This window comes from Echinicola strongylocentroti (assembly GCF_003260975.1).
GTDB lineage: Bacteria > Bacteroidota > Bacteroidia > Cytophagales > Cyclobacteriaceae > Echinicola > Echinicola strongylocentroti.
Window position 1 is genome coordinate 3,575,143 of record NZ_CP030041.1, and the last position, 57,671, is coordinate 3,632,813.

The following is a 57,671-nucleotide window of genomic DNA, read 5'->3' on the forward strand; positions in this document are numbered from 1 at the left end:
GGGTGCTGGACTGGCAGCCAGTCTCGGTTGAGGTCAAACCAGTAGTGATTGGTACGCCCACGAGGCCACGCTTCATTGAGTTCCCGGTTGTTGGGGTCGCCGTTCATATGGATGCTACGGTTACTGTTTACCCAGCTGGCAAAACGGTTGATGCCGTCAGGATTGATACCGGGCTCCATGATGATGACGATGTTTTTGAGGTCTTCATCTATTTCATTGGCGGCAGCAAAATGATAGGCAGCCAAGAGTGACGCATTTACACCACTGGCTTCGTTGCCATGGACTGAGTATCCCATGTACACCACAGCGGGCATTTCTTCAATATCCAAGTTCCGGGATTCGCTAGGATCGCGAAGTTGGGCCCGTTGAAACTTGATGGCATTCAGCCTGCCAAGGTTATCAGGATGGCTAAAGGTGAGCATCATTAGGGGCCTTTGCTCATATGTGCGGCCAATGACCTCAAACTTTACCCGGTCAGAGGCATCGGCCAAGGCTTTCATGTACATGTGTACTTGGTCATAGCTTACATGCCATTCACCGATATTAAAGCCGAGCACTGACTCTGGGGTAGGGATATCCTGGTTATAAGTGTACCCTGGTTTCATGTAATAGTCTAAAGAGACTTTTTCCTGAGCAAAGCCCTGAAAAGCCACTAAAAAGAGAAAAAGGGGTAATAATCTTTTCAACATCTTTTTTTTATTAGAAGGTTTGATTTTATGATTGTTCAAAGCTGCACAATAATTATTGAAAAAATTAAGTAAATTAATTCTGAAGGTAAAATAAACTGATCGAATAGTGTTTTTTATCTTTCGATATAAAACAAGGAATATGGGAAAGTTAGGCATCATAGGGACAATTATTTATATACTTACCATCGTAGATGTGGTAAGAAGCAAATTTCACACCGATACGGATAAGGTTATTTGGGTGCTGATCGTGGTGTTACTTCCTTTGGTGGGGTCTATTTTGTGGTTTTTGATAGGAAGGGGCAAGGCCATATTGTGAGCAAAGGTAGCAATTGCTTTAATGCCCATTTTCTGCTTTGGAAATCAGTGTGACTCAGCCTAGCGCACGGGCGTGGAGGAAAATGGGAAGATGGCTACTTTTTGAAAAGCTCTTGCAGTGCATGGTCCAAGGTCGCATACCGGAACCTAAAGCCACCACTGATGATTTTGTCACAAGAGATTTTATTGCCTCCCAAGATCATTCCTGCCATTTCACCCAAGACCATTTTGAGCAAAAAACCGGGCACAGGTAAGTTGATAAATGGTTTGCCTTTAGCGGCGGCGGCCTTTTTGGTGAGAACACGGTTGGTGACAGGTTGTGGAGCGACCGCATTATAGCTTCCAGTAATGTTGGTGGCCTCCAGGGCATACATGTACATTTGGACCAGGTCTTGGAGGTGAATCCAGCTCATGTACTGGTTCCCACTTCCTAGAGGTGCTGCTACAGGAGGTTGTAGCATTTGGGGTAGTGCTCCCCCATTTCGGTCCAGTACTACCCCTGTGCGCAAGGCGACCGTACGGATACCTAAGCTTCCGAGTTGGAAGATGGATTTTTCCCATTTGTCCACCACCATGGCCAAATAATCATTGCCAAGTGGGCTTTGTTCATTGAGCCATTCGTCGCCATTGTCCAGCCCGTAATAGTTGGCCCCACTAGCAGAAATGATGACTTCTGGTCTTTTTTCAGATATTCGGAGTTGGCTGAATAAAAGCTCTGCTGATTGCGTACGACTTTCCAGAATCAGCCTTTTTCGAGCAGGGCTCCATCGTTTTTCCGCTACCCCGGCGCCAGCGAGATGAATGATGGCATCTGCCCAATAGAGGGCCTCATCATCGATGTATGCTTTTTTAATGTCCCAGCCAAAACTCTTTTGAGGCTGCTTGTCGGGTGACCTGCTTAGCCAGGCAACACGGTAGCCGTTACCTTCCAAGGCGTTGGTCAAGGGTTTTCCCACCAATCCGGATCCTCCAGTGATCAATATGTTTTTCATCATGGCTTTTAATACAATAACTGTATCTTTCGGGATAAGTTAAGAAAAAGTATATATTTGTCCTAGGTGATGGGGTACCACCTTTAACCGCCCTGATTTTTTCAGTGCTGATGACTCCTGCTTCAACTTGTATATAAATTTCCTTTAAACTGCAATGTCTATGTTGGAGAGGGCGCGTGATTTGATTCATTTTAAGAGGTTTGTAACCTCCGAATTTGTTCCCAGCTTGTTGTACACCTTTAAATGGCTCGTGTTGGCTATTTTTATAGGGCTTTTGGTGGGGACTGCTTCCGCATTCTTTTTATTTGGTCTCGAATGGGCTACCCATTTCAGGGAAGCTCACATGTATATGATAGCCTTACTTCCAGTGGGAGGTTTTATGATCGGTTGGGTGTATTATACCTATGGAGAATCCGTCGTAAAAGGCAATAACCAGCTTTTGGAGGAGTTTTATAACCCGTTGACCCCCATACCGTTGCGGATGGCTCCTTTGGTGGTTTTCGGAACGATCGCTACACACCTTTTTGGCGGTTCGGCAGGGCGAGAGGGTACAGCGGTACAGATGGGAGGAGCCATTGCTGATCGGTTTACCAAGTGGTTTAAGCTCGGTGCATTGGACAGAAAGGCCGTCATTACCCTTGGGGTAGCGGCAGGCTTTGCCTCGGTATTTGGGACGCCGCTGGCAGGAGCGGTTTTTGCGCTGGAATGGTTGATCGTCGGAAGGGTTCGCTATGAAGCCATCCTGCCTGCATTCTTAGGCGCGTATGTGGCTGATTATGCTTGTGCAGATTATTGGCATGCCCATCATACGCCTTATGATATTCCCTTTATTCCTGACCTGACCTTGGTAAATGTATTATGGATCATTCCTGCAGGAATATGTTTTGGCTTGGCGGCGCGGTTGTTTTCGAAGGCGACCCAGTTTTTTGGTGAGGCTTTTAGAAGTACGGTAAAATATCCGCCACTCAGGCCGGTGATCGGCGGGGCAATGGTAGCGGCGGTTGTTTTTTTGATCGGAACGACGAAGTACATTGGTTTGGGGGTGCCGACAATTGTGGAGGCCTTTGAGACCCCGTTGCCATGGTATGATTTTTTGGCCAAAACAGGATTTACCTCATTGACACTGGGAGCCGGATTTAAAGGTGGTGAGGTGACTCCGCTCTTTTATATCGGCGCCACTTTGGGCAATATGCTCTCAGGAGCCATTCCGCTGCCCATGGCGCTTTTGGCTGGGATGGGGTTTGTGGCCGTTTTTTCTGGTGCTACCAATACTCCGCTGTCATGTACACTGATGGGCATAGAGCTTTTTGGTGCTGAATCAGGAGTGTACGTGGGGCTTGCCTGCGTTGTGGCGTACCTGTTCAGTGGACATTCGGGTATCTACGGTTCCCAAGTAATTGGCTCTCCCAAACACGTATCACTAGACCGTAACAAAGGGAAGAGGCTAGGTAAATTGTAACCAATGTGAAGTATAGTTCCGTAAGAAGGACAGATATAAATGCTCACTGACAACGGGATTTTTTGCTGTTCGGGATATGTTATCCCGAACCGGAATGATGGGGATTTCAAATCCCCCTCTGCCCTGCTTTAATTGCTTAACGCACAATACCTACAAGGCGGATCCACTTAATAACCTCAGTTCGACTATAAAACCGTTTCCGTACAGTGGTCGGAACATGCACTGCGAGGCTTAGTGGGAGATTTGAGGGATGGAAGCCGTGGCAGTCTTAGTATTTGGGGGTTGCCACACCCTTTTCCAGCCCACATCCTCCTGAAAAGGGTTCGCAATGACGGTTTTAATACTTAAAACAAGTCTAACTCAGGTTAATAAGGCTACTTTATTCACCATGCAATTTACGATCACTGGTTACTAACTACTCCCTACAGCGATCCCCTGTCAATAAAACTAAAGATATTGGGCACCACTTCCTGCTTGTGTTTTTTGATCATATAAGCAGCAGACTCGCCCATCAGCTCAAAATCCGTTGAGATGACCGTAATATCAAAGAGTTCTTTCAATGGTGTATCATTATAAGAAACCACGCCAATGTCTTTACCAATCTGATACTGCATGTCCCGTGTTTGCTTCACTAGGCTTACCAAGTCATTTTCATCGATGACAATATAGGCATCCTTTTTCTGCAGCTCCATATCGGGATAGATTTTATCCAGCACCTCTGCATCAAAATGGTGCGTGTTACAAAAGTTCAAAAAACCCTGTTTGATTTCCTTGGGATAAGGGTAGATAGGGTTGTTTGGAAAGGCCAGGATGAGTTTGTCATACTTTTTTAGTTGGTCCTTGGCTTCTTCCAGTGCCCTATAGATGTCCATTTTGAAATCCTGGTAGATGCAGGCAATATTATCCCCCATCTCTGGTAGATAATTGTCCATGATCACTAGCCTGCCCTTAGGGATTTTCCTCATGCAGGAGATGACCTCTTTATCATAATTGGTGTGGGTGGCTTTTTGGTCCTTAAAATGGGGCATGATGACGAAGTTGTCATAAGCACCCATGTTTTCTTCCAAAATATTGATCAACAACTGCGGGTCACAATGGTATACCCTGAGATCAACTTGGTTGTCGGAGCCCATGCTGTTTACGAAGGTGTTGTAAATCTCCAGCTTATAGTTGCTCAGCTTATTGAGGATAAAAAGTATTCTGCTGTTGGAGCTATTTACTGCTTTGTTTACGTAGAAGCCCTTGGAAACCACCGAGGTGATGATTTTCTTTTCCCTTAAGAGATTGTAGGCCCTTACGACCGTGTCCCTGCTGAGGTAATATTCTTCCGAAATATCATTGATGGAAGGTAGTTTCTCTCCTACTTTGAGATAGCCATTTTCAATGTTCTTGATGATGGAATCTACGATTTGTTGGTATTTGGGGATTCTGGACTTGCTGTCGATCTGTAAAAGAAGTCCTTCTGCTACTAATGTCATAACGCTATCGAGTTGGTTAATACTAAGGGTTTAATTGTTGTAAACAATTGGCCATTTTTGGAGTGAAGGCCAAGAGTACAAACGGGCAATTAATTTACGCTTAGGGTTAACAACTCTTTTCGCGATACAATCGGAAAAGCTGACTAGCTAGCCAATCAGTAGAAGTGAATGAGGTGAAGTGCAACCTCACAAAACTTCACATGCAATATAACTATTGCTGACTAAAGTGCCCAATATTTATAATTTTTTTTATGGAAAAAATAGGCGGTTATTTTTATAAAAACTACTTGTAGGCAAAAATAGGGTAGGTGAACCCCTAGGTATTGGTGCTCGTTATAGAGCAGGTTACGTTGCTTCTGATGGCCATTCGGCCAGTCAGGTCCTCATTGCTATGTATTTTAGTAAAACTCAGGTTATGGCTGTTGATCAGTAGGACTGATCGTTACTCTTTTTCTTGGAACAGGTCACTGATCCACCGATCGCTGAGTTCCAGCCATGTGGCGGCATTGCCGTGCTGCTCGAAATTACCGCTGCCGTATCCATGGCCACCTTTTTGGAAGAGATGGAGTTCTACTGGAGTGTCAAATTGATGGAGTGCTTTTGCGTATCGGATCGAGTTTTCTGCAGGAACAGCGCCATCGTCCCATGAGTGCACCAAGAAAGCAGGTGGTGTCTCCGTATTGACCTGTGTTTCGTTTGAAAAATATGTTTCCCATTCGGTTTCCAGTTTTTCGCCCAGAAGGTTACGTCTTGACCCTTGATGTGTGATGGCGGTGTCCATGCTGATGACAGGATAGACCAATACGCTGAAATTAGGTTTGGAGCTAGGGGTTTTTCCTTCAGCAGGATGATTATGGACGGAGACAGATGATGCTAAATGACCGCCGGCAGAAAAGCCCAATACGCCGATTTTATCCTCTCCATAGCCCCATTTGGAGGCATTTTTTCTTAAAAAACGCATGCCCTCCTCTGCATCCATCAGTGGTACTTCCCATGAAGCGTTTAGCAATTCCTCTTCTGGTAACCTGTATTTTAATACGGCTGCGGTATATCCGCGCTCACTGTACCAGCGTGCTATTTGGTGGCCTTCATGCTGGATGGCAATGATCTTATATCCACCACCAGGGCAGATGAGTATGGCTTTGCCATTGCTTTCGTTTTTCTGTGGACGATAGACGGTTAATTGAGGGATGGCTACTTCTGTGATCCTTCCTCCGTTTCCGATACCATCTTTGGCTACGAGCTTTTTGGTATTCGGAGCTTCTTTTGGATAGAGTGGGTAAGTTTTTTGTTGGGCAAAAGCCAAAACAGGCGCCGCCAATAGAACTAAGGCGATGAACACCTTTTTGCTGAAAAACATCATAATGGGCTTTATTGGTAATTATAGATTTACGCAAATCTATAAAAAAAAGAGGCCTATGACGAGGCCTCTTCAGATTTTTTGTTCATCCACATGGGAGCAGTGATAAACCAAAGTACCGTACCAATAAACATCAGGGTTTTACATTGGTCAGGGGAAATAATCCCTTGAAATACCAAAAAGGCAGGGATAAGGTTTAAGGCCAATGCGATAAATGATATAAGTTTGATAATAGCTTTCATGGTTGATTTGGGTTAGGATACGGGCACTTCTCGTTTGGAAGAAGTGTTTTTAATGTCAGGTAATGGGGTGTTTTTTTGGATGATTTTACTGCTTGCGATGTAGATGATTACAGCTACAAACCAGCCAGGTAGTCCCAAGAAAAAGATCTCGACTCCTACAAATAGGTTGAGGCCCAGACAGAAAACCAAAGTAATCAGCCAAGTGATCCCTACAGCAGGGTTGAAATTACGATTGGTCAGCTCTGCGAAGTTGGATCTCATGCCCATCTTGGGCAAAAGGAAGATATCAATAAATATGACAGCCCCTACTGGCATCAGCACCAAGCCATACAGTGCCACGAAGTCCAGCAACTGCATCATTAACGCAGGGAAACATGCTGCAATTGTGGTGATCAATCCCACAAATAGCGTGACTTTCCAGGTTTTCCAGTTGGGATTAATGGATTGGATGGCGAGACCTGCACGGTAGAGCGTAGGATTGGCGGTAGTCCATCCGGCGATGATCACACAGATCGCTCCTGCGATACCGACTGCCTCGTAGGCAATAGGTCCCGGGGCAAATACCAGACTGCCGTCTGATTCCAGTAGGAAAAGTGAATACAAGATGCCTGAAGCAAGCCAAGCCACATAGTGCCCCAAGAAGACGCCAGTGGAAGTTGCAAAGCCTGCTGTCCACTTTTTGGCATATCTCAGGATGGACATGTCTGCCATTCCGATGTGCATGGCCATATTACAAAACCAAGCGAAGAACATGATGTGCCAGAAGGTAAACTTGGTTTTGCCTTCCAAAGGTACGCCAGACCAGATGGTTTCTTGCGCCACTGGCCAGAAATCACTGATGGAGTTGATCCCTAATCGCGGCAGTACTGCTACGGCAGCTGCGACGAAGATCATGATCATCCATGGCGCAGCGATGTTGGCAAACTTCACCACTTGGTTAAAGCCAAACATGGCAATAACTGTCGTAATGGCTCCGACCACAAATACCGTAAGGACAAATCCAAGGCTGGTAGGCAGGGTGTCGTCCAGTGCCGGCATGGCCAAGTCAAAGGGGATCCCGACAGCCGTGGCAGCTACAGTGATCATGGCACCTGCCAAAAAACAGAAAGCAACGGCATTGACCAAATTATAGATCATGGTGAAGCGGCTTCCTGCTATTTTCTCCAATTGGAAGTACAAGGTGTGACGGGTTTTGGTAGCGGCTTTGCCTGTGAAATAAGCCCAACTGAGCACCGCAAGGATATTTCCTATCAGCAATCCACTTACCAAGTCGATCGCACTGGCACCATGGGCGACAAATAGCGGCCCAAGGACAAATTCCGTCCCCGCGGTATGCTCACCGGCATAGGTGCCTACAAAGGATTTCCAGCTTTTAAGCTTACTCTTAGGGATCGCCTCCCTTTCATATTCGTTGACAGATTCTAGTTTCTGTACAAGGTTCTTTTTATCGGACATGTTATTAAACCGTATTTTGGGTAGGTGTGAAATTAAAAAAATACAGGATAAAAGCTATCCTGTACTGTTATGAAGGAGTGGTGTGCAGTAGTTTAGATAGAGCCTCTATCGATAAAGTTAAAGACATTCTTCACCACCTCTTTTTTGCGTTTCTTGATCATATAAGCAGCTGTTTCACCCATTACCTTAAAGTCCGTGGACATGACCGTGATGCCCAAGAGCTCCTTTAGAGGCGTGTCATTATAGGAGATGACCCCTACGTCTTCGCCAAGTAAGTATTCTTCATCCCTGATCTGCCTCATGAGATTGACCAAGTCGTTTTCCTCAATGAGGATATAGGCATCATTGGGGCTAAGTTCCATTTCGGGATAGATGGTGTTGATGATTTCAAATTCCAGTCCGAATTCCACACAAAACTTCTTGAATCCCTGCTTGATTTCTTTAGGATAGGGGTAGATGACATTGTCAGGATAGACCAAAATCAAGGTGTCGTACTTTTGAAGCCGGGCTTGCCCTTCTTTAAGTGCTTTGTAAATGTCCATTTTAAAATCCTGATAAATGGACGCCACTTCATCTCCGAGGTCGGGCATGTAGTTGTCCATGATGATCAGCTTATCAGAAGAGATTTTGCGAAGGGCATCGATTACATCTTGGTTGTAGTTATTATGGTGTAAATCGTCGTCCTTGAAATGGGGCATCACTACATAGTAATCATAGGCTCCCGTATTTTCATTAAGTAGGTTCAGTAGGTTTTTTGGATCGCAATGGTAGATGTGGAGATCTACTTGCGCGTCAGCACCTAGGCTGTTGACAAATGAATTGTAAATGCGAAGTTTGTAATTGGACAGTTTGTTCAGCAAGAAAAGCACCTTTACCTGGGATTGGGATACATTTCTGGCGACATAATACCCCTTGCCTTTTACAGAAACGATGATCTTCTTTTTCTTAAGAAGGTTATAGGCTTTTTCTACGGTATCCCTCGACAGGTAGTACTCTTCACTGATTTCATTGATGGAGGGGATTTTTTCACCCACAGATAGGCTGCCTTTTTCAATGTCCTCAATGATGGAATTGACGATTTGCTGGTATTTCGGAATCCTGGACTCCGAATCAATACGGATGGATGTTGGAGCTTCGATCATTTTGGGGGTTAGGTCGTTGTGCAATCGATTGTAATATAAATAGAACTTGCTATATCAAGCAAGTGTCGGTAGATATTTTATGTGGGCGGTAGTCGGTTGTTGTAGGTGTTTAAGCGTTTGATGAGGTGGAATGTTATCTTTTAGTTGCTTAAACGCTTTTTTCAGAGAAATATAATTTGGTTATCCAATTAAAGAAATGTAATGAATTTATTAGAAAGAAGAAAGAAAACTGTTCTTTTCGAAATCGTTTGCTGTAAATGTAAGCAATTGATTTTGGGGTGTACAATGCTGTTTGGTACAATCGATTGCACATTTTTAATAGGAATGTTATTACTGGGGGGATTTTAGAAATAAAAGTGGTTCTATATGATTTACTGTGGGCAACTTTTATTTCGTTTGCCAAATTATAGCGTGGCTCCCAGCTTGTTACCTTGTTACTTTTTTGCTTCAGGTCAAAAAAGTAACCAAAAAACCCCGCTGCGGTGAGCTATTTGACTAAAATCAAAGCCAGCACTCGCGCAGGCAAACTCCTCCATTTGAGCAGCAAACCAACTTTTTGTGCTGATTCACGTCAGACAAGCCTGCGCCTTTTCCAGCCCACTTCTTTGATTTCTTAACGTCAAATACCTCAAGGCAGAACAGAAAATTCCTCATTGGAAAAGAGTATGAATCAACGGTGAAATAACCGGCATTTTATCTTCACCCACTATAATCCATAGAGAGCGAAGTTTAATTGTTTTCATATTAAAAAGTTGTATTAAATCTGGTAAAACTTACCTAAAAGATCATTCCCAAACAGCTATGTCTAGGAATGATCTCAAAGAAGTGTCAATTAATTTATGCACTTTAATTGCTGTCAAAACACCTCCAGCTCCACTGGCCCTTCCAGTCCGGAAGGCATTACATCCCATGTGGAGGCGTCAAATGGCTTGTAGTTGATGTTGACAAAATTGATTTCGTGGTAATTTCTCCACTCTAGGCCTTGCTGGTCCATGTAGCGGATCCGGTTGGCCATAAGGTTGGCCACTTGGATCTTGATTTCATTTTTGCCGTCTTTCAGGTGTTTCCCTATTGGAAGTTGGTATGGGATACTCCAGGCGTAGCCAGCTTCTTGGCCATTGACCCAGATTTTGGCACTTTCATGAACCTTTCCGAGTTTCAGCAAGTAGTGTTTGCCATCTGATTTTTGGAGGTCAAATGTGGTGCTGTAAGTCGCCTGTCCCGAAAACTCAGCGGCTTTTTTGTCGCCATTGGCCGTCCAAGGTTGGATGGTTTCGAAGGTCTGGTCTTGGGGAAGACCCGGTCCTCCACCGTCAAAATGAAGCTTCCAAGGTCCTTTCACAGGGACGGTTTGAGCAGCTTCTGCCCGGTATGCCCAGTGATCTGCCGAAGTGGTCTCCGCTGCCGAAGCTTGCAGCAAAAGGCTTTCACCGGATTCCAAACGTACTTTGACGACGGTTTTACCTTCTTGGCCATGGCTCTTTGCCAAGCCGCTTTCTCCTGTGAGTGGATTCATCAGAAATACTGAAGAAGCCGCGACATTTAGTGAGATTTCTTCATCGATGGTATTGGCAGTATGGTTGACCAAGAAATAATATTTGTCATCCCCAACTGCCCGACGGATAAATTGCAGCCCGCTGTCCGTGAGGGATTCCCTGTCGATCGCTTCATTTTTCAGGGCTTGCCTGGCGTTTGCATTAAGGATGATCTTGCCTTTTCCAGTGGTGGCTTCTCCTTGATCATTAAATTGGAGCTGATTCCAGGTTTCTGCCAGCTGCTTTTCTCTTTTCTCCACTTCAAAATGTCCCGGTACATGCTCAGGAACCGCCTCAAAGATCACCGTAGCACCTTCTTTGGCCAGCTGGATGGCACCTTCCAAGGTTTGGACAGGGAAGTATTCCATTTTGGGGACCAGTAGTGCTTTGGCCGGTGAGGCCTCCCCATGGGTAAGGATTTTTCCATCCTTTACGCTAGCTTCACGGATCAGTTTATCCGATGCAAAATCAAGTGAATAGCCCTGCTCCATCAGCTCGGTAGTCTGCGCATAGAAGGCAGTAGGGTGCAGCCAGTCATCGATATGGTGGACAGAAATCATCTTGAACATATTGCCCTCTTCAGCCCACACGTCATAGACTGGCCAGTACACGATCAGCTCATTGTCAGGCTTGCCGGCCTGCAGTACAGATTGGCACCTGGCGATATACTCATTGAAGCTCTTGAAGTGCGGCCAGAGGCTGTTTTGCTGGGTGAGGTTAAGTGATGCATAAAACAACCAGCCTGGAAAATCAATGTCTTTGGGAGAGTAGGTGACACCATGGTAGAATATATGGTTGATGCCGGCAAGGAATGCTTGATCCACCTCAGGTTTCATCTGGGAGAATGAAGACTTAAAGTGTTCGCCCAGCCACGTGAAGGTCTCACAGGAAATCAACGGCTTTCCGGCCAAGTGACCTGCCGAGGATGCAAATTTCAGCATGATCGGGTCAGGGTCCACGTTTCGGATATCCGCACTGTCCCTTCTGAGTCCCGGTATCGGGAAGTAGCTGGAGCCAAACGTTTCACATTCAGGGATATCCACCGTGGCATACAGGTCTATCAGGTTGCCGGGAGAGCCGTGCGCTTGGTTTTTGGTTTTCTTGCCCTTGCTGTGTGCCCATGCTGTCCAGTTTTCGGTAAAGTGCTCCAAGAGCAGCTCGTGGAGCGTCTGGCGATAATCCGACTTGATGCGGGCGACTTCTTCATTATTTTCCTTGCCAAGGAGCTGCGGTAAGTAGGCTTTTAAATCATAGCCTCTTCGCTGCTGAAATTCGTCAAGAAAGTTCTTGGTAAAATTGGCACCATATACTTCAAAGCTGTCATTGTAAAAGGCCCTTATTCCGGGCGTGTCCTCCCCAAAAGCTTTTGCGAAAACATCCAAGTAGCTGTTAACGGCTGCCGTCGAAAAATGATCCAAGGTATAGCCTTTTCCTCCCGGTGCAGCTCTCTTTACCTGTTGGCCTGTTTTGCCATTGTAGATGGCCATGATTTTCCAGTTTCCCTCGGCTTCCCAGCTCAGTTGTCCTTGTGTGGTGACTTGGTCGGTGATTTCTTCTACTTGTCCATTGTTTCCATAAGCCATGACGGCGATAAGCTCGGGGCTGAGTTCAGGTCGCTTTTCGTCTTCCCAAGTCAGGTCTTGTGAGAAAACCGCTTGTCCACTATAGTCAAACTCCTTTGTGACCAATTTGGATGCAGCATGGTCGGGATTGACAAACGGCCCACCAAAAGGCCAGCCCGTTCCTTGGGTCAGGTCCACTTGCATGTCCAGGCTGTCGGCCACATCGATGGTGTACCTGAGCATGTCCAGCCATTCGTCAGACAAAAATTCCAGGTAGCGGTCTTCATGGCCTTTTGCTCCGTAAATGGGGGCGATCTCTACTCCGCCCAGTCCAGCGTCCGCATATTCGTGCATTAGGTAGCTGAGGTTTTCCTTGTCCACGGCGTTGCCCATCCACCACCATCGTGTCCAGGGTTTGGATTGGTTGGTGATTGCGGGCCAGGGGTTCGGGGTTATAGTTGGTTTGTCGGCCGCTTCCTCAGAAGGAGCCTGACATGAAAAGGCCATCAAACAAATAGCTGGCAGGAGATATGTTAAGGTAAGTTTCATTGGTTTTAATTGCTAATTGAAATAGTAGACTTCCGTTTTCCTTTTTGAATGGGAGAAGGCTTACAAGGTAAAAACCTCTTTTAGCGGGAGGCTTATGGGCGATTGGTCGGGATTGGTTTCCATGATATCGGCCATGTATGCCCACCATTTTTGTACGATTTCCGTATTGCCCAGATCTTGGGAGGAGCTGTCTCCGGCTACGGTTTGTACCGCAAATAGGGTGGAGGTTTCGTGATCCAGGTAGATACTATAATCCTGCACACCACTGTCCTTAAGCAAGGTCACTAGTTCAGGCCATATTTCACGATGCCGTTTTTCGTATTCTGCCTCATGTCCAGGCAGTAGTTTCATCTTGAAGGCAATTTGTTTTGTCATTTTTTAAGCGGAATTATTGTCCTAGCTCCTAAGAAACATAATAATGCTCAAACAACTGTTATGATCTGACGGGTATGGGTTGTGAAGGACAGTGTAAGTAGTCGGGCTAAGGATTAGATTTTTCTCCGATATGGCTGGTGTAGTTGGAGCAGAAGCGGTTTTTATTCCTGTAAAGGAGGGGTGGTCAAAAAAGAATTCAAACGTCTGAAAAGCGGTGCTTACGGGATACTACAGTACAAAGGTCAAAAACTTTCCCTCTACATTAGGGCAAGTGGTTCAAGTTATTAGGTGCGACTGGAGATGAATTCGTTGTTTCATTTTTGGCAGTTCACCTGATTACTTGGAGGTATTAAGGTGGCTTTTGTTCACGAAAGCTTTATGGAAAAAAGTACGTCGGGCTCCTTCGGTGAGACCGGTAAGACAAACCCTAAAAAAATAACCAATGAAAAGACAATTAACCCTCAAGAATCCATGGCAAAAGCGAGCGCTTTTGTTCATGTCCATGGCCTATGGTGCCGTGGCAAATGCGGAGGAAATCCCCTTTCCTTCAGGTCATTTGGTCAATAATGACGTAGCAATCACGATGAATAACTTGGAAAAGCAGGTCTCAGGTACTGTGATCTCCAGCGAAGACAATCTACCGCTTCCTGGTGTAAGTATTCTCCTAAAAGGTACTGGGCGGGGAACTGTTACAGATATAGACGGTAAGTTTACCTTGGAGGTACCTGATGATGGAGCTGTGCTGACGTTTAGCTCTATTGGGTTCGAAACGCAGGAAATAGCTGTCGGTAGCCAGACTACCTTGAATGTAACCCTTCAGGTGGACATGCAGCAGTTGGGAGAAGTGGTCGTGGTAGGTTATGGTACCCAGAAAAAAGCAAATATCACTGGAGCCATTGCTCAGATGGAGCCAGAGAACCTAACCGAACGCCCCATTCAGCGGGTGGATCAAGCCTTGGTCGGTCAAATGGCCGGCGTAAGGGTGAAGCAGACTACTGGAGTGCCAGGTCGGGGATTTGATATCCAGATCCGGGGTGTGGGCTCCATTACGGCGAATAGTCAGCCCCTTTATGTGATCGATGGCTTTCCCTTGGAGGCTTCTGGTGGCAATCCCATGGACAATATCAGCCCCAATGATATCGAATCCATTCAAGTGCTGAAAGATGCCGCAGCTGCTGCCATCTACGGATCCCGTGCCGCCAACGGCGTGGTCATGATCAATACCAAGAGCGGTAAATCCGGCAAGGCGCAGATCAGTCTGAACTCCTATGTTGGGTTTAACGAGACGGTTAAGAAGCTGGACGTGTTGAGCCCCACTGAGTGGATCGACCGGGCCACTGAGATGATCAATACCCAGTGGGAACAGTCAGGTGAAGGCCGCAGCGCATCACAAAGCCTAGCAGAAAGGGAGGCCATCTTAGGAGGCTTTGACCGAAACTATATGTATGACGAGCGGTGGACGATGGAAGGTTATCCGGGATTGATGTTGGTAGATTGGCAGGATCACCTATTCCGTAAAGGACTGGTACAGAATTACCAGCTCAATGCATCCGGCGGTAACGAGAGCGTGAAATACTTCATCTCTGGTGATTACCTCGATCAGGAGGGGATTGCCGTTGGCTTGGACTATAAACGCTACTCTGCCCGTGCCAATGTAGAGGTACAGGCGAGTAATAAACTGAAGTTTGGCTTGAACCTAAACCCTTCCTATTCCACCTTAAATGATCCGGGTGTGGAAGGAAAGGACGCCATTACGCATACCACAGTGGGCATGGCACCAGTGGTGGAGGCAGATGCAGGATTGAATACCGGTGTAGGAGATATTCCCCTTTATACTTGGGCGAGTTCGCGGCAAAGTCCCATTGCCTATGCCAAGTCAAGGCTAAATGAAACGACGATTTTCAGGAATTTGGCCACCGCCTACGGACAGTATGATTTTATCGAAGGACTGGCTTTCAAGACCACGCTAAATGTGGACAACGTAGACCAACAGAATAAAAACTACACGCCAGCACCGGTGACCCGTAACAAGCAGACCACAGGCGGTTTTAATGGTTACAGGAAGTTGACTTTTGTCAATGAGAACACCTTGACCTTTGACAGGTCTTTTGACGAAGCCCATAACCTGAATGCGGTGATCGGTATGTCGTACAATTTCAATAAGCGAAACACGTATACCATGGGTGGTAATTTTGATGTGGAAGGCATCACTACCCTCAATGCAGCAGTGATCAATGCGGGCAGTACCAATACCACAGAAACACAGAGTACTTTGCTGTCTTATTTTGGTCGTGTGCAGTACGACTATAAAGGTAAATACCTGGTGTCGGCATCTGCGAGAAGGGACGGTTCTTCCCGTTTTGGTGATGAGACCAAATGGGGCTTTTTTCCTTCTGTGTCCTTGGGATGGAGACTTTCTGATGAGGAGTTTATGAAAGATGTGCCCTTGATCAGCGATCTGAAACTAAGGGGCAGTTGGGGACTTTCCGGTAACAACGGTATCGGAGATTATTCCCATATCGCCACCTTGGATTTTGCGAATTATTCCTATGGTGGTGCCTTGAACAACGGCTTGATCCCCGGGAACTTTCCCAATCCTCAACTCGGCTGGGAAGAGTCCGAGATGATAAACGTGGGCTTGGATTTGGGTGTGCTCCAAAACAGGATTTACGCTTCCTTTGATTACTATACAAGGAAGAATACCAACCTGCTGCTGAACATCCCTGTGCCCTCTGCTACTGGATTCACTACGGCACTGACCAATATCGGTGAAGTGATGAACAAAGGTTGGGAGCTGGAGCTGACTTCCCGAAATATCACGGGGCAATTCGAATGGACGACCAATGTCAACCTCAGCCATAATAACAACGAAGTAAGGCAGTTAGGGCCAAACAACACACCGATTTTGGGCGGTAGCTTTGATATCAACCACCGCATTACCATGGTGGGGCAGCCGATGAATACGTTGTTTTTGGTGCAGAATATCGGCATCCTGACCCAGGAAGAAATCGATAATGGAGCAGCTCTTTATGGCAACCAGGAAGAAGGTGACCCACAGTATTTGGATGCCAACAACGATGGGGTGATTGACCCTGATGACAGGATTTTGTCCGGCAATCCTAATCCGGATTATATCTGGGGCATTACCAATAACTTCAGGTACAAGGGCTTTGACCTCAACATCCTTGTCCAAGGACAATGGGGTGGCTTGATCTATTCCACCTTTGGCCGTGCGATGGACCGTCCGGGAATGGGCTATGTGGAAAACACCCTTGGAAGGCACCGCAACAGGTGGAGATCTCCAGAGAACCCAGGTGATGGTGAGACAGGAAAAGCCGTATCCAGCTTTGGCCGAATCAAAAACACCGACTGGCTGTATTCTTCCGATTATTGGAGAATCCGAAACATTACACTGGGCTATGACTTGGGCAGGATCATTGCCAACGAAAAGCTGCTTTCTGCAGCGAGGGTTTATGTGACTGCTGAGAACTTCTTTGGTGGGGATAAGTACACGGGTGGATTTAACCCCGAGGCGGTAAATAGCGATGGGGATGATTATGGTGCATTCCCGCTGTCCAAATCAATTGTATTTGGTGTCAACCTGAAGTTTTAACCCAAAATAACAAGAACAATGAAAAAGTTGAATAAACTATATATCACGCTGATTGGTCTGGCTACAGGAGCAATGGTTTCCTGCGAAAGTAAACTGGATCAGTCGCCCATTTCTTCTATTGGCTCCAACGCCTTTTATCAGAATGAAGCAGATTTTCTGAAAGGACTTACTGGAGCTTATAATGGGCTCAACTCCTATGCAATTAATCATTTCGAATTGAGTGAAGTGCGCTCGGACAATATCTATTCTCCAGGAACCGCCGGCGTCAGGGATTATAACCTGATCAATAATTTTAATTCGAATTTGGCGACAGCGGGGATCATGAATTCCACTTGGAATGGCCTGTACAATAATATCATGCGCGCCAATACCATTTTGGATAACCTGAGCGCAGATGTCCTTCCAGATGAAGCAATAAGGACAAGGATCGAAGGAGAAGCGAAATTTTTAAGAGCACTCTATTACTTTGATCTCGTGAGGTTTTATGGCAGGGTGCCGCTTTTTGATCGGCCAGTGACACCATTGGAGGCATTGGAAATTCCCCGAAGTCCTGTCGCGGATGTTTATGGGCTGATTATCTCAGATTTGGAAACTGCTATCAGCAATTTGCCTGATGAATTTACCAGTGCAGGCGATTTGGGACGTGCCACTTCACATGCTGCCAGAGGCTTGTTGGCACGGGTGTATATGACCCGTTCAGGTACGCAGCTGCATCCTGATGGCCCAGTACTCGGCACCAATGAATGGAGTCAAGCATTGACCCTGCTCAACGAGATTATCGATAGCGGGCAGTTTGATTTAGTGGATAGCTATGCCGATATATTTGCTTACGATAACGAAAACAATGAGGAGATCATTTTTGATGTTCAGTTTTTGAGCGGTGGACTTGGCGTAGGTGGAGAGTATGTGCAGTACCACTATCCCGAAGCCTTTGCCCGCTCCAATGGGATTCCATTCGCAGGCGGTACCTTCCCGGATGCGCCCAAAACCGTTTCCGCTGACTTGATGGCATCCTATGAGACGGATGATGTGAGAGATGACTTCTCGGTTTGGGTAAATTATACGGATGCCAATGGCAATACCGTTCAGGATAGGTTTATCAAAAAATACCTTGATTTGGACAATTTGGGGGTAGACCGCTTTGACTTTGAGCTGAATTACCCCGTGATCCGCTATGCTGATGTGCTGTTGATGAAAGCGGAAGCCCTGAGCAAAAGCGGTGGTTCCCAAGCCGAAATCGACGAGATTGTCAACGACATCCGGGAGCGCGCAGGTGTCAGCACTCCGCTATCGAATGTCACCTATGACCAAATCATGGAGGAACGCAGGAGGGAGTTTGTCGGTGAAGGCCTGAGATGGCATGACCTGGTGCGCTCAGGAATGGCCATCGATGTGATGCTGGATTGGATTGCTACAGATGACTCGGGCAACAAGATTTCTACCGACATCACCTCAGACGACCTGATCTACGCCGTGCCGATCAACCAATTGGATGTGAAGGAAGGGCTGTATGAGCAGAATCCGGGCTATTAGAAGTACGAAGTATTAGGTACGAGGTACGAGGACAGTATTAAGATAGATAAAAGAGTCAAGAAGAAAGATAAAAGACAAATGAAGCCATCCGCTAACGACGGGTGGCTTTTTGATGAAAAAGGTTAAACCCGGATTATGCGTTAGGAATCGTAGTGAGAGCTGAAATTGCAAGAAAATCAGTTAGTTTGGAGGCATTAGCGTAGCACCGCTACGGTTATGCTGAAAACTAAAGTGAAACGGCTGATTTTGAAGCAGTTTCAGGTCGCAACACCTGTGCGCCGTGGCGTAGATAGGCTAATGCATATTCCGGGTTAAAATAACTCATTTTATGAAACGAAGGAATTTTCTGGGGTATACAGCCATGATGCCGGTGATGGGGCTTTTTCCGTCATCGTTGGAGCCATTGCTCCATAAGGATCCGGAATCTGCATTTGCCAGCCGGCTGGAGCCACTGCATCGTTTACTGGAGACAGAAGGGTATTATGTATGGGGGACTAGTCCCATCTATGATGCGGCGGGTAAAGTCCACGTGTTCTATTCACGCTGGAAGGCGGAGTACGGCATGGGTGGATGGATCCATCAGTCGGAAATCGCCCACGCAGTGGCCGATCAGCCGGAAGGACCGTATACCTTTCAGGGGGTGGTATTCTCTCCAAGAGGAGGTAAGCACTGGGACGCCACGACCTGCCATAATCCACATATCAAGGAGGTGAATGGGAAGTATTATCTCTTTTATATGGGCAATCACAATAAGCGCACAAATACCAAGCGGATAGGGTTGGCTACGGCAGATGCCCTGGATGGTCCTTGGCAACGGCCGGATGAGCCGCTTTTGGAAGCTGGAGAAGAGGGGAGCTGGGATGATCATTGTACCACCAATCCTTCCTTTGTGCAGCATCCTGATGGGCGGTGTTTTCTTTATTACAAATCTTGGAACACTTACGAATACGAGCATTATACTGATCCCAAAATCCGGGGCAATAGAAAATATGGACTGGCCATAGCCGATCAGCCCGAAGGGCCGTACCGTAAATACGAAGGAAACCCGATCATCAATTACGCCGATAAAGGTGACAATATCCAGGCAGAAGACGGATTTGTATGGTACGAAGAGGGCAAATTCAGGATGCTGATGCGGGACATGGGCATATATAACCACCAGTATGGATTATACCTAACGTCCGAAGACGGGATTCATTTCAGTGACCCGCCTGAGATCGCCTATTACGAGACCGATCATTATTTCAGCCAACCGCCTAAGCTTGGCCATTTGTCAAAATATGGAAGGTTTGAACGTCCACAGATTCTCTTTAAGGATGATAAGCCGGACTACCTCTTTTTGGCCAGTCAGGGCGGTGAGTTCATGACATCAAGTACCTATCTCTTCAAAATAAAAAACTAAACCATCATGCATCAGTTAAAGGCTGACAAAGCATTATTTACATTACTACTCATTTGCCTTTTTATTGGCAGTTTCCATCAGGTGATCGGGCAGGAGTATTGGCACGATATCCCCAGAAAGCTACGTTACTCGCCGAGTGGACAGGATTTTGTGATCGACAATGGCGAGCGCAGGTTTAACCGTGCCCTGTATGGCTATCATTCCGACTTTCGCACAGAAGCGGGCGATCAGCCACTATTTTCCTTTTATTTGCCTGGCATGGGAGGGCATTTTAGATTCGGTGTCCAAGTGGGAGACCAATCCAAATGGCTGCATGAGGCAGCAGATGTAACGGCCAGTTACCGTGCAGGCATGATGGTGTATTCCATTACCGATCCGCTATTGGGAAAAGGTGAGATCAGCATCAGTGTAATGCCCTTGCGGGAGCAAGAAGGGGCGATTTTTAACGTTGAATCAGAAGGGCTGCCAGCAGCGGCCGAGCTGATATGGGTGTATGGTGGCGTCACTGGCAAGCGGTTTCGTAGGATGGGAGACCTTGGTGCCGATCCGCCATCTGTATTTGACCTGACGGTAGAAAAGTGCCAAGGCAATGAAATTAGGTTGAATGGCCAGAATGAGTTGGAGCTAATGTATGGGGAAGCTAAAGATGGTGCTCCACGGCCAAAGATGCTGGGGACTTTTCCATTGAATGCCGAAATCCGGTCCGCTGCGCCCCAGATGATGGACAGCCCCGCTGCGCTTTGGGAATCAACGGTGGAGGATGCGCCTGTTTTGGTGGGCAAGGTGCCTGCGGGGAATGCTCCCCATTACTTTGCGATCTACAGGCCCGGATTTCAGGATTTACCTTATCAAGGACTTGCAGAAGCCTATTCACAAGCAGATGAGGCAAGAAAGCAGCTGGCCAATCGCATCCAAGTAAAAACTCCCGATCCCTATATCAATACCGTAGGAGGGGCATTGGGGATAGCGGCAGATGCGATTTATGACGCACCGGCTTATGTGCACGGTGCCGTGGCGTGGCGGATGCCTTTGCCGGGATGGAGAGGTGCTTACGTGGCCGACTGGATGGGCTGGCATGACCGTGCCAAAACCCACTTTGATGGCTACCTGGCATCCCAATATTTGGAACCCGGAGGAAGTAGAAATGATCCGGATACTGCGAAGCATCTGGCGCGACAAATGGAGAAAACAGGCAAATCTATCTTTAACAGAGGCTATATCAGCCGCCGTCCCGGAGAGCCCTCTTCTCCGCATCACTATGATATGAACCAAGTGTTTTTTGACCAGTTGATCCGTCATTTTGATTGGACAGGAGATGTGGACTACCTGAAGGAGGTTTGGCCCTCTATTGAGCGGCATTTGGCTTGGGAGAAAAGGAATTTTGACCCGGACGGTGATGGGCTTTATAATGCCTACGCAAGTATCTGGGCCAGTGATGCGCTTCAATACAATAGTGGAGGCGTGGCCCATGCATCGGCCTATAATTATTTTGCCAATAAGAAAGCGGCTGAGCTGGCATCGTTCATTGGCGAAGATGGAGAAAAGTATGAGACCGAGGCAGACCGCATCCTTCAGGCAATGAACGGGATACTTTGGCTACCTGATGGCTGGTATGCAGAATACAAGGATTTTTTGGGGCCAGAGAATGTACACCCTCAAGCAGGGGTGTGGTCCATTTATCATACCATTGACAGTGAAGTGCCGGATCCTTTTCAGGCCTGGCAGATGACGCGATACGTGGATACGCAAATTCCTCATATTCCTTTGACAGCAGATGGCTTGGAAGAAGGGAAATACCACACCCTTTCGACTACCATCTGGATGCCTTACACCTGGTCGGTGAATAACGTGGCTTTGGCAGAAGTGTTGCACACGAGTTTGGCCTATTGGCAAGCAGGAAATTCCGATGAAGCATTCAGGTTGTGGAAAAGTGCCCTGCTGGAAAGTATGTACCTGGGCGGCAGTCCCGGCAATTTTCAGCAGCTGTCCTTTTTGGATGCCATGAGAAGTGAGCTATACCGTGATTTTGCGGATGCAGTGGGCATGGGAGCCAGGTCGCTGATTGAAGGGCTCTTTGGGGTAAAACCCGACTTGATGAACGATCGATTGGAGATCGTGCCAGGCTTTCCAGCCGAATGGGAATATGCTTCCCTTAGTACGCCGGATGTGACAATTGACTTCAAGCAAAAAGACGAGGTGGATCACTATGAGATCACCAATCGATTTGGGAAGGAGCTTGAAGTGGAATTGGTCGTAAGGGCAAGGTCAACGGGTATAAAAGCGGTAAAGGTCAATGGCAAACCGGTGGCTTGGAGCCTGTTGGAAAATCAGGTGGGCAAACCAGCCGTGTTGATCAAAGCACCTTTGGGAGAAAAGCACCATATTTCGATAGCATGGAAAGGAGCAGCATTGGAGGATTGGCGATTTCCCAAGGAGGTCACCGTTGGTGAAAGCTTGGTACTGGATAGGGCTGAGGCTGAAGTGCTGAAATTGCAGGATCCGGAGCAAGTGTTGGCGGCTAAGGAAATAGCAGATGGTGGATTTCAGGTTAAGGTTGCCAGCCAAATGGGGAACAAAACCTTCTTCGCTAAACTGAAGCAAGGGGAAATGACCTGGTGGGAGCCAATTGCCGTTAAGGTACTGCCAAGGCTGGAAATTACGCCGGTCGATAAGCAATCCCCTTCAGCATTGGCCTTTTCGGTCACGAATCATCAAAAGGAAGCTATGCCCGTTTCCATTTTGGTGAACGGAAAGCCTTGGAAAGCGAAAGTTAGCCTGATTTCAAATAAGGCGCATGAATTTACCATCCAAGCACTTCCCCTGCTCCAAACAGGTACTAATTTGGTAGAAGTGTATCACGGTGATGAGCTGGTGGCCCAGCAGGAGGTGATCAATTGGGAATTGGACGCTTCATCAAAAAGCCTTGAAACGGTGGATATTTCTTCGGCGATGAATGATAAGGTGACGGCCATTTTCAGGAACGAATACCTAAGTCCACGATCGCCATATCCTACCCTGCAAATTCCCGTTCAGGGGATGGGCGACTGGGCATCGCATGGAGCCTATATGGATATCAATGATGAGGGGCTGCGGAAGTTGGCCGGTGAGCGTGATCAGTTTGTTTTGCCGCAGGGCATTCCTTTCAGCACTCCAGGAGATGCAGCCAAGAACAATATCCTGTTTGCTTCTTATTGGGATAATTACCCCGAAGAGGTAAAAGTCCCATTGTCAGGGAAGGCGAATCATGCTTACTTGCTAATGGCTGGATCCACTAACCACATGCAGAGCAGGATGGAAAATGGCCAAGTAGTGGTGCACTATAAAGATGGCAGCGAAGACATCTTGTCCCTGCGCAACCCTGAAAGCTGGTGGCCGATCGAGCAGGATTATTATATCGATGGATATGCGTTTGATATTGGCGTACCCAGGCCTGTCCGGGTGCACCTGAAAACGGGCAAAATCAGCCGAGAGGCCCATGACCAGTATGAAGCCATTGATCACTTCACCGAACATGCGATAGACGGCGGAGCGGCTACAGTGCTGGATTTGCCCTTAGATCCTGAAAAAGAACTGGATTATCTCGAAGTAAAAGCGACGACCATCGAAGTAGTGATCGGGTTGATGGCGGTTACCTTGGAAAGGGAGTGAAACAGGAGATATGAGACATGAGATGTGAGTCGTGAGTAGTGAGACATGAGAATCCTCCCCGCCACGGCGGGGAGGTTAGGTGGGGTTATTTTGGAGCAAAGAGAAACACAATAGGATTTTAGTAAATGACTAGTGATTACAATAATTGATAATGAAAACTAATATTAACCTAGCTGTTCGAGATTTGTAATCTCGAACCGAGATAATGGGGATTTGAAATCCCCCTAGGCCATTTGTGAATAATACAGACACCAATAAAGGATATAGCCTTTCAACAACTTACATTCATTAGCCTGACGGCTATGGGAGGATAGGCAGATCCGCTCGGCCTGACCTCACTTAATTTCTTAACTTAAGAGCTTTGCGGGGGCTAGGGGGCTGTTTCCTAGCTTGGGCTTGGATCCTGCCCCAGTACAGTCAAGTTCGGAGTAGGCGTGGGTGGCCTTCGGCTACGCTCAGGCACCCATCTCGGTAGGGATGAAAAAGGGAAAATGCCGACCAGATTCAGGGCCTGACATCCAACCTTGAATCCTTTAAAACCTTCCAACTTTCAACCCTCTAAAACCTTCCAACCTAATAATTTACCAACTGATGCTGCAATAGCAATCCCAGCTTGGTGAGGGCATTGGCGGTTTGCTCGTTCCAGTCCAGGCCGAAGCTCAGACGGAGGCAGTTTGTGTATTGGTCGCGTAGGGTAAACATCCGCCCCGGTGCGTATTTGATGCCCAGGCTTAGTGCAGGTTCATAGAGCTGCGAGGTGTCTATCCGCGGATCCAGCTCGACCCAAAGTAAAAATCCACCATTGGGAAAAGTGGTTTTGGTGTTTTCGGGAAAATACTCCTGGATGATCTGTAGGTATCTGAGCAGGTTATGGTGGAGGCTTACCCTTAGCTGCCGAAGGTGATTGTCATAGCGGCCCTTGTCCATAAATCGGGCCACTACTTCATGCGTGAGAGATGGACTTGCTACCTGGTGATAAAGCTTGGTCTTTAGGACCTCGTCCATGTATTTTCCAGCAGCGATCCATCCCACGCGATAGCCAGGAGCTAGGGTCTTGGATACGGAGCTGCACCACAGGACGATTCCTGCTTTGTCAAAGCTTTTGCAGGGAACGGGTCTTTCTGGGCCAAAAAACACATCTCCGTACAGGTCTTCTTCGATAAGAGGCACTTGATGGTTTGTGCAGATTTTTACCAAGGTTCTTTTGCTTTGTGCAGACATGCTATAGCCCAGCGGATTGCTAAAATTGCTGACCACGACGACTGCGGCGATGTCAATTTTTTTTAGTGTCTTTTTGACCTCTTCCATGTCCAGTCCATATTCGCTATGCGTAGCCATTTCCACTACTTCCAATCCTAGACTTTTGGCCAGCTGTAGGGTGCCAAAGTAAACGGGACTTTCGGTGATGATGCGGTCGCCTTTCTTGGTGATGGTCATCAGTGCCAATGCCAAGGCATTCATGCAGCCATTGGTAGTGATCAAGTCGTCAGGAGAAAGGCCGTTTTCCCAGAGGGAAGTACGCTGGGCCACTTGGCGGCGAAGGTAGGGATTGCCCATGATGGGTTCATAGTGGACGCAGGCGTCCGTCAGATCCAGCATCGTTTGGCGAACGATTTTCTTTAGCCGGGCGATGGGGAGCATCGTTGAGGAAGGTACACCGATTGAAAAATTGGTAACGGAATCATGGGGTTCATTTTTGCCATAGACCTGTTGGATGGTATCATCGATACTTCCACGTCCTTCCTTTGTGGTTGGTCGGTAGACGACTGGCGTTTGGACGTTTTGGTTGGGCGAGAAGGAGACAAAGTACCCCCGCTTGGGACGTGCTTCCACCAGCCCCTTGGCCTCCAATAGGTACATGGTTTGGAGCACAGTGCTGATGCTCATGCTGGTCTCGCGGTGCAGCTGCCGCACGGAAGGAAGGCGTTCGCCAAATTGATATGCTCCGTTTTTGATTTGCTTTTCTAGCTCCTTGGCGAGTTTTTCATATAGGTTCATGGAAATAGATCGTAGACGTGAGATGATGGTAGTGAGTCTTGAGTAATGTCCTCGATAGCGGTGGAGTCATCTGTATTCTTGTTTAATGTCTTCTAATTTCGCGCTTCTCTCTATCTGTTATGGTAAAAATTACAAAAACTGTAACTGTAATGGTTGGTTTATGTTCTTTAATTTTGAGAAAAATCAATATAATAACCTGAAATAAAGCGGGTATGGAAATTAAAAAACAGTTAACATCTCAACGTTCCATCGAACAGTTTAATTTTGACCAATTTCAGTTTGGTGTGGAAGCCACCGACCACATGCTGGTCGCCAAGTACAGTGAAGGTGAGTGGCATTCGGCGGCTATTCAGCCCTATGAAAAACTGACCTTGTCTCCATTGGCGATGTGCCTACACTATGGCCAGACAGTTTTTGAGGGACTCAAAGCATACCGGCAAGTGGATGATGGTGTCAGTATATTTCGGCTGGACCGCCATCACGAGCGGATCAATCAGTCCTTGCGTAGGATGGCCATGCCAGAAGTGCCCAAGGAGCTTTTTGAGAATGGAATCAAGGAATTGGTGGAGGTGGAGCAAGACTGGATCAAGGAAGGAGAGGGAAATTCCCTTTATATCCGGCCTTTTGTCATTGCTACAGAAGAGCGATTGGGTGTAAGCATTTCCACAGATTATTTATTTGTGGTGGTGTGTACCCCGATGGCAGCGTATTATGCAAGGCCGCTAAAGGTCAAAGTGGAAAGGCACTATACCCGTGCCACCTCAGGAGGTGTAGGAGCAGCCAAAAATGGCGGGAATTATGGCGCAGCCTATTACCCGGCAAAGCTGGCCCAGCAAGAGGGATTTGATCAGGTGATCTGGACGGACAGTCGTGACCATGAATATGTGGAAGAATCAGGGACGATGAATTTGATGTTCATCATCGATGGTGTGCTGCTGACTCCACCAGCTGGAGAAACGATTTTGGCAGGTGTGACGAGGGATTCCTTATTGCATATCGCGAGGGATTTGGGCTGGCAAGTAGAAGAAAGACCGATCAGCTTGTTGGAGCTGCAAGAAGCTTTTGAAGCAGGGAAGAAAGTGGAGGCCTTTGGTGGAGGCACGGCAGCCGTGGTGGCGCCTCTGGAACTGATCCATTTGGAAGGAAAAGATTACAGGCCTTATGTGGCAGATGATGCTCAGATGTTCCAGTTGAAGCAGAAGCTGACCGCTATCCGCTCAGGGAAAGAAAAAGATCCGTATGCGTGGAACTTAGTGTTGGAAAAAGCCTTGACGAGGTAATCGATAAAAGGGTATAGACTTTTGGGAGTATGGGTCTAAGTCAGCAGGCTTAGACCCTTTTATTTTTATAAATCTACAAAAATAAAATTCGCCTGCTTAGGTGATATTTGGTTAGATTGTGACACATGATAGTGTACACCATGGCAATTGATTATGAAGAAGTTATTGAAAACCCGCAAAGGCAGGGAGGAGTTTTTCCTGAAGATGTATTATGAGTCATTTCCAGCCGTCTCCCGTTACGTGAGCAAGAGAGGAGGTTCGGTGGAGGATGCAAAGGATGTCTTTCAGGACAGTCTGATGATCTATTACGAACAGTTGGTGGCAGGAAAAGAGGTACATGAGAAGCGCGGTTATCTCTTTGGCGTAGCCAGGCATCTTTGGTACAGCCGTTTTCGTGAAGCCTCGACTTTGGCACTTGGACAAGACCAAACGGTGCTGTCACAGGTAGCGGACAGTGGTCAAGTCAACACAGACGAACCTTTGCCCCTATTGGGCTTTCTCCAATCGGCTGGAGAAAAATGCATGGAGATGTTAAAGTCATTCTACTACGATCGGCTGTCGATGGATGAACTTGCCCAGCGATATGGATATCGAACCACACGGTCTGCCACGGTGCAGAAATACAAATGCCTGGAAAAAGTAAGAGATCAAGTAAAAGAAAAATCACTGACCTATGAGGACTTCACTGCGTGAAATAAGGACGCTTGAACAATATATTTTGGGTGTTTCTTCTGTCGATGAACAACTGCTAATGGAAGCCAAGATGCAATTGGATCCTTCCCTTACCCATAAAATTCATTGCCAAAAGTCGGCTTATCAGTTGGTGCATGATTATGGAAGGGGAAAGTTGAGAGAGGAGATTAGAAAAGTAGAGTTTGAGCTTTTCGAAACACCCCAGCACAAAGGTTTTAGGAACCGGATATTGAACTTCTTTAAACGATAAATGATGATTTCAGCCAATACATCCCAGGTCGTCCCCATGGTGATCGACCAGAACGATTATAGTGGAAGAGCCTATGATATTTACAGCCTATTGCTCAAGGAGCGGATTATTTTTCTGGGCAGTGCCATCAATGACCAAGTGGCCAATTTGGTGGTGGCCCAGCTATTATTTCTGAATAGTCAGGATCAAAAGCGGCCAATTAGCCTATATGTTCAAAGTCCCGGAGGAAGTGTCTATGCGGGGTTGGCGATTTATGACACGATGCAGATGATTTCGGCACCGGTGATCACCTTGGCCGTGGGATTTACGGGAAGTATGGCGACGGCTTTGCTTACGAGTGGGGCGAAGGGCAAACGCCAAGCGCTTTCCCATGCGACCATCCACATGCACCCCACCAGTGGAGGGGCCAAAGGATATACGGAAGATGTCAGGATAGCGACTAAAGAACAAGAGCGGCTACAGGTCCAGCTTTTTCATATCATTGGCAATAATACTGGCCACAGCTGGCGGGAAATTGAGGAGCTTTTTCTTCGTGACCGTTATATGACTGCACCAGAAGCCAAAGATTATGGCTTGGTGGATGAGGTGCTTGGTACCACCGCGGATATTGTCCAACTAAAAGATATGCCTTTTGGCGTGGGGTTTTACGAGGACGCTTCGTGAATGAGTAGATCCTTGAATATGGAAAATAAAAAAGCCGAAGATTAGTTTCTTCGGCTTTAAAATCTTCCAATATTTCAATTTTCTAACCCGGTTTATGCATTAGGAATCGTAGTGAGGACTGAAAGTGCAAGAAAATCAGTTAGTTTGGAGGTGTGAACGTAGCACCGCTACAGTTATATCGAAAACTAAAGCAAAGCGGCTGATTTTGAAGCAATTTCAGGTCGGAATAAATAGGCTCATGCATATTCCGCGTTTAAGTTTCACTCCTATAATTTTTTAGTGAATTTGATTACGTGCGATAATGAAGATACACAATTTAAAAGTTGATCTTTTTCTGGAGATAATGTCCTTTAAAGCTTATGTAGGGGGATCTTTTTTGAGTTCTAAGCATTAAATATTGCATTAGTTTTTAGATACTCATATTGGGTTATAGTGCTTTTTTTAGTGTTCTTTTTACTTGCTTGATTGCAAAATAATTTCAATATTGTTTTTATTAATTTTGAATTTTATCCTTTACATAGCCAGATAAACAGAATAAAATAAAACTAGAAAAGGTGTTGGATAATCTCAATTCATTTGAGAAAAATCCATTTTTGAAAATTATTGACAATCTTATTGCAGAAAATCCTTCACATGTTAAGAAAATAGAAAAAATCCTTTCTGATAACAGAAACGACCTTAAGAGTGCTGATAATACTAATATTGTTGAGGTGTTTTCTCTGTTGGAGGATGAATTTATGGGGTTTGTGAAATCTGAATTTATTAATACAAGTTCCCAATTAGATATTTTAATAGATATTATATCTAGGGAGGGAAATGCTATTATAAAACAAGACTGGTTTTCGAGGCTATATGAGAAGGAGGTTTCCAATATAAGAGGAAAGGTCAAAAGATTTAAAAAAGATTTGGACGATGATAAGTCCGATATATCCTATTCTAGGAAAAGGGACTATATGATATATTTAGCCTGTTTACATACTAGTTACCATAATGATGAACAAAACAATTTGGAGAAAAAAATAACTACTGATGAACAGTCTATCCTCCTTACTTTATCAAATAAACTCGGACTCTCACAAGAAGAAGTCAAGTTGATTAACTATCTAATATTACCAATTCAAAATATAGAGATTGAAGCTGTTATAAATGATTTGAAATCAATTGGTGTTGTTTTTTATTCCAAAAAGACTAATACTATTTATGTTGCAGACGAAGTAGTAAGAATCCTTAGAAAGATCAGGGGTAAAGAGGTCTCTGCAAAATTCTATAGGAGGGTGTTGCTTTCACTTAGAGAACCACTTATAAACCTTATATGTAGAAATCACGGAATTGATTGGAAGATGTCGGTTGAAGAGAAAATAAAAAGCATTATCAGCGAAGGGATATCTTTTAAGGGTATTTTATCTGATGATATTTATAAAGGGGGAACAACTTTGACAGAAAAAAAGAAATTTTTGAATGAATTGGTCGAGAAAAAGCTTAAGATAGGTTCTCCTATCAGGGGATCAGTTTTGGAAGATAAAATCCAGAATATAATACGTTATTTTGAGGAAGTGGAGAAAGATGAAAAGGTAGGGATTTCTATAGATGGGTATAATAAATTGGTGTCTGATTTGTCTAAAGTCTTGCCTCAATTTAATAAGCTAATAGCTCATGAATATCAATTTCAAGATGGAACAGTGATCTCTAGTGAATTCTTGCTTGATTTTAATATTAAGCCACGAGATATTTTAGAAGTTCTTAATCAAGAGGACTTAATTGATTTTTGTAATAAAAATGAAATAAGAACAAGGGGTGATTTTATTTTGAACATTTTAGATGCATATAAGGACTCTGATAATTTATACTTAGAAAATTATGAGAATATAGGTTTGAGAAATCTAAACATATTAAAGGAAAATGGAATTGTCATTAAAGAGGCCGAAGTTGGATTGAAATTTGAAGAATTGACAAAAGTTATTTTCACAAAGTTGAGCTTTAATGTCAATGAGGAGCTTAGGAAGAACCTAAACACCAGTAAAGATAAAGCTGATATTATTCTCGATATGGGTAAAAATGAAATTATCATTGTTGAGTGTAAATCAGTAAAGGAGAGCGGGTATAACAAATTTAGCTCGGTTTCAAGACAATTGAAATCTTATGCTAAGCAGGCCGAATTAAATGGTTATAAGGTGATAAAATCATTATTGATAGGGCCAGATTTTTCTGATGAATTTATCAAAGAATGTGGATTGGAGTATGAATTGAATCTTTCATTGATAAAGGCATCATCTTTAGTTAAAATATTGGAAGGGTTTAAAGGTTCAAAACATAAAAAGTTTCCACATAATTTATTAATGAGGGATGTTTTAATTCAGGAAGAAAGAGTGCTTAGGGCGATCGGAAAATAAAAAAGCCGAAGATTAGTTTCTTCGGCTTTAAAATCTTCCAATATTTCAATTTTCCAATTTTTTAATCTTCCAATAAATACCCCTTCAAATCACAATTTTCCAGTCCTTGGATGCCCTTCACTACAGCTTTTGCATTGTATTTGGCACCTTCAAGAATGGTGTGGGTGTGGTCGGTGTCGTTGAAGAAATGGGCCTTGACATGGTCTTCGCCCAGTGCGTCATAGCCATCTGCAATTATATTGTTCAGGTCGATAAAATAAGTTTCTCTGGTTTCTGCTGCCTGTTTTGCCCATAGGCCATAACTGTCATTGGCACGGTTTACCTTGCCTTCTTTCCAGTTGTTTCTTGGAATCAGCGAACAGACGATTGGCGTGGCTCCAGCGGCTTTGGTGGCAGTGATCATTTGTTTGAGGTACTGGCCATAGCTGTACACGGTTTCATATTGCTCGGTGATGGGGTTATAGATTTCTTCTGCTTCGGTACCGGCACTTCGTATGGTGCCCCTGGCGCGATGGCTGTCGTCCAGTGGGCTGCTGTCGTTGTGGCCAAACTGCATGATCACATAATCGCCAGGCTCCAATTGCTTCCGGACATTTTCCCAAAGGCCATAGGTTTGGTAGGTCCGGCTGCTGGTACCTCCGAGGGCATGGTTTTGGACCTTGATCTTGTCGAGGTCGAAAAAAGGAGCCATATAATCACCCCAGCCCCAAAGTCCTCCGGCACCATCGCCTTGGCCGTTTTTGACAGTAGAGTCACCGATGAGGTAGAGTGTGGGCTTGTCTTTGGAGAGATAGGCTTTTAGTTTGCAATCTTCCAGTGATTTGATGCCCTGTACGGCTGACCAAGCATTGATTCGTGCCCCGGCTTCATTGGTATGGGTGTGGTCTTTTTCAAAAAGCGATGGCACGACATTGGCACCCCACTCGTCGTACTGGTCAGCGACGATGCTGTTGAGGTCCACGAAATAGGCTCCTGTTTTACGGGCGATTTCTTTTGCCCACTTACCATAATCTTGGTTGGCACGCTCCACTTCGCCGTCTTGGAATTTATTTCTGGGGATCATCGAACAGATGATCGGAGTGGCTCCTTTTTTCTTGGCTTCGGTGACAAATTTTTTCAGGTACCAGCCATAGGTATGGACCGTTTCTTCGGTACCGTCAGGCCACGTCAGTTCGACGGTTTCATCACCAGTGCCACGAAGTACTCCCCTGTAGCCAGCCCTTGTCGTATCGGGTTTGCTGCCTTCATTATGGCCAAATTGCATCATGACAAAATCACCGGGCTTCAGGTCATCCAGTACCCGCTGCCATCTGCCTTCCTTGACAAAGGTCCGCGTGCTTCTGCCGGCCATGGCCTGGTTGCTTACTTCCAGTTTGGTGCTGTCAAAGAAGTCATCGATAAACGTTCCCCAGCCCCATTGGCCCGGTCCACCATCGCCACGGCTATTGCGAACAGTGCTGTCTCCGATGATGTATAGGGTGTGCTTTTCCTCTTTGGGGGTAAAGGCCAGCAGCAAGGTCATCAATAACATGACTGCTGTTAACCCATATTTTACATTTTTCATGGTTGAAATATCCTTTGATTTGGGTTTGTAATAGTGGTTGGCTGATGTAGCCAAAAGATAAATCTATATTATTGACTTCATATTTCTGTGCTGTAGTATGCGGTAGGTGGTTGTTGGTGACGGGATAGCTAAGGTGCTGGTAGATTTTTCCAAATTTTAGAATTTTGGTTAAACCCGGATTATGCGTTAGGAATCGTAGTGAGAGCTGAAATTGCAAGAAAATCAGTTAGTTTGGAGGTATTAGCGTAGCACCGCTACGGTTATGCCGAAAACTAAAGTGAAACGGCTGATTTTGAAGCAGTTTCAGGTCGCAACAGATAGGCTAATGCATATTCCGGGTTAAAATCAGGCTTAGTGACTGCGCTGGGGCTCTCTAAAGGTTTTCCATAAAAAAAGCCATGTCTGATTGAAGACATGGCTCTATTCGTGTGTGTATATAATTAAGTTGGATTAATTCTTCACTAGTTGTATACTGGCCAAAATCCTGATAGGATCACCTACCATCACATTTCCTGCTTCTGTCACGGCATCCCATGTCAGGCCAAATTCCTTTCTGCTGATCTTGCCTTCCAGGTCGAAGCCCGCCTTGGTATTGCCGTAAGGATCCTCAGCCACACCGCCAAAGTCCACATCCAATTCGATCGACTTGGTGATATCCTTGATGGTCAAGTCTCCTTTTAGCGTATAGTTACCTCCCTCATTAGATAAAACTCCATTGGAGAAAGAAAGTTTCGGGAATTTTTCTGCGTCGAAAAAATCCTCCGATTTTAGGTGGGCATCGCGGTCACTTTGGTTGGTGTCGATGCTGTCGGTATTGGCAGAAAACGCTATTTTTGACCCGCTAAAGTCATCCGCAGGTACTTCTGCCGCTCCTTCAAATTCCTTGAATTTCCCGGTCACTGTAGAGATCACTAGGTGCTTTACCTTAAAGTTGATTTCTGAGTGTGTAGGGTCGATAGTCCATTTTACAGTACTCATAATATAGTGATTTTTATAGTTTTAAGATATTAGTTTTAACATTTAATGTCTATACACATATATAACGAAATTTTTTACCCTCTTAGTTTATCCAATAGTGAATTTAATAGGGTAACCTCTTCATCATCAAGCCCAATTACCTCATGGTTGAATTTTTGGATATCTTCATCTAGCTGGTCCAGTAGCTGTTTGCCTTTGGGAGTAATGGTAATGTCCACTTGTCTCCTGTCTGAGGGGCATTCTTTTCTTTCTGCTAGGCCCTTTTGTTTGAGCTTTTCTACTAATCTTGAGGCATTGGACATTTTATTGAGCATTCTATCCTGAATCGAAGACACAGTGATAGGTTCTGGATGATGACCTCGCAAAATACGCAACACATTATACTGTTCGGGTGAAAGACCATGAGGCTTAAAGAGTTTCCCTTGACGTGTTACTAAATAACTTTGTGTATAGAGAATATTGACTACTGCTTTATTGTATTCACTTTTAAAATGTTTTTGTTTGATCTCCTCCTCCAGTCTCATGTTGTTGCTTTGTTGTTGTATCTAATGTATATACATTTAATACAGTTAAAAGGTTTCAGGATTGGATGTTTATTTTTGATTTTTCGGTTTTATCGGGGCTTTTACCAAGGCATGAGGAAAATGAAGGACTATAATTTAGTCCCCATTTTCTCAGTTCGATAATTAATTCCCCCTTAAAATCTCCATTGGAGGCTTGTTGATAATGTTTTTGCCATTGAGCCAGCCGAGTAAGACAGTGATGGCCGTGATGACTATGTAAATCACCAAGGCGCTTCCCCAAGCCAATTTGACTGGAAATTCAAACACAAAAACACTTAACAAAGCAGTGGCTACAAAAGACAGCAAGATACCGCTCAGCGATGCCAAGCTGCCCAAGAAGAAGTATTCCAGCGTATTGATTTTTCGCACTGTTGTGCTGCTGGCCCCCAATGTCCTGAGCAGGATGCTTTCCCGCATTCGTTGATACTTGCTGATAATCAGGGAGCTGATCAATACCAAAATTCCTGTTACAATACTGAATAGGGCCATAAATTGGATGACAAAACTGATTTTGCCCAAAATTTCTTCCAATGTGTCCACGATCATTCCTAGGTTGATCACAGAAATATTAGGAAAAGACCTGACGATTTCGTTTTGTACTTTGGCGGCTTGTTCGTCGGTGTTGGATTTGGTGATGACCACATGGAATTTAGGGGCTTTTTCCAAGACATTTGTGGGGAACAGCACCAGGAAATTGGTGGACACCTTTCTGAAATTCACTTCCCTAAAGCTTCCCACATAAGTTCTTAGAGGCCTTCCTTGTACGTTGAAGACGATTTCATCACCCAGCTCCACGCCAGCACGCTCAGCATAACCCTGGTCAAAAGAAACAAAGATGCTGTCTCCAGGTTGGTTCACCTTGTGCAGTTCCCCAGCGACCAATGTCTCTGAGCTTATCAAGGAATCCCGGTAGGTCACCCGAAATTCCCGATTGTACAATCTTCTGGATTTTCGTTTTTCATCGGGAAGCTCACTGTTTTCGGACTTGTCAAGCCCATTGATCTCATCCATTCGCATGGTGACGATGGGCACCTCTTGCATGATGGGCAAGCCTTCCTCCAAAACGGCTTTTTTCACCCCTTCTACCTGTGAGGTCTGTATATCAAAAAACAGCATGTTTGGCTGGTCTTCCTTATCGGCAAACTTTACTTGGTCCAACAATTGGTTCTGGACAAAAAACAAAGTAGAGATCATCGCCGTGCCCAAGCCAATGGTCGCTATCAGCGAAATGGTCTGGTTGTTTGGGCGGTACAGGTTGGCCAGTGACTGCCGAACCGGGTAGGTCAAGGACAAAGGCAGGAACCTCTTTATCAGCCACATTACCCCGGTGCCTACCATCCAAAGCACCCCAAATGCCAATAGGACAAAACCCGTAAAGCCAAGGGCTTCTTCCCAGCCATCCAATAGGGAAAGACTAAAGCCAAATACGAACAGTGTTATGATCGCCATGACCAGCCATCTCCACGGATCCCTGACGAAGGTCGTCATTTCCGAATCCGTCCTCAGCGTCATCATTGGAGGTACATTTCGGATTTTCAATAATGGCAACAAGGCGAACAGGATAGAAATCAACAAGCCGGTGATTACCCCAAAGCCTACTGCCGCCCAAGAAATCTCGACGGTAACATCCACCGGAAGAAAATCGCTGAACACTTCAGGCAGGATAAACTGGATCAGCGTCCCCAAAAAAGCCCCTAAAATGGAACCGGCCAGTCCCATTAGGATGATTTGGCTCAGGTAGATCAAAAAAGTGTCGATGGAGGACACCCCAAGACAACGCAATACGGCCACAGAGGGCAATTTTTCTTTTACGAAGACATTTACGGCACTGGCCACACCTACACAGCCCAGCAGCAAGGCGATAAAAGCCACCAAGCTGAGAAAATCCGATAAGTTGGCAAATGACCTTCCTGTACTCTCTTTTCTTTCCTGGACAGTGTCTTCATCGATATGTGCTTCTTCCCATTCTTCCTTATAGGGTTCAATGAGTTTTTCTACATCTACCTGTTCATCGAAGCTGTAATAGCGAGAGAAGTTGATTCTACTACCGTACTGGATGAGTCCTGTTTCTTCCGCAAATTTTTTGGGAATATAGACCACGGGAGCCACGGTGGCCGTAATACCGCTTTGGCCTGGGGCTTCATGTAGTTCCCCCGCAATGACAAATGTAACCTTGCCGACCTTCACACTGTCGCCTACTTCGGCGGCAAATTGGTCCATAAGGATTTTTTCTACCAAGGCCTTTTTGGCTCCATTTCTGAATTCCTCCGCAGCCGCCGCTGGCACGGTTTCCAGCTTACCATAAAAAGGGAAAGCCCCTTCCAGTGCCCTTACCTGCACCAGTCGGCTCTCATCACTTTTGGGGAAGGCCACCATGCTGGCAAAATTGATCTCCGAAGCCATTTCCTTGGCCATGGTGTCCAGTCCTTGCTCGCCCAAAGGTTGGTTGTTTTCCAGTACTAAATCCGCTCCCAAGAGCTCTTTTGCCTGGTTATCGATGTCTTTTTCGAGGTTGTCTCCAAATGAGCTGATCCCCACCAGCGCAGCTATACCTATGACAATCGAAGAGACAAACAGTAATAACTTTGCCCTGTTCTTACGGAAATCCCGCAGGGCCATTGTTAATATCCACAAAAATCTATGCATGCTGTTCTTCTTCTATTTTTCCACCACGGATGTGGATGATTTTGTTGGTTTTGGCTGCCAATTCGGTATCATGTGTGACCAGAATGAGTGTGGTGCCCGAAGCGGTGTTCAGCTCGAAGATCAATTGCTCGATCATCTCGCCCGTATCGGTGTCCAGGTTTCCGGTAGGTTCATCCGCAAAGAGGATTTTCGGTTCATTGGCAAAAGCCCTGGCGATGGAGACCCGCTGCTGTTCGCCTCCTGATAGCTGCGTGGGATAGTGCGTGGCCCGGTCACCAAGCCCTACTTTTTGAAGCAGCTCCAAGGCTTTTTCTTTGGCGTCTTTCCGCCGCTTGAGCTCCAGGGGCACCATAACGTTTTCCAATGCTGTGAGTGTGGGCAATAATTGGAAATTCTGAAAAATAAATCCGATTTCTTGGCTCCTTACTGCAGCTCGCTGGTCTTCTGAGAGCCCTTCCAGTCGATGGCCATTCAGCTGTACGCTTCCGGAGGTGGCACTGTCCAGCCCCGCACAAAGACCAAGCAAGGTGGTTTTTCCACTGCCAGAGGGGCCAACAATGGCAATGCTCTCTCCTGCTTCTACACTGAGGTTTACCTGGTCCAAAACAGTCAGTTTGCGCTGGCCGCTTTGGTAAATTTTACTAACATTTTCTACGGAAAGTATCGCCATATAAATTAGGTGTGATTATTTTATTGGTGCTGAAACAATTCAGGCCTGTTTTTTGGTTATACCCACTGCGGCCTGATTATTTCTTAGAATTGTATGGGCTTAAAGCGAAATTTAATCAATTTTAGGGATTGGGTATCGCTTTTCAATAACTATATAAATCGTAAATCCGTCTCAATAAGTTTCAAATCATGAATAAATTACGTGTAATTTCTCTTTTATCGGTATTCTTCTTAGCTGCTATTGGAGCGGTTTCATGCAGTGAAAGCCAAAAGACGTCCGAGGAAGAAGTGTCTTCCGAAGGCAAGGAGGATGAAAAAAAAGAAGAACCTCAGAAAACCGTGCTCTTTTTTGGGGACAGTATGACGGCAGGCTATGGTGTCGATCAAGATAAGGCTTTTCCTGCGCTGGTCCAAGAAAAAATCGATAGTCTCGGGATGGCTTATAAGGTCATTAACGGAGGACTCAGTGGCGAAACATCCGCTAGTGGCCTGAGCAGAATCGACTGGTTTTTGGAGGCAAAACCTGATGTTTTTGTCCTAGAGCTTGGTGGTAATGACGGACTCCGTGGAATCAACCTTTCCGCAACCAAAGAAAACCTTCAGGGGATCATCGACAAGGTCCAAAAAGAATATCCTTCCACCAAGATTCTTTTGGCAGGAATGCAGATACCGCCAAATATGGGCGAGGAATACACAGCAGATTTCAAAGAAATCTTTCCCGATCTTGCTGAGAAAAATAACTTGGTATTGATCCCATTCCTGCTAGATGGCGTAGGCGGCGATCCCGCTCTAAATCAGCCTGACGGCATACACCCTACCGCCGAAGGCCATATAATCGTAGCAGAAACAGTATGGGAATACTTGGAACCGATGCTGTGATTGGTTAAACCAGATTATGTCAGCTATCTACAGAAGAGCGAGGTAAAGTGTTTACCATAAAACAATATATTCACCATTTATAAAAATTTTCACTAATGCCTGTTGTTAGTGAATTATTTACATTTTTGTTAAAAAAAGACTGCTCTGAGCGTATTTCTTTTAGTTCAGTGAGATTATTATTGATAATTAATTAAACACCATTGATGTTTGTCCAAATTTCTATAAATACTAAACCCTTTTAGCCAAGAAATTTTTCCTATATTTCCAGCTGAAATTCAGAGATCCTGGTAAGAAAATTCATTTACCTTTTCCTACCTAGATAAAGAATAGAAAGTGGCCATGATATAAATGGGTAGCTTTGATTTAATTAAAAAAATAGATTAACTTAAGAGGCAATTATAAAATTATAACAGATGAGTTTTCAGATAAAATCGTCCGGTGAAGCGTACGACGTGATCATTGTCGGGTCGGGCGCAGGGGGAGGAATGGCTTCCAAGATACTTTCGGAGGCTGGATTTTCGGTGGCCGTAGTAGAGGCAGGAGCGGATTTTGACCCCGCCAAGGAGGAAGACCGTACGCAGCTCAGGCCGCCATGGGAATCCCCACGAAGAGGAGCCAGTACACGTAACCGGCCTTTTGGTGATTTTGATGCAGCGATTGGTGGATGGGACATCGAAGGCGAGCCCTACACATTTGAGGGAGATACCAAGTTCGATTGGTTCCGCTCCAGAATGGTGGGGGGCCGTACCAACCACTGGGGAAGGATTTCCTTGCGGTTTGGGCCTAACGATTTTAAACGTAAAGATATTGATGGACTGGGGGACAATTGGCCAATCGGTTATAATGACCTCAAGCCCTATTACGATAAAGTAGACCAACTCATCGGGGTATTTGGCTCCAAGGAGGGGATTTATAATGAGCCTGATGGCTATTTCCTTCCTCCTCCCAAGCCGCGATTGCACGAACTGTACATCAAAAAAGGAGCCGACAAAATCGGCGTGCCGGTCATTCCTTCCCGATTGTCCATCCTGACCAAGCCGATCAATAATGAGCGAGGAGCCTGCTTCTTCTGTAACCAGTGTAACCGCGCGTGTCAAGCTTATGCAGATTTCTCGTCGGGTACTTGCCTGGTAAAGCCAGCCATGAAAAAGGGAAAAGTAGATCTCTTTACTTATGCCATGGTGCGCAAGGTGACCACCGATGAAAAAGGAAACGCCACCGGTGTTTCTTACATCAGCAAAGTGGACATGAAAGAATACAAACTTCGTTCACGTGTGGTGGTACTGGGTGCTTCTGCCTGTGAATCTGCCCGTATCATGCTCAATTCCAAATCCAAAAGCCACCCCGACGGGCTGGCCAATGGCAGTGGGATGATCGGTCATTATCTCCATGACTCCACAGGATCGGACCGAATGGGCTTCATTCCTGGGCTGCTTGACCGTAAGAAATACAACGAAGATGGGGTGGGCGGTATGCACGTCTATACTCCTTGGTGGGAAGACAACAGCAAGCTTGACTTTGCCCGTGGATACCATATCGAGTACTGGGGCGGCATGAGTATGCCTGGTTATGGTTTTGGCTTCGGCATGGATACAGTCCGTCAACATATCAAAGACGAATTTGGCAATCCAGGTACCAATGGCGGATACGGTGAAGGACTGAAAAAAGACATTCGCTCGTACTTCGGCACTATGGTGGGCATGTCCGGTCGAGGAGAAAGTATCCCCAGGTATGAAAACTACTGTGAGATCGATAACAGTACGGTCGATAAATACGGCATTCCGGTATTGAAATTCAATTATAACTGGACAGATCAAGAGGTGAACCAGGCAAAGCACATGCATGAAACATTCGAAGAAGTGCTTACCAATGCTGGAGCGGTTATCTATGGTGATAAACCAGGTCCTGATACCCAGTATGGGTTGCTTACCCCGGGAAGGATCATCCACGAAGTGGGTACCACCCGAATGGGCAACGATCCCAAAACCTCCGTGCTGAACAGCAACTGTCAAGCACATGAATGCAAGAACCTTTTTGTAGTCGATGGCGGTCCATTTGTATCTCAAGCAGACAAAAACCCTACCTGGACCATCTTGGCCCTGGCTTGGAGGACTTCTGATTACATTGTAAGCGAATTGAAAAAGAAAAATATTTAAAGGACAGGGAGATGAATAGAAGAGAAAATTTAAAACTGTTATTCACAGGTTCTTTAGCCACGGGCTTTTTCATGACCGGATGCGGTCCAGAAGCGCCTAAAGAGGTGGTTCATGCCCCCAAGATCGGTGATGGCACCAAATGGGGGCGTACCCCTGAGGAAATGGCGCTTAATGCTGCACTGAAAAAAGAAGAGTTCTTCACCGAAGATGAGATGAAAAAACTGCACTATCTCGTAGATGTAATCATCCCCAAGGATGATGTGTCAGGTAGTGCCACAGAAGCTGGAGTGCCGGATTTTATGGAGTTTATTGTCAAAGATATGCCCTACTATCAAACGCCGATGCGTGGTGGATTGATGTGGCTGGATACCCAAGCTGAAGATCGCTATGGCAAGCCCTTTATGGAAGCCACCGAGGACGAGCGAATCAAGATCATCGATGATATCGCTTACCCGGATAAGGCAAAGCCAGAAATGGAAAGAGGTGTGGTATTTTTCAATACTTTAAGAAATCTCACTGCTACAGGTTTTTTCACTTCTCCTGAAGGCTTCAAAGACCTGGACTATAAAGGCAACACGCCAAATGTATGGAAAGGAGTTCCTGATGATGTGATGGCCAAGCATGGCTTCAAGCTGGAAGAAAAATATATCCCGATATATATGAATCCCGACACCAGGCACACTCTGGCCCAATGGGATGAAGAAGGTAATTTAATTGGTTAATTGTTTGTTTTGGATGTGGAAAGGCCATCCGCTGCGGCGGATGGTTTTTTTATTCTACTCTCTGAAAGACCATTTTCCCCTTTTCTTCATTGACCAAGGGAGTAAGTACGAGCTTGTTTTCCTGCAACTCAAGGATCTTCGCTTGTTTGTTTTGCCGCTTTCCTGATTCCGAAATAGTGAGGACGGAATCCTCCAAGGTGTAAACGGCCTTGCGCTGTACCAAGGCGCCTTCACTGAGATCAATATAATATAAGCTATCACCATCGGTAAAGTGATAAAAGGTGTTGTCCAAGAACCGGGTGATCTTTCTGTCCATCCCTTCTTTGGCTTGTGGACTGGCGTTTTGGTAGCTTGGAGATTGCTTGATCTTTTCGATGGCATCGTAGCGGAGTAGTTGCCAATTACCCTTTAGCATTGCGGTATCCAGTGATTGGCAAAAGCCGTTCTGAACAATCATGAAAAATCCCAAAATGAAAAATATGCTTTTCATAAGACGGTAGATGTTCTGTTTATGGTTTCTATATATTTAGCATGAAAATAACATGCCAAATTTATCGTCCTCCTACTAGCTAGGCAATAATTATGACAGAAAAAAAAACTGTTGGCTCCAATGCTAAATTAAACTGACAGCTTTCTCCTGACAAAGGCTTGCATGGCCTTATCCCTCACAGTACAGCACAGAATTATTTTTGTAATGCTTAATTTTATATTTATGAAGTCTGTCATTTTAAAAAGAGACCCAAATTTTACCAAATAATTTATGAACATCCGACAATTACTCAAGCCAGGAATGATTGGGGTGCTAGGCCTCGCCATTGCCTGCTCTCCTCAATCAGAACAAGATCAAACCAGCACAGCAACCAAAGAAGTGCTTACTGACACCAATACACCACTGCACCTTTTGCAGCCTGATTATCCGGTGCCTTATGGCTTTCCGGAGGAAAAGGACGTAAAGGCAGTGATTGATCGGGTATATGAATACCTTGATTCGACTACTCCTACCGAAGTATTGACCGGAGAAGACGGTTCGGCTATTGCTGATTTTAGCAAAGTGGATGGAAATAGCGTGTTGAAGCAAGGGGATTTCAGGTTGCTCAGCTATGAATGGGGCGTGACCTATTCTTCCATGCTGCTAGCTGGGGAAGTCACTGGTGATGCACGGTACACGGATTATACCAAGAAGAGAGTGAAATTCATTGCCGACCTTTATCCGCATTTCCAAAAGGTGGAAGGGAAGGACCATGCCTTGCATTCGGTAGTGTATCCGGGAGCCTTGGATGATGCCGGAGCCCTTTGTGCTTCCTTTATCAAAACCTCCATGGCGGGAGTAGATACTGACGTGCGCCCCGTGGTGGACAATTTTATGAACTACATCATGAATGGCCAGTTCCGCTTGGAGGATGGGACCTTGGCCAGAAACCGACCGTTGAAAAATACCCTTTGGCTAGACGACCTATATATGAGCGTGCCGGCGATTGTACAAATGGGAAAACTGACCGGAGAACAAAAATATTTTGATGAGGCCGTTCGTCAGATCAAACTCTTTTCTGGACGGATGTTCAATGAAGAAAAGGGCCTTTACATGCACGGATGGGTGCAGGGAATGGAAGAGCATCCACAGTTTCACTGGGGACGTGCCAACGGCTGGGCAATCCTGACCAAAGTAGAGGTACTCAATGCCTTACCTGAAGATCATCCAGGCAGACCTTTTGTGTTGGACCTTCTGCAGCAGCATATCAAGGGGCTGGCCAAGCTGCAGTCTGGCTCGGGTTTTTGGCATCAATTGCTCGACAAGGATGACTCCTACCTGGAAACTTCAGCCACAGCGATCTATACCTACTGTATAGCCAAGGCGGTAAATGAAGGCTGGGTGGACGATCAGGCATATGCGCCGATGACCTTATTGGCTTGGAATGCCGTGAGCACCAAGGTAAACGACAAAGGCCAAGTGGAAGGTACCTGCGTGGGTACTGGAATGGGTTTTGACCCAGCATTTTATTATCACCGCCCCATCAATCCGTATGCGGCCCATGGCTACGGTCCTGTGATCGCCGCTGGAGCAGAAGTGATTAGAATGCTTCAAATGCATGATTTTGAAATCAATGATAGCTCGGTGCAATTGCTTGATGAGTCTGCTAAAGGCTAAGGACGCGCTGTTATAAGTGCTTTAGATGGGCCCTACGAATTTCGTAGGGCCTTTTTTATTGATGGGCAATAGTGTTTTTGAACCCAGATTCAATGCTGTTTTGGAAATGGTGCACATAGCCCAACCTGCTTTTTGTTCTTTTGTTCCTGTATAAAATGGCTTTCAAAAGACCATTATCAAATCCACCCCCTTTTTTAAACATTAAGAAGCCATATGAGCGCAGCAAGTACATTAAATTTAGGAGTACTATCAAACCAATAAACCCATTTTCTATGAACAAGTTATTTTCCTTGCTGATGATCTTGCTTTTGGGCTGTAGTGCCAGTACAGATGGCCGTCCAGCTTCCCAAGCTACTGATAATGATATAATAAGTCCACTTTCCGTGGAAGGCATACAACTGGTAGATGATCAAGGGAATCCTATAATGCTACGAGGGGTGAGTTTTGGGTGGCACAATTGGTGGCCGCGCTTTTATAATGCCGGCGTGGTCAAATGGCTCAAGGAGGACTGGAAGGCCAATGTCGTCCGGGCGGCGATGGGAGTGGAGCCAGAAGGGGCCTATTTGGATAATCCTGATTGGTCAATCAACAAAGTGGAAGCGGTGGTGGAGGCTGCCATAGAAGCGGAGGTCTATGTGATCATTGACTGGCACAGCCATCATATCCATTTGGAAGAAGCCAAGGATTTTTTTAAGAAAATGGCCACCAAATACGGGAACCACCCTAATGTGATCTATGAAATTTACAATGAGCCCGAGTCAGATACTTGGCAGGAAGTGAAGGCATACAGTGAGGAGGTGATCAAGGTGATCAGGGAGATTGATCCCGATAACTTGATTTTGGTGGGTTCTCCCCATTGGGGTCAAGATGTGCATTTGGCTGCTGATGACCCCATTGTTGGCTATGACAATATAATGTACACGCTGCACTTCTATGCGGCTACGCATAAGGATTTTCTCCGAAAACGTGCCGATTACGCATTGGGAAAAGGCTTGCCATTGTTCGTGTCCGAGTGCGCTTCCATGGAAGCTACTGGTGATGGAGAGATCAATCAGGAATCCTGGCAGGCTTGGTATGACTGGATGGAGGAAAACCAAATCAGCTGGTTGGCTTGGTCCATTTCTGATAAAGATGAAACCTGTTCCATGCTCCATCCATCCGCATCATCTGCGGGGAAGTGGCAAGCGGGGGATTTGAAGGAATGGGCCAAGCTTGTCAAGACCTACTTGAACCGATAATGTGAATAGGCTGAAAGCTAAATTTTACGTTTTAATTTTTTGTCTTGAAATCGGATTCTAAATGTGGAAAGCCAAAGGCGGATTGGACAGGATGCTCAGTTGCTAACACATAAAGTTCTTTAACCCGGTTGATGCATATTTCCATCTAACTCCGGAAGGCTTCTATTTTGTGGAATTTGGTATGGCTAAATGGGAGTGTTTAACTAGGCTTTCAGTCTGCATGAGGGGAATGTTATTTGGACACATTCCCAAGGACTTGCCTCGGGTAAACTAATCACTGCATTTTCTCTATTGTGCCCTATGTGTTTAATGTGATTACCAATGCACAATTCGGGGCAAAGTGCCAGCGGCACGATAAATTTTGTAACCTGCGGATTTATTCGCAGGAGGTTTGAGATCTTCTCAGTCACCAGAAGGAGTGCCAGCGGCACGGATGATAGCTACGCCTATACGAAAAGTGTTTTCTTTTAACCCGGATTATGCATTAGGAATCGTAGTGAGAGCTGAAATTGCAAGAAAATCAGTTAGTTTGGAGGCATTAGCGTAGCACCGCTACGGTTATGCCGAAAACTAAAGTGAAACGGCTGATTTTGAAGCAGTTTAAGGTCGCAACAGATAGGCTAATGCATATTCCGGGTTCAATGCCGTTTAGTTAGTGTGTATCTGGAGAATATGGGTTCTATATTTTTTCCTTGGGCAGTTATTTTTCTGGCTAAATTCCTAGGTGTTTTTCACCCCTTTACCTTTGTTACTTTTTTGCTTCAGGTCAAAAAAGTAACCAAAAAACCCCGCCGCTGTGCATCTATTGGCCTAAAATTAAAACCTCCCCTCATGCAGGCAAACTCCTCCTGTCTAAAGCCAAGCAGGCCTATCTAAAGGCAGGTAAACCTTCTTGAGCTGCCAACATTCTTTTTGGGCAGCATTTCGTCAAACAAGCCTGCCTTTTTGCCCACCCGCTTTTTAATTTCTTAACGCCCAATACCTGCAAGGCGGATCCGATTAATAAGTTTCTTATGGATAAATTATCATCATTATTCCATGTAGTGGTATATTTTCTTAAGTAACCAAGTTGAGCGAGAACTATAAGCCCCCTGAGCCAAAAAAGGTATCGCTTCCTTATTACGGCCCTTGGTATGCCTGTTTTCCAGCCGATGGTGGAGGTCGTTAAGAAAGTGAGTTGGCTCGCGTCGTGGAACAGCGAGACCCACTCACTTTTAGGTCGTAGCCATCGGGTGGAAATTAAAATGGGTGACGGATCTCGGTCGCAGGGTAAATCCATGTTCCATTTTAAAAGGCATACCACCGGCCTAGATTTTTTTCTTTCTTTTTTCATCAATGGAAAAAAGGAAAAGGATAAAACCCACCAAGATGATCAGGTTTCCCCAGCCAAAGTCAATCAAAAAAAGACCTCTTAGGTATATGAAAAGGAGGAAATGCCCTTAACTAAACGGCATTGATTCCGGGTTTAATGCCGTTTAGTGTAAGTTAGTGAGCATAAGGGAGGTCACCCTGCCCCTTCGACATTACGATCAGTTCAGTACGTGTAAGTTCAGGATAAACTAAAGTCGAAAGGCAAGTATTTGACTTAAAAGTCCTTTGTTGCATTTACCCGAAAGGTGTAATCAAACTATTTTTGGTAGGTATATCAAGGATTTCCTTAAAAGTTCCCAGCACATAGGTGTATGCAGGACACTTCATAACAGTTGGCCGAGAGCTCAATGATGGTATTTTTAGAAACTGTATGTGATGTTTTGGGTTTTTGATTGGATGGTAGAATAATATTTTAGGTTTGGAGTTGTTTGCTGAGCTTATATTTTTTTATCGCCTTTTGTAAGGTGTTTATAACCAGTATAGTACAGCACAAGGATTTTTTTTCCCAAGGGTACATTCGTTTTCAACTTGCCCAAAACGGGCTGAATGGTGATTTAGCAATTCACATGAGCAGGAAGTGTCCATTTTCTGTGGAGTTGGAAACGATTTTAATCAATAAACATACAATGAGAAAAAAGCAAACCCCAAAAAACCGCATCAACACCAAAAAGTGGGCGTTGATGGCAATGGCTTTTGGAGCTGTGGGAGTGAGTGGAGCATGGTCGTCCCATGCCCTGGCTTCCAGTACTTCAAGGAGTCTGGAGATGAGCGTTGATCAGATGGATAAGACCATCACGGGAACAGTAACTGTTGCGGCTACTGGAGAAACCTTGCCCGGTGTCAATATCCTGATCAAAGGTACTGGTTCTGGTACAGTGACAGACTTGGACGGTAAATTTACGTTAGATGTTCCAAGTGATGAGACGGTGTTGGTTGTGAGCTCCATCGGTTATGTAAAGCAAGAGATCACGGTGGGTTCTCGTACAGCGATCGACATCGCCATGGAGGAAGACCTCCAGCAGCTCGGCGAAGTGGTCGTGGTGGGGTATGGTACCCAAAAGAAAAGTGATATTACCGGGGCCATTTCACAGGTGTCTTCAGAAGAACTGAAAGCGACACCAATCCAAAATGCCCTTCAAGGGATACAAGGACGAGCTGCGGGGGTGGACATCGCCAGTAACGCCCGCCCAGGGGAAGTAGGCTCCATCAGGATTAGAGGTAGTCGTACTGTAGCAGGTGAAAACGATCCCCTTTATGTATTGGACGGTGTTCCCCTCCAGTCTGGTGGGATAGAGATGCTTAATCCTAATGACATCGAGTCCATAGAGGTGCTGAAAGATGCCTCTGCTTCTGCTATTTATGGATCCAGAGCAGCCAATGGTGTGGTATTGATTACCACCAAAAAAGGCAAGGATGGCCGCGCGCAGATCAATTTTGATGCGTCCATGATGGTGCAGAATTTGAGAAACTTGGCCGACTACTATGATGCTCCTGGTTATGCAGATTACAGAAGAGATGCGGCCCGTGGTGCAGGAGCTTACAGTACCGCCTATCCCAATCCAGAAGATGATTTTGACTTTTTTGGGGCCGATGCTACGGCGTGGAACAATATCGCCAATGGCTATGATTGGGTGGACCGGGAAAACCTAATCCCCTCCATGCGTCCTACTACTGCTGCTGAGCAGGAAATGTGGGGCGTTTCGGAAGTCCCTTCATATGACCCCAGTAGACTGGAAACGACCGATTGGACGGATTATGTGGAGCAGACGGGGATTACCCAGACCTATAACCTTAGCTCCAACTGGGGAAATGAAAAGACCAAGGCATTTGTCTCTGGTGGCTACTTGGACCAGACCGGTACCAATGTCGGCCAAGATTACAAACGGTACAATGCATTGGTAAACCTGGAAATTCAGGCAGTGGATTGGTTGAAGCTGGGTGGCTCTATCAATGCTAGCTACAGCATCCAGAATTATGGTTATTCAGCTGGAGGCTCCAGAGGCGGGCGAACCATTTATGAAGCAGCACTGGGCCAATTGCCTTATGCCAAACCCTATGATGCCAATGGGAACTATATCTTTAACCCAGGCGGTGACCCGAACATCGTCAATCCGATTCAGGATGGCGATTATGTGATCAATGAGAGAACCACCCTTCGCGCATTCGGTAGCTTTTTTGCGGAGGCAAAATTGGCCGAAGGATTAAGGGTGAAAACGATCTTTGGTCCGGATATCAGAAATTATAGAAATGGACAGTTTCAGTCTGCCGAATCCAGTCTACGGGGTGGAGGATCAGCCTCTTCTACCAATTATGCAAGGCTAGGACAAAACCAACAGCTATCTTGGACATGGGAAAACCTCGTGTATTATGACAAGGTATTTGGTGACCATACATTAAACGCTACGTTCTTACAGAGTTCTTCATATTGGAAAACTGAAAGCTCAGATATGACTGCTTCCGACCTGCCTTATGACAGTCAGTTGTGGTACAATCTCGGCTCTACCAACCGTGGATCTTTGGACGGCTGGGGGTCTGGTTTTTCTGAGCGAACCCTCATGTCCTACATGGCCAGGTTCAATTACTCGTATAAAGACCGATACTTGCTTACTTTGACGGGACGCTCAGATGGAGCTTCTGTATTAAGTGAAGGGAATAAATGGGATTTCTTTCCTTCATTCTCATTGGGTTGGAAGATCCACGATGAGGCCTTTATGTCAGATGTGAATTGGGTAAACCAGTTGAAATTAAGAGTAGGGATGGGTACTGTAGGTAACCAGACAGTAGGGCCATATGGAACCGCTGGAGGATTGGTGCAGGTGCCGTATGTCTTCGGAAGTGATCCTGCCAATGGTTATGTAACCGGAAACCCAAAGGGCTCTGCTCAGGGAGCTTTGCCTAACCGAAACCTTGGATGGGAAAAAACCCAGCAGTGGAATTTCGGCTTGGACTTTGGTCTTTGGAAAGACCGTTTGTATGGTAGTGTAGAGTATTATTCTGCTGATACTTATGACCTGCTATTTGATAAAACACCAAATTCGGTAACTGGATACAGCAATATCACCATCAATACCGGGAAAGTACGAAACAGCGGGGTGGAGGTGACCTTGTCCTCATTGAATATCGACAAGAATGACTTTAGCTGGACCACTGATATCAACTTTTCCAAAAATAAAAACGAAATCATCGAACTGGCAAATGGAAAGCAAGACGATGTGGTGAACCAGCTATTTATTGGCCAACCCCTTGGTATTTATTATGACTATAATAAAATAGGTATTTGGCAGTTGAACGATGCGGATTTATTGGAGCAATACAGCGAAAATGGCTCAGATTACGAGCCAGGTGATATCCGTGTCCAAGATGTCAACGGTGATAATCGAATAGATCCCAATAATGACCGGATGATCCTGGGCCAGACGGCACCAAAATGGACGGGTGGTATCACCAACACCTTTAACTATAAGAACTTTGAACTATCGGCTTTTGTCTATGCCAGATGGGGATACCTGGTTCAAGGGGGGGCGGTGGACATGTCCGGAAGATATGCTTCCAGGGTCATCGATTACTGGACACCCACCAATCCTACCAATGCCTATCCAAGAGCCGATTACAATAATGGCGGTCAGCCCATTCATTACAGTGCGATGAACTACCAAGATGGATCATTTGTGAAAGTTCGTTTTATCTCACTGGGATATACCTTCCCACAGGACATTATTGGGAAATGGGGCATGAGCAATTTGAAGCTCTATACACAGGTGCAGAATCCATTCCTGTTTTCAAAAACAGACTTCATCGACCCGGACAGCAGCTATCAGATCGGCGGCTCCAATCCAAGTGCATCCAGCATTACGACGAGAAGTTTTGTGTTTGGTCTGAACATGACTTTCTAAACCCCTAAAACCTGAATATTATGAAAAAGAATATCTTCATCATAGCACTGGCAGCCGGTAGCCTCTTTTCTTGTCAGGATTTCCTGCAGGAAGAAATGGTCGCTACCCTGACCCAGGAGAGGTACAATTCGCCTGAAGGAATTGAAGAATTGGTCAATGGTGCCTATGAAGGGCTCCGGTTTCACCATAATTACGAGTGGTCTTATGCATTGACCAACTACGGTACGGATGAATTCACGAATGGGGGTGGTGTAAATCATGTAATGTATAATACCTACACCGGCCTGCTCAATCCCGCAGAAGAGACTGATTTACGGCCTTTGTGGGACAATATGTATGCGCAGATCAATGTCTGCAATATTGGTGTCCAGAATATTCCAGAGGTATATACCGACCCTAATTCCGCTACCACCAGAGATACTCGCTTAGGTGAGGTATTGTTTCTGAGAGGGTTTAATTATCTGAAGCTCGTGGAGCAATTTGGTGCGGTACCGATGAAGCTGACACCTACGGAAGGTGATGAAGCTGATTTTCCCCGTGCCACTGTGGCCGAAAACATGGCCCAAATCATCAGTGACCTGAGAAGGGCAGAGCAGCTCTTGCCTCCTACGGCTTCGCAGGTAGGGAGGATTACCCAATCTGCCGCTCAGCATTACCTGGCCAAAGCCTACCTTTTCAGGGCCAGTGAGCGCAACGCAGAAATCACCCAGGCCAATGACCTGGACAGCGCAGCTTACTTTGCAGACGAGGTGATCAATAATTCGGGCAGGTCACTAGCTCCGGATTATCAGGACATTTTCGAATATACAGCAGTAAATGGACCCAATGAAAGCTTGTCGGAGATCATCCTTTCTTCCCAGTTTGATAATAACCAAGCATTGCTGGGTAGGTATGGAAACCAGACGCACATGTACTTCCTGTCCATTTACCGTAACTTCCCCGGCATGACCAGGGATTTGGAAAATGGCCGTGAGTTTGATCGGTTGAAGCCTACTGATTTTGCGTTGGACAATTTTGACCGAGTGAATGACTCCAGGTTTTACAAGAGTATCAAGACGTCTTATATCGCTTCGTTGAGCAGTGACAATATCCCTGAGTGGACAGCGGACAATGCACCAAGTCCAGAAATGGTGGGACAGCCAAAATTCACCCAAGGGGATACAGCGATCATTTATTTGATCAATGAAGCCAGCGATCAGCGGTTTACAGATGACTATAAGGATTCTTTCGCTCCTTTGATGCTAGTAAGAAATACGCCAGATGGCACGGACTGGGGCTTGAGTACCTACCCTTCCCTTTCCAAGTACTTGGATCCCTTCCGTACCAACTTCAATGATGCCAAAGGCACACGAGATGGGATTTTGGCCAGACTTTCTGAGACGTATCTGATCGCGGCAGAGGCTTATGGCCGCATGGAGAATTATGGGCAAGCATTGCAATACATCAATGAGGTAAGGCAAAGAGCAGCGTATCAGGCAGGTGAAGAAAGGGGCAGGGTGTACCATCTTGCTGAGGAAGTGCCTTATGAGGAAAATGGCAGTACTGCGGAAGATATGATCGCGACAGAAGCGGTGTTTACGCCCGGGACGCCAGAAGCTGCCACGGAGATCTATCCTGAAAGTGTCGGCTCCAAGGCAGACATGTTTGTACACTTTGTGTTGAATGAACGAGCCAGAGAGTTGTTGGGAGAATTTCACCGATGGGTGGATCTTTCCCGTACAGGGACATTGCTCCAGCGTGCGAGGGCATTTAATCCAGAAGCAGCTCCCAATGTTTCAGAAAGGCATATCCTGAGACCAGTGCCACAGAGTTATCTGGATGCGCTCATCATCAATGGCCAGCCATTGACTGCGGCAGAAAAAGATGCCATGCAGAACCCTGGATACTAAGGGAATTAGTACGAGTTTTATCCATGTAAAAGCCAGTTTCCTTCAGGGAGCTGGCTTTTTTATTCCCTATTTGGAGTCACTTTCCAAGACAGGGCCTCTAAACATAAGGGATCCAAAAATCACGGCGAAAATCAAATAGATAACAGCTAGCCCCCACATCAAATGGGCTATGGTGAAATCCGAAAATACAAACTTGATCAAGGCCATGCCCGCAATCATAAAATGTCCAAAATTACCTAGCACCAATGGTCGGTTATAGATGCCACCGATGAGGCTGTTTTTCTGCATCCAGTTCATGGTGCCAAAAGCAATGTACAGGGCTCCGAGAAGCTGTAGCATCATTATGCTCACTGGTGACTGACCAGAGCCGATATGAAGGGCAAGCTCTTTAGGTAAAAAAGTAAACCCAATCCCCAAGCCAAATAAGAAAATGGCACTTGCCGTCATGATGAGTTTTGTGTGCATTATTATTGTCGTTTGGTTACTGAAGCTTCAAGGTAAAAGCTTTTTATTTGACATAAAAGCAACCAAAATCTTAAAAATGAGGCCGAAAGATAATTTTAATAATAGGAACCTCAAGGGAAACGGTTGTTTAGCCCGGATTATGCGTTAGGAATCGTAGTGAGAGCTGAAATTGCAAGAAAATCAGTTAGTTTGGAGGCATTAGCGTAGCACCGCTACGGTTATGCTGAAAACTAAAGTGAAACGGCTGATTTTGAAGCAGTTTCAGGTCGCAACAGATAGGTTAATGCATATTCCGGGTTTAACCTCCAATTATTCTGGGAATGGCTCTTCGGGTTAAATGCATGCCTTTCAGTATAGCACAGAATACTTTTGGTGGGAGTGTTTGGTATTTTTGTCTTAAGAATAGAGCAGCCGATGGCAACAAGCTATCTGCTTTATTACAATGCTAACGTAAGCGTTAATACAAATGGGTTTATTTTGACGTTTGAAAAGGGAGTATTTCGAACGTTTGAAAGCCCCGGGAATTTACCCGGGGTTTTTTGCTTTTTTATGGGGCTCAAGCGGAATAGCTGGGGCTGATAGAACGCTGATGACGCAGATGATTATGATTTGCGCTGATTTTTTTTATAAAGTGCTTGGCGCCTTCGTGGCTTAATTTTGCGCCACAAAGTCTCGAAGTCACAAAGGGGGCTTTGGTGGCCTTCAGAAACAGAAGTTGATTCAGTATGCTTAGGTCAGGTTTTCCTTAAAGAACTCAATGGTTCTTTCCCAGGCCAGTTTAGCCGATTCCTCATCGTATCGTGGAGTGGTGTCATTGTGGAAGCCGTGGTTGGCATTTGGGTAAAAGTAAGCCGTGTAGGGCTTGTTATTTTTTTTGAGGGCTTTTTCATAAGCCTCCCACCCGGTATTGACCCGTTCGTCCAGTTCTGCATAGTGAAGCATCAAGGGAGCGTTGATTTGGGAAACCAGCTCCAGCGGAGGCTGACTACCGTAAAAAGGCACAGCAGCTTTGAGCTTAGGTACTTTTACAGCCATCATGTTGGATATCCAGCCACCAAAACAGAAGCCAACTACACCGATATTTCCGGTACATTCATCACTTGCCCGGAGATAGTCAAATGCCGCCATAAAATCCGCTAGCATCTCATCCCGGTCCCGTTGTCGCTGCAAGGCCCTGCCTTCATCGTCATTGCCCGGGTAGCCTCCGAGAGGAGTGAGTGCGTCCGGTGCGATAGTGATAAAGCCAGCGTCGGCAGCCCTTCTGCCTACATCGGCAATATAGGGGTTGAGCCCACGGTTTTCATGGACGATGACTATTCCCGGGAGTTTTCCCTTGGCATTGGCCGGTCTGGAGAGCTGTGCAGCAATTTTGCCGCCACCTTTGGGAGAGGAATAGGTGATGGTTTCTGTTTTTAAGGCGGGGTCATCTTGGCTTATTTGAATATTGTCCTGATAATTGGGCATCAAAAAACTGGTCAATGAAGCGAGTGTGATTCCTCCTACCGCATATGCGGAAAGCTTTTCTAAAAAAACACGACGTTCTAATTTATTGTGGGCATAAGCGTCATAAAGATCAAAAACTTCCTGTTTGATATCTTTTTTGCTGAGCTTTTTCATGTATGGGGAGGATTATCTGTTGAAACGTAAGTTATTGATAGTAAAATTGGTAAGCGGTGATTAAGTTACGCAAAAATCCATATAGTCAAAAGAATTGTTGACGATGGGGCACGGTTGCTCGTAGTTAGCGAAGTCATAGAGCTAATGAATTCAGCCCATTTACCTACCACATACCACATACCACATACCACCTGCTACATACCACCTACCATCCCCTTCGTGTTTGATATTCCCCCCCCTTCACTTTTCAATTTTTGTAAGGTTTGCTTGTATCGATCGCAATTGATTTTTTGGCTTCATCGGGGTCGATGTATTGTGCCAAATCCCTAAGCGAAATCACCTGATAGTGATTATCCTTTAGGAATTGCAAGTACTCCTTAAAGAGAGCCGGAGGTGTGTTTACCCAAGGATGTTCGATGTCAGGCACGCCGTGGATGGTTAAGACTACCACCTTGCCATTTTTAGCTGCTTTCAGTGCATCCATGATTTCGGCTTTGTTGTCTTCCTTGGTGGCCCAGCTGGGGATCAGGTAGGGATGGTCTTTTACAGGATCATATCCGCGCTTTCCCCCTGCTCGGGCAAAGTCATAGCCTTTTTCTTCCAAGACTTCAAAACACGTCTCGCTGATGTCGTAAGCAGGGTAAGCAAAGCTCCTTGGGGCGGGGATTCCCAAGGAATCGCACTTGTCCTCAATATATCCCAACTGCTCGATGATTTGCCGTTTGTCCAGCTCATTGACATGGGCATGGGTCTTGGTATGGTTGGCCACTTCGAACCCCATCCGATCCAGCGCCTGCATCTGTCGCCAGTTCATGTATTTGGTGCTGTCGGAGAAGTTGGGAGGAAATTCACAGACAAAGAATGTCGCCCCAAATCCATACTGCCTGAGCAAAGGTGCCACCACGGAGTAATGACTGGCTGGCGCATCGTCAAAGGTGAGGACTACCAGCTTGTCTGGGATAGGCTGTTTTAGGATTTGTGAAAAAGGTAATACAGGAAGTGTACAGAGAAGGGAAGTTAAAATGGTTTTTCTCATGGTGTTTTGGGGTTAATTTAGAATAGAAATAGCCTTCATAACGATAAACCGGTTTGAAAGAATGGTGTGAAGTGGGGATTGATTTCTTTTTCTATTTTAGAGTGGACTTTATCCAGTCCAGAATGACCCTCCGGGTTTTTTCTGATACCCAGTGTTCATTGATAGGGGTGATATAAGCCTCTTTTTCGGTATCCAAGGAGTTGTAAACAATATAGCTTGTGGTGGGAGGGCAGGTGTTATCATTATAGCCCCAAGTCATAAATACCGGTACGTCGATGAGCTTGGCGAAATTGACCACATCGTAATACTCGAGTGTCTTGAGCTTTTCGGGCGTGTCCATACCGTCAAAGTTCTTAAAAAGGTGGGGGTATCCTCCTGCTCTTCCAGCTTTATAACCTGCCATGTCACTGAGCGCAGGGTGGTTAGCCGCACAAGCGGTGACCCGATCGTCCAGACCAGCAGTGATCAGGGCAAGGTGGTCAGGAAGTCCAGTGCACGGACACAGGAAAGGTAAACCTTCTTCATATAATAACTGTCGCGGTCATCCAGTCCGTTGACCAGATAGCTGTTGTTTCCATTGCCAAATGCCTTACTGATCTCCTTGTACGTTGTGCCGTCCAGGTCGGGACGGATGCCATGGATTTCCATGTCAAACCTGATGACATCACTTTCGGCATAAAAAATATGCTTAAGCGGATTCATCGGTTTGATACCTGCGCCCGGCGGGGCAAAGACTACAGGAAATTTACCTGTTTTTTTGGGTACGGTAAGGTAGCCATACACCTGCTGGCCTTTCTGGTAGGCTTGGAGTTTGACCAGGTAGCAATTCACCTTGTTGCTGGAGTATTCAGGTACGAAGACCTTTTCGACCTCCATCGGTGTCTGGGCAGCTTCCCTTTTGGCCTGGCTCCAAAAAGCTTCAAAATCATCTGGGAAATTGGTGTACGGTTGGAGCTTTTCCGGTTCGAAACCCACCTTTACATGGTGCTTATACGTCTGTCCATGAAGTGTGACCGTAAGCCAGCAGTCCCTAAATCCCGGTTCATTGGATGTGCCTAGAGAGACTGTTCCTTTGCCGTTTTTTATGTCAATGAATCCAGCTGTGTCAGGATCAAGCATTTCTGGTCCTACCGTATAGTGGACCTTTGCATTGGCCACCGGCATTCCAAATTCATAAAGGGAGACCGTGACTTTAGCTTCTTCTCCGAGTTCATAAAGCCAGTTGGAATGATCAGGTTCTGTTACCCAGAGTACGTTACTTCTGGAAGGGTAGTTCTGGGCAGTGGCAGACAGAATACCCAAAATGGTGAATAAGAAAGAGAGGACAGATTTCATGGGGTGTTTTGTTTTGGTCGTAGAAATATAAAAAAGGGTTCTAGATGATTTAATGTGGGTAACGTTTACTTTGTTTGTCGAATTTTAGCGTGGCTCTCAGCTTGTTACCTTGTTACTTTTTTGCTTCAGGTCAAAAAAGTAACCAAAAAAACCCGCTGCGGTGAGGTATTTGACTAAAATCAAAGCCAGCACTCGCGCAGGCAAACTCCTCCTGTCTAAAAGCTAAGTAGAGCTAAAGGAAGCCAGGTAAACCATTTGAGCGGCCAATCAACTTTTTGTGCTGATTCACGTCAAACCTCTCAGGCCTGTCTAGCAGCCAGATAGACCTGTCTAGGCCGCCAGGCAGGCAAGCCTGCGCCTTTTCCAGCCCACTTCTTTGATTTCTTAACGTCAAATACCTCAAGGCAGAGCAGAAAATTCCCCATTGAAAAGGATCATGAATCAACGGTAAAATAACCGGGCACTTATCTCCCCTCCCTCCTATAATCCATATAGCGCCAATTTAGAATTGAAATAGCCTTCATAACGATAAACCGGTTTGAAAGAATGGTGTGAAGTGGGGATTGATTTCTTTTTCTATTTTAGAGTGGATTTTATCCAGTCCAGAATGACCCTACGGGTTTTTTCTGATACCCAGTGTTCATTGATTGGGGTGATATAAGCCTCTTTTTCGGTATCCAAGGAGTTGTAAACAATGTAGCTTGTGGTGGGAGGGCAGGTGTTGTCATTATAGCCCCAAGTCATAAATACCGGTACGTCGATGAGCTTGGCGAAATTGACCACATCGTAATACTCGAGTGTCTTGAGCTTTTCGGGCGTGTCCATACCGTCAAAGTTCTTAAAAAGGTGGGGGTATCCTCCTGCTCTTCCAGCTTTATAACCTGCCATGTCACTGAGCGCAGGGTGGTTAGCCGCACAAGCGGTGACCCGATCGTCCAGACCAGCAGTGATCAGGGCAAGTGCTCCGCCTTGGCTGCCTCCTTGGGCAATGAGGTTTTTGCCATCCCAGGCGGGCAAGGTGGTCAGGAAGTCCAGTGCACGGACACAGGAAAGGCAAACCTTCTTCATATAATAACTGTCGCGGTCATCCAGCCCGTTGACCAGATAGCTGTTGTTTCCATTGCCAAATGCCTTACTGATCTCCTTGTACGTTGTGCCGTCCAGGTCGGGACGGATGCCATGGATTTCCATGTCAAACCTGATGACATCACTTTCGGCATAAAAAATATGCTTAAGCGGATTCATCGGTTTGATACCTGCGCCCGGCGGGGCAAAGACTACAGGAAATTTACCTGTTTTTTTGGGTACGGTAAGGTAGCCATACACCTGCTGGCCTTTCTGGTAGGCTTGGAGTTTGACCAGGTAGCAATTCACCTTGTTGCTGGAGTATTCAGGTACGAAGACCTTTTCGACCTCCATCGGTGTCTGGGCAGCTTCCCTTTTGGCCTGGCTCCAAAAAGCTTCAAAATCATCTGGGAAATTGGTGTACGGTTGGAGCTTTTCCGGTTCGAAACCCACCTTTACATGGTGCTTATACGTCTGTCCATGAAGTGTGACCGTAAGCCAGCAGTCCCTAAATCCCGGTTCATTGGATGTGCCTAGAGAGACTGTTCCTTTGCCGTTTTTTATGTCAATGAATCCAGCTGTGTCAGGATCAAGCATTTCTGGTCCTACCGTATAGTGGACCTTTGCATTGGCCACCGGCATTCCAAATTCATAAAGGGAGACCGTGACTTTAGCTTCTTCTCCGAGTTCATAAAGCCAGTTGGAATGATCAGGTTCTGTTACCCAGAGTACGTTACTTCTGGAAGGGTAGTTCTGGGCAGTGGCAGACAGAATACCCAAAATGGTGAATAAGAAAGAGAGGACAGATTTCATGGG

39 protein-coding genes, 1 pseudogene and 1 riboswitch (1 of these 41 running past the window's edge) are annotated in these 57,671 nt (G+C 45.8%); of the genes and pseudogenes, 19 read left to right on the top strand and 21 right to left on the bottom strand.

Translation table 11 applies throughout. The features are described 5' to 3' along the window. Nucleotides 1–689 carry the start of a M14 family metallopeptidase gene (locus DN752_RS13965; protein WP_112786552.1) on the bottom strand. It extends 1,876 nt beyond the left edge of the window, so the window shows 689 of its 2,565 coding nt (coding positions 1–689); it begins with the start codon at nucleotides 687–689; its stop codon lies beyond the left edge, outside the window. 139 nt (nucleotides 690–828) lie between these two features. On the opposite strand from DN752_RS13965, the gene DN752_RS13970 reads away from it, so the two are divergent. Then, on the top strand, nucleotides 829–1,005 hold the full coding sequence (locus DN752_RS13970) for a PLDc N-terminal domain-containing protein (protein WP_112784522.1): 177 nt from the start codon (nucleotides 829–831) through the stop codon (nucleotides 1,003–1,005). Between the two features lie 94 nt (nucleotides 1,006–1,099). On the opposite strand, the gene DN752_RS13975 is transcribed toward DN752_RS13970, so the two are convergent. Next, nucleotides 1,100–1,999: a TIGR01777 family oxidoreductase gene (locus tag DN752_RS13975; protein ID WP_317048496.1), complete on the bottom strand. Its 900-nt coding sequence runs from the start codon at nucleotides 1,997–1,999 to the stop codon at nucleotides 1,100–1,102. A 53-nt stretch (nucleotides 2,000–2,052) separates the two neighbouring features. Next, nucleotides 2,053–2,123, top strand: a riboswitch (Fluoride riboswitch). 33 nt (nucleotides 2,124–2,156) lie between these two features. Between DN752_RS13975 and DN752_RS13980 the strand changes: the two genes are divergently transcribed. Continuing rightward, nucleotides 2,157–3,455: a voltage-gated chloride channel family protein gene (locus DN752_RS13980; protein WP_112784523.1), complete on the top strand. Its 1,299-nt coding sequence runs from the start codon at nucleotides 2,157–2,159 to the stop codon at nucleotides 3,453–3,455. Nucleotides 3,456–3,877: 422 nt separating this feature from the next. Here DN752_RS13980 and DN752_RS13985 read toward each other — a convergent pair whose 3' ends face one another. The 7 genes from DN752_RS13985 to rhaM all read right to left on the bottom strand — a co-directional run bounded on the left by DN752_RS13985 (nucleotide 3,878) and on the right by rhaM (nucleotide 13,153). Continuing rightward, complete coding sequence (locus DN752_RS13985) at nucleotides 3,878–4,933, bottom strand: GntR family transcriptional regulator (RefSeq protein WP_112784524.1); 1,056 nt, start codon at nucleotides 4,931–4,933, stop codon at nucleotides 3,878–3,880. Between the two features lie 442 nt (nucleotides 4,934–5,375). Beyond that, a complete protein-coding gene (locus tag DN752_RS13990; protein ID WP_245949225.1) occupies nucleotides 5,376–6,296 on the bottom strand; it encodes an alpha/beta hydrolase in 921 nt (306 codons plus the stop codon). 53 nt (nucleotides 6,297–6,349) lie between these two features. Further along, entirely contained in the window at nucleotides 6,350–6,535 is a 186-nt protein-coding gene (locus DN752_RS13995; protein ID WP_112784526.1) for a hypothetical protein, read from the bottom strand. 12 nt (nucleotides 6,536–6,547) lie between these two features. Next, nucleotides 6,548–7,990 carry a purine-cytosine permease family protein gene (locus tag DN752_RS14000; protein ID WP_112784527.1) on the bottom strand — a complete coding sequence of 481 codons (1,443 nt, stop codon included), beginning with the start codon at nucleotides 7,988–7,990 and terminating at the stop codon, nucleotides 6,548–6,550. 92 nt (nucleotides 7,991–8,082) lie between these two features. Further along, complete coding sequence (locus DN752_RS14005) at nucleotides 8,083–9,132, bottom strand: GntR family transcriptional regulator (RefSeq protein ID WP_112784528.1); 1,050 nt, start codon at nucleotides 9,130–9,132, stop codon at nucleotides 8,083–8,085. A gap of 856 nt (nucleotides 9,133–9,988) precedes the next feature. Continuing rightward, nucleotides 9,989–12,778, bottom strand: coding sequence for a glycosyl hydrolase (locus tag DN752_RS14010; RefSeq protein WP_112784529.1), 2,790 nt, complete (start codon nucleotides 12,776–12,778; stop codon nucleotides 9,989–9,991). A gap of 60 nt (nucleotides 12,779–12,838) precedes the next feature. Further along, nucleotides 12,839–13,153, bottom strand: coding sequence for an L-rhamnose mutarotase (gene rhaM / locus DN752_RS14015; protein WP_112784530.1), 315 nt, complete (start codon nucleotides 13,151–13,153; stop codon nucleotides 12,839–12,841). Nucleotides 13,154–13,595: 442 nt separating this feature from the next. Here rhaM and DN752_RS14020 point away from each other — a divergent pair, with 442 nt between their 5' ends. The 4 genes from DN752_RS14020 (at nucleotide 13,596) to DN752_RS14035 (ending at nucleotide 23,349) form a co-directional block, all read left to right on the top strand. Beyond that, on the top strand, nucleotides 13,596–16,766 hold the full coding sequence (locus DN752_RS14020; RefSeq protein WP_112784531.1) for a SusC/RagA family TonB-linked outer membrane protein: 3,171 nt from the start codon (nucleotides 13,596–13,598) through the stop codon (nucleotides 16,764–16,766). Nucleotides 16,767–16,784: 18 nt separating this feature from the next. After that, nucleotides 16,785–18,299, top strand: a complete 1,515-nt coding sequence (locus tag DN752_RS14025; protein ID WP_112784532.1) for a RagB/SusD family nutrient uptake outer membrane protein — start codon at nucleotides 16,785–16,787, stop codon at nucleotides 18,297–18,299. Between the two features lie 328 nt (nucleotides 18,300–18,627). Next, on the top strand, nucleotides 18,628–19,701 hold the full coding sequence (locus DN752_RS14030) for a glycoside hydrolase family protein (protein ID WP_112784533.1): 1,074 nt from the start codon (nucleotides 18,628–18,630) through the stop codon (nucleotides 19,699–19,701). 6 nt (nucleotides 19,702–19,707) lie between these two features. After that, nucleotides 19,708–23,349 carry a DUF4450 domain-containing protein gene (locus DN752_RS14035; RefSeq protein WP_112784534.1) on the top strand — a complete coding sequence of 1,214 codons (3,642 nt, stop codon included), beginning with the start codon at nucleotides 19,708–19,710 and terminating at the stop codon, nucleotides 23,347–23,349. Between the two features lie 573 nt (nucleotides 23,350–23,922). On the opposite strand, the gene DN752_RS14040 is transcribed toward DN752_RS14035, so the two are convergent. Then, nucleotides 23,923–25,347 (bottom strand): aminotransferase-like domain-containing protein, encoded by a 1,425-nt coding sequence (locus tag DN752_RS14040; RefSeq protein ID WP_112784535.1) that lies wholly within the window; start codon nucleotides 25,345–25,347, stop codon nucleotides 23,923–23,925. 212 nt (nucleotides 25,348–25,559) lie between these two features. Between DN752_RS14040 and DN752_RS14045 the strand changes: the two genes are divergently transcribed. From DN752_RS14045 to DN752_RS14065, 5 genes are all read left to right on the top strand, one after another. Next, the gene (locus DN752_RS14045) at nucleotides 25,560–26,627 is read left to right on the top strand and encodes a branched-chain amino acid aminotransferase (RefSeq protein WP_112784536.1); all 1,068 of its coding nucleotides are present in this window, start codon (nucleotides 25,560–25,562) and stop codon (nucleotides 26,625–26,627) included. 153 nt (nucleotides 26,628–26,780) lie between these two features. Continuing rightward, nucleotides 26,781–27,320, top strand: a complete 540-nt coding sequence (locus tag DN752_RS14050) for an RNA polymerase sigma factor (RefSeq protein ID WP_112784537.1) — start codon at nucleotides 26,781–26,783, stop codon at nucleotides 27,318–27,320. Then, nucleotides 27,301–27,570: a hypothetical protein gene (locus tag DN752_RS14055; protein WP_162633219.1), complete on the top strand. Its 270-nt coding sequence runs from the start codon at nucleotides 27,301–27,303 to the stop codon at nucleotides 27,568–27,570. The genes DN752_RS14050 and DN752_RS14055 overlap by 20 nt, the downstream gene beginning before the upstream one ends. Continuing rightward, a complete protein-coding gene (locus DN752_RS14060; protein WP_245949226.1) occupies nucleotides 27,571–28,233 on the top strand; it encodes a ClpP family protease in 663 nt (220 codons plus the stop codon). It begins immediately after the preceding gene. A gap of 557 nt (nucleotides 28,234–28,790) precedes the next feature. Next, nucleotides 28,791–30,623, top strand: coding sequence for a hypothetical protein (locus DN752_RS14065; protein ID WP_211324054.1), 1,833 nt, complete (start codon nucleotides 28,791–28,793; stop codon nucleotides 30,621–30,623). A 61-nt stretch (nucleotides 30,624–30,684) separates the two neighbouring features. Here the strand turns inward: DN752_RS14065 and DN752_RS14070 are convergent, their stop codons facing one another. The 5 genes from DN752_RS14070 to DN752_RS14090 all read right to left on the bottom strand — a co-directional run bounded on the left by DN752_RS14070 (nucleotide 30,685) and on the right by DN752_RS14090 (nucleotide 37,044). Then, a complete protein-coding gene (locus DN752_RS14070; RefSeq protein WP_112786555.1) occupies nucleotides 30,685–32,187 on the bottom strand; it encodes a rhamnogalacturonan acetylesterase in 1,503 nt (500 codons plus the stop codon). A gap of 450 nt (nucleotides 32,188–32,637) precedes the next feature. Continuing rightward, nucleotides 32,638–33,165 (bottom strand): YceI family protein, encoded by a 528-nt coding sequence (locus tag DN752_RS14075; protein WP_211324055.1) that lies wholly within the window; start codon nucleotides 33,163–33,165, stop codon nucleotides 32,638–32,640. Between the two features lie 74 nt (nucleotides 33,166–33,239). Then, complete coding sequence (locus DN752_RS14080; RefSeq protein ID WP_112784541.1) at nucleotides 33,240–33,689, bottom strand: MarR family winged helix-turn-helix transcriptional regulator; 450 nt, start codon at nucleotides 33,687–33,689, stop codon at nucleotides 33,240–33,242. 162 nt (nucleotides 33,690–33,851) lie between these two features. After that, nucleotides 33,852–36,374 carry an ABC transporter permease gene (locus DN752_RS14085; RefSeq protein ID WP_112784542.1) on the bottom strand — a complete coding sequence of 841 codons (2,523 nt, stop codon included), beginning with the start codon at nucleotides 36,372–36,374 and terminating at the stop codon, nucleotides 33,852–33,854. Next, the gene (locus tag DN752_RS14090) at nucleotides 36,367–37,044 is read right to left on the bottom strand and encodes an ABC transporter ATP-binding protein (RefSeq protein WP_112784543.1); all 678 of its coding nucleotides are present in this window, start codon (nucleotides 37,042–37,044) and stop codon (nucleotides 36,367–36,369) included. The genes DN752_RS14085 and DN752_RS14090 overlap by 8 nt, the downstream gene beginning before the upstream one ends. A gap of 188 nt (nucleotides 37,045–37,232) precedes the next feature. On the opposite strand from DN752_RS14090, the gene DN752_RS14095 reads away from it, so the two are divergent. The 3 genes from DN752_RS14095 (at nucleotide 37,233) to DN752_RS14105 (ending at nucleotide 40,800) form a co-directional block, all read left to right on the top strand. Then, complete coding sequence (locus DN752_RS14095) at nucleotides 37,233–37,922, top strand: arylesterase (RefSeq protein ID WP_112784544.1); 690 nt, start codon at nucleotides 37,233–37,235, stop codon at nucleotides 37,920–37,922. Between the two features lie 413 nt (nucleotides 37,923–38,335). Next, complete coding sequence (locus tag DN752_RS14100; RefSeq protein ID WP_112784545.1) at nucleotides 38,336–40,078, top strand: GMC oxidoreductase; 1,743 nt, start codon at nucleotides 38,336–38,338, stop codon at nucleotides 40,076–40,078. A gap of 11 nt (nucleotides 40,079–40,089) precedes the next feature. Beyond that, nucleotides 40,090–40,800, top strand: a complete 711-nt coding sequence (locus DN752_RS14105) for a gluconate 2-dehydrogenase subunit 3 family protein (RefSeq protein WP_112784546.1) — start codon at nucleotides 40,090–40,092, stop codon at nucleotides 40,798–40,800. Nucleotides 40,801–40,849: 49 nt separating this feature from the next. Here DN752_RS14105 and DN752_RS14110 read toward each other — a convergent pair whose 3' ends face one another. Further along, nucleotides 40,850–41,290, bottom strand: a complete 441-nt coding sequence (locus tag DN752_RS14110) for a lipocalin-like domain-containing protein (RefSeq protein WP_112784547.1) — start codon at nucleotides 41,288–41,290, stop codon at nucleotides 40,850–40,852. 270 nt (nucleotides 41,291–41,560) lie between these two features. Between DN752_RS14110 and DN752_RS14115 the strand changes: the two genes are divergently transcribed. The 5 genes from DN752_RS14115 to DN752_RS14135 all read left to right on the top strand — a co-directional run bounded on the left by DN752_RS14115 (nucleotide 41,561) and on the right by DN752_RS14135 (nucleotide 51,337). After that, on the top strand, nucleotides 41,561–42,946 hold the full coding sequence (locus DN752_RS14115; protein WP_170134456.1) for a glycoside hydrolase family 88/105 protein: 1,386 nt from the start codon (nucleotides 41,561–41,563) through the stop codon (nucleotides 42,944–42,946). A 272-nt stretch (nucleotides 42,947–43,218) separates the two neighbouring features. Further along, nucleotides 43,219–44,184 (top strand): glycoside hydrolase family 5 protein, encoded by a 966-nt coding sequence (locus tag DN752_RS14120; protein WP_112784548.1) that lies wholly within the window; start codon nucleotides 43,219–43,221, stop codon nucleotides 44,182–44,184. A 1,133-nt stretch (nucleotides 44,185–45,317) separates the two neighbouring features. Further along, complete coding sequence (locus tag DN752_RS24495) at nucleotides 45,318–45,599, top strand: hypothetical protein (protein WP_162633220.1); 282 nt, start codon at nucleotides 45,318–45,320, stop codon at nucleotides 45,597–45,599. Between the two features lie 582 nt (nucleotides 45,600–46,181). Beyond that, nucleotides 46,182–49,448: a SusC/RagA family TonB-linked outer membrane protein gene (locus DN752_RS14130; protein ID WP_112786557.1), complete on the top strand. Its 3,267-nt coding sequence runs from the start codon at nucleotides 46,182–46,184 to the stop codon at nucleotides 49,446–49,448. 20 nt (nucleotides 49,449–49,468) lie between these two features. Beyond that, nucleotides 49,469–51,337: a RagB/SusD family nutrient uptake outer membrane protein gene (locus DN752_RS14135; protein ID WP_112784550.1), complete on the top strand. Its 1,869-nt coding sequence runs from the start codon at nucleotides 49,469–49,471 to the stop codon at nucleotides 51,335–51,337. A gap of 66 nt (nucleotides 51,338–51,403) precedes the next feature. Here DN752_RS14135 and DN752_RS14140 read toward each other — a convergent pair whose 3' ends face one another. The 5 genes and pseudogenes from DN752_RS14140 to DN752_RS14160 all read right to left on the bottom strand — a co-directional run bounded on the left by DN752_RS14140 (nucleotide 51,404) and on the right by DN752_RS14160 (nucleotide 57,668). Beyond that, nucleotides 51,404–51,802, bottom strand: coding sequence for a hypothetical protein (locus DN752_RS14140; protein WP_112784551.1), 399 nt, complete (start codon nucleotides 51,800–51,802; stop codon nucleotides 51,404–51,406). A 729-nt stretch (nucleotides 51,803–52,531) separates the two neighbouring features. Continuing rightward, complete coding sequence (locus tag DN752_RS14145) at nucleotides 52,532–53,419, bottom strand: dienelactone hydrolase family protein (protein ID WP_112784552.1); 888 nt, start codon at nucleotides 53,417–53,419, stop codon at nucleotides 52,532–52,534. A 247-nt stretch (nucleotides 53,420–53,666) separates the two neighbouring features. After that, nucleotides 53,667–54,455: a polysaccharide deacetylase family protein gene (locus DN752_RS14150; RefSeq protein ID WP_112784553.1), complete on the bottom strand. Its 789-nt coding sequence runs from the start codon at nucleotides 54,453–54,455 to the stop codon at nucleotides 53,667–53,669. A 91-nt stretch (nucleotides 54,456–54,546) separates the two neighbouring features. Next, nucleotides 54,547–55,790, bottom strand: a pseudogene (locus DN752_RS24930) (acetylxylan esterase). A gap of 576 nt (nucleotides 55,791–56,366) precedes the next feature. Beyond that, nucleotides 56,367–57,668 carry an acetylxylan esterase gene (locus DN752_RS14160; protein ID WP_112784554.1) on the bottom strand — a complete coding sequence of 434 codons (1,302 nt, stop codon included), beginning with the start codon at nucleotides 57,666–57,668 and terminating at the stop codon, nucleotides 56,367–56,369. Between the last annotated feature and the right edge of the window lie 3 nt (nucleotides 57,669–57,671).

Coding starts and splice junctions, on each gene's coding strand:
- DN752_RS14025 (WP_112784532.1), top strand. CDS start 16,785: ATGAAAAAGTTGAATAAACTATATATCACGCTGATTGGTCTGGCTACA.
- DN752_RS14135 (WP_112784550.1), top strand. CDS start 49,469: ATGAAAAAGAATATCTTCATCATAGCACTGGCAGCCGGTAGCCTCTTT.
- DN752_RS14010 (WP_112784529.1), bottom strand. CDS start 12,778: ATGAAACTTACCTTAACATATCTCCTGCCAGCTATTTGTTTGATGGCC.
- DN752_RS14050 (WP_112784537.1), top strand. CDS start 26,781: ATGAAGAAGTTATTGAAAACCCGCAAAGGCAGGGAGGAGTTTTTCCTG.
- DN752_RS14070 (WP_112786555.1), bottom strand. CDS start 32,187: ATGAAAAATGTAAAATATGGGTTAACAGCAGTCATGTTATTGATGACC.
- DN752_RS14160 (WP_112784554.1), bottom strand. CDS start 57,668: ATGAAATCTGTCCTCTCTTTCTTATTCACCATTTTGGGTATTCTGTCT.
- DN752_RS14060 (WP_245949226.1), top strand. CDS start 27,571: ATGATGATTTCAGCCAATACATCCCAGGTCGTCCCCATGGTGATCGAC.
- DN752_RS14000 (WP_112784527.1), bottom strand. CDS start 7,990: ATGTCCGATAAAAAGAACCTTGTACAGAAACTAGAATCTGTCAACGAA.
- DN752_RS14150 (WP_112784553.1), bottom strand. CDS start 54,455: ATGAGAAAAACCATTTTAACTTCCCTTCTCTGTACACTTCCTGTATTA.
- DN752_RS14030 (WP_112784533.1), top strand. CDS start 18,628: ATGAAACGAAGGAATTTTCTGGGGTATACAGCCATGATGCCGGTGATG.
- DN752_RS14055 (WP_162633219.1), top strand. CDS start 27,301: ATGAGGACTTCACTGCGTGAAATAAGGACGCTTGAACAATATATTTTG.
- DN752_RS14095 (WP_112784544.1), top strand. CDS start 37,233: ATGAATAAATTACGTGTAATTTCTCTTTTATCGGTATTCTTCTTAGCT.
- DN752_RS14040 (WP_112784535.1), bottom strand. CDS start 25,347: ATGAACCTATATGAAAAACTCGCCAAGGAGCTAGAAAAGCAAATCAAA.
- DN752_RS13995 (WP_112784526.1), bottom strand. CDS start 6,535: ATGAAAGCTATTATCAAACTTATATCATTTATCGCATTGGCCTTAAAC.
- DN752_RS14035 (WP_112784534.1), top strand. CDS start 19,708: ATGCATCAGTTAAAGGCTGACAAAGCATTATTTACATTACTACTCATT.
- DN752_RS14005 (WP_112784528.1), bottom strand. CDS start 9,132: ATGATCGAAGCTCCAACATCCATCCGTATTGATTCGGAGTCCAGGATT.
- DN752_RS14045 (WP_112784536.1), top strand. CDS start 25,560: ATGGAAATTAAAAAACAGTTAACATCTCAACGTTCCATCGAACAGTTT.
- DN752_RS14115 (WP_170134456.1), top strand. CDS start 41,561: ATGAACATCCGACAATTACTCAAGCCAGGAATGATTGGGGTGCTAGGC.
- DN752_RS13970 (WP_112784522.1), top strand. CDS start 829: ATGGGAAAGTTAGGCATCATAGGGACAATTATTTATATACTTACCATC.
- DN752_RS13980 (WP_112784523.1), top strand. CDS start 2,157: ATGTTGGAGAGGGCGCGTGATTTGATTCATTTTAAGAGGTTTGTAACC.
- rhaM (WP_112784530.1), bottom strand. CDS start 13,153: ATGACAAAACAAATTGCCTTCAAGATGAAACTACTGCCTGGACATGAG.
- DN752_RS14110 (WP_112784547.1), bottom strand. CDS start 41,290: ATGAAAAGCATATTTTTCATTTTGGGATTTTTCATGATTGTTCAGAAC.
- DN752_RS14140 (WP_112784551.1), bottom strand. CDS start 51,802: ATGCACACAAAACTCATCATGACGGCAAGTGCCATTTTCTTATTTGGC.
- DN752_RS13985 (WP_112784524.1), bottom strand. CDS start 4,933: ATGACATTAGTAGCAGAAGGACTTCTTTTACAGATCGACAGCAAGTCC.
- DN752_RS13990 (WP_245949225.1), bottom strand. CDS start 6,296: ATGATGTTTTTCAGCAAAAAGGTGTTCATCGCCTTAGTTCTATTGGCG.
- DN752_RS14130 (WP_112786557.1), top strand. CDS start 46,182: ATGAGAAAAAAGCAAACCCCAAAAAACCGCATCAACACCAAAAAGTGG.
- DN752_RS14105 (WP_112784546.1), top strand. CDS start 40,090: ATGAATAGAAGAGAAAATTTAAAACTGTTATTCACAGGTTCTTTAGCC.
- DN752_RS14090 (WP_112784543.1), bottom strand. CDS start 37,044: ATGGCGATACTTTCCGTAGAAAATGTTAGTAAAATTTACCAAAGCGGC.
- DN752_RS14120 (WP_112784548.1), top strand. CDS start 43,219: ATGAACAAGTTATTTTCCTTGCTGATGATCTTGCTTTTGGGCTGTAGT.
- DN752_RS13975 (WP_317048496.1), bottom strand. CDS start 1,999: ATGATGAAAAACATATTGATCACTGGAGGATCCGGATTGGTGGGAAAA.
- DN752_RS24495 (WP_162633220.1), top strand. CDS start 45,318: ATGCCTGTTTTCCAGCCGATGGTGGAGGTCGTTAAGAAAGTGAGTTGG.
- DN752_RS14100 (WP_112784545.1), top strand. CDS start 38,336: ATGAGTTTTCAGATAAAATCGTCCGGTGAAGCGTACGACGTGATCATT.
- DN752_RS14085 (WP_112784542.1), bottom strand. CDS start 36,374: ATGCATAGATTTTTGTGGATATTAACAATGGCCCTGCGGGATTTCCGT.
- DN752_RS14080 (WP_112784541.1), bottom strand. CDS start 33,689: ATGAGACTGGAGGAGGAGATCAAACAAAAACATTTTAAAAGTGAATAC.
- DN752_RS14075 (WP_211324055.1), bottom strand. CDS start 33,165: ATGAGTACTGTAAAATGGACTATCGACCCTACACACTCAGAAATCAAC.
- DN752_RS14145 (WP_112784552.1), bottom strand. CDS start 53,419: ATGAAAAAGCTCAGCAAAAAAGATATCAAACAGGAAGTTTTTGATCTT.
- DN752_RS14020 (WP_112784531.1), top strand. CDS start 13,596: ATGAAAAGACAATTAACCCTCAAGAATCCATGGCAAAAGCGAGCGCTT.